General features: G+C 43.1%; 59 protein-coding genes, 2 pseudogenes and 1 riboswitch. Of the genes and pseudogenes, 16 read left to right on the top strand and 45 right to left on the bottom strand.

The genetic code is table 11. The features are described from left to right. The first annotated feature begins 30 nt into the window (after window positions 1-30). Window positions 31-2,097 (top strand): transglycosylase domain-containing protein, encoded by a 2,067-nt coding sequence (locus D0463_RS06380; protein ID WP_117306345.1) that lies wholly within the window; start codon window positions 31-33, stop codon window positions 2,095-2,097. A gap of 208 nt (window positions 2,098-2,305) precedes the next feature. Here D0463_RS06380 and D0463_RS06375 read toward each other — a convergent pair whose 3' ends face one another. Beyond that, on the bottom strand, window positions 2,306-2,815 hold the full coding sequence (locus D0463_RS06375) for a YwhD family protein (RefSeq protein WP_117306343.1): 510 nt from the start codon (window positions 2,813-2,815) through the stop codon (window positions 2,306-2,308). Window positions 2,816-2,851: 36 nt separating this feature from the next. Continuing rightward, complete coding sequence (locus D0463_RS06370; RefSeq protein ID WP_117306341.1) at window positions 2,852-3,517, bottom strand: site-2 protease family protein; 666 nt, start codon at window positions 3,515-3,517, stop codon at window positions 2,852-2,854. A gap of 139 nt (window positions 3,518-3,656) precedes the next feature. On the opposite strand from D0463_RS06370, the gene D0463_RS06365 reads away from it, so the two are divergent. Continuing rightward, on the top strand, window positions 3,657-3,842 hold the full coding sequence (locus D0463_RS06365; RefSeq protein ID WP_117306339.1) for a 2-hydroxymuconate tautomerase: 186 nt from the start codon (window positions 3,657-3,659) through the stop codon (window positions 3,840-3,842). A 178-nt stretch (window positions 3,843-4,020) separates the two neighbouring features. On the opposite strand, the gene D0463_RS06360 is transcribed toward D0463_RS06365, so the two are convergent. The 3 genes from D0463_RS06360 to D0463_RS06350 all read right to left on the bottom strand — a co-directional run bounded on the left by D0463_RS06360 (window position 4,021) and on the right by D0463_RS06350 (window position 6,440). After that, window positions 4,021-4,530, bottom strand: a complete 510-nt coding sequence (locus D0463_RS06360; protein ID WP_117306337.1) for a YwgA family protein — start codon at window positions 4,528-4,530, stop codon at window positions 4,021-4,023. Window positions 4,531-4,586: 56 nt separating this feature from the next. Beyond that, window positions 4,587-5,891, bottom strand: coding sequence for an HD domain-containing protein (locus D0463_RS06355; RefSeq protein ID WP_117306335.1), 1,305 nt, complete (start codon window positions 5,889-5,891; stop codon window positions 4,587-4,589). A 327-nt stretch (window positions 5,892-6,218) separates the two neighbouring features. After that, a complete protein-coding gene (locus D0463_RS06350) occupies window positions 6,219-6,440 on the bottom strand; it encodes a YuzB family protein (protein ID WP_117306333.1) in 222 nt (73 codons plus the stop codon). A 297-nt stretch (window positions 6,441-6,737) separates the two neighbouring features. Here D0463_RS06350 and D0463_RS06345 point away from each other — a divergent pair, with 297 nt between their 5' ends. Then, entirely contained in the window at window positions 6,738-7,487 is a 750-nt protein-coding gene (locus D0463_RS06345; RefSeq protein ID WP_117306331.1) for an RsfA family transcriptional regulator, read from the top strand. Between the two features lie 273 nt (window positions 7,488-7,760). Here the strand turns inward: D0463_RS06345 and lipL are convergent, their stop codons facing one another. Beyond that, entirely contained in the window at window positions 7,761-8,597 is an 837-nt protein-coding gene (gene lipL / locus D0463_RS06340) for an octanoyl-[GcvH]:protein N-octanoyltransferase (RefSeq protein WP_117306329.1), read from the bottom strand. A gap of 253 nt (window positions 8,598-8,850) precedes the next feature. Continuing rightward, complete coding sequence (pta, locus tag D0463_RS06335) at window positions 8,851-9,828, bottom strand: phosphate acetyltransferase (RefSeq protein WP_117306327.1); 978 nt, start codon at window positions 9,826-9,828, stop codon at window positions 8,851-8,853. A 376-nt stretch (window positions 9,829-10,204) separates the two neighbouring features. On the opposite strand from pta, the gene hemQ reads away from it, so the two are divergent. Both hemQ and gerQ read left to right on the top strand, forming a co-directional pair. Continuing rightward, a complete protein-coding gene (gene hemQ, locus D0463_RS06330) occupies window positions 10,205-10,948 on the top strand; it encodes a hydrogen peroxide-dependent heme synthase (RefSeq protein ID WP_117306325.1) in 744 nt (247 codons plus the stop codon). A gap of 143 nt (window positions 10,949-11,091) precedes the next feature. Further along, window positions 11,092-11,652, top strand: a complete 561-nt coding sequence (gene gerQ / locus D0463_RS06325) for a spore coat protein GerQ (RefSeq protein ID WP_117306323.1) — start codon at window positions 11,092-11,094, stop codon at window positions 11,650-11,652. A 72-nt stretch (window positions 11,653-11,724) separates the two neighbouring features. On the opposite strand, the gene D0463_RS06320 is transcribed toward gerQ, so the two are convergent. The 4 genes from D0463_RS06320 to D0463_RS06300 form a co-directional block, all read right to left on the bottom strand. Beyond that, the gene (locus D0463_RS06320; protein WP_117306321.1) at window positions 11,725-12,093 is read right to left on the bottom strand and encodes a DUF423 domain-containing protein; all 369 of its coding nucleotides are present in this window, start codon (window positions 12,091-12,093) and stop codon (window positions 11,725-11,727) included. Window positions 12,094-12,120: 27 nt separating this feature from the next. Continuing rightward, complete coding sequence (locus tag D0463_RS06315) at window positions 12,121-12,408, bottom strand: YwdI family protein (RefSeq protein WP_117306319.1); 288 nt, start codon at window positions 12,406-12,408, stop codon at window positions 12,121-12,123. Between the two features lie 101 nt (window positions 12,409-12,509). Continuing rightward, the gene (locus D0463_RS06310) at window positions 12,510-12,839 is read right to left on the bottom strand and encodes a hypothetical protein (protein WP_117306317.1); all 330 of its coding nucleotides are present in this window, start codon (window positions 12,837-12,839) and stop codon (window positions 12,510-12,512) included. Between the two features lie 229 nt (window positions 12,840-13,068). Continuing rightward, window positions 13,069-13,746: a uracil-DNA glycosylase gene (locus tag D0463_RS06300; protein ID WP_117306313.1), complete on the bottom strand. Its 678-nt coding sequence runs from the start codon at window positions 13,744-13,746 to the stop codon at window positions 13,069-13,071. A gap of 181 nt (window positions 13,747-13,927) precedes the next feature. Here D0463_RS06300 and D0463_RS06295 point away from each other — a divergent pair, with 181 nt between their 5' ends. Continuing rightward, window positions 13,928-15,445: a phospholipase D family protein gene (locus D0463_RS06295; protein ID WP_117306311.1), complete on the top strand. Its 1,518-nt coding sequence runs from the start codon at window positions 13,928-13,930 to the stop codon at window positions 15,443-15,445. Window positions 15,446-15,521: 76 nt separating this feature from the next. Beyond that, window positions 15,522-15,851 (top strand): YflT domain-containing protein, encoded by a 330-nt coding sequence (locus tag D0463_RS06290; RefSeq protein ID WP_117306309.1) that lies wholly within the window; start codon window positions 15,522-15,524, stop codon window positions 15,849-15,851. Between the two features lie 53 nt (window positions 15,852-15,904). Here the strand turns inward: D0463_RS06290 and D0463_RS06285 are convergent, their stop codons facing one another. The 4 genes from D0463_RS06285 to mobA form a co-directional block, all read right to left on the bottom strand. Then, on the bottom strand, window positions 15,905-16,924 hold the full coding sequence (locus D0463_RS06285) for a MoeB/ThiF family adenylyltransferase (protein ID WP_117306307.1): 1,020 nt from the start codon (window positions 16,922-16,924) through the stop codon (window positions 15,905-15,907). A gap of 20 nt (window positions 16,925-16,944) precedes the next feature. Then, window positions 16,945-17,178 (bottom strand): molybdopterin converting factor subunit 1, encoded by a 234-nt coding sequence (gene moaD / locus D0463_RS06280; RefSeq protein WP_117306305.1) that lies wholly within the window; start codon window positions 17,176-17,178, stop codon window positions 16,945-16,947. After that, complete coding sequence (locus tag D0463_RS06275) at window positions 17,171-17,635, bottom strand: molybdenum cofactor biosynthesis protein MoaE (protein WP_117306303.1); 465 nt, start codon at window positions 17,633-17,635, stop codon at window positions 17,171-17,173. Before D0463_RS06275 ends, moaD begins: the two co-directional genes overlap by 8 nt. A 158-nt stretch (window positions 17,636-17,793) precedes the next feature. After that, complete coding sequence (gene mobA, locus D0463_RS06270; protein WP_117306301.1) at window positions 17,794-18,414, bottom strand: molybdenum cofactor guanylyltransferase; 621 nt, start codon at window positions 18,412-18,414, stop codon at window positions 17,794-17,796. Window positions 18,415-18,638: 224 nt separating this feature from the next. On the opposite strand from mobA, the gene pdxK reads away from it, so the two are divergent. From pdxK to bshB2, 3 genes are all read left to right on the top strand, one after another. Next, complete coding sequence (pdxK, locus tag D0463_RS06265) at window positions 18,639-19,481, top strand: pyridoxine/pyridoxal/pyridoxamine kinase (RefSeq protein ID WP_117306299.1); 843 nt, start codon at window positions 18,639-18,641, stop codon at window positions 19,479-19,481. Between the two features lie 214 nt (window positions 19,482-19,695). Next, a complete protein-coding gene (locus D0463_RS06260; RefSeq protein ID WP_117306297.1) occupies window positions 19,696-20,043 on the top strand; it encodes a YojF family protein in 348 nt (115 codons plus the stop codon). 18 nt (window positions 20,044-20,061) lie between these two features. Then, on the top strand, window positions 20,062-20,733 hold the full coding sequence (gene bshB2, locus D0463_RS06255) for a bacillithiol biosynthesis deacetylase BshB2 (RefSeq protein WP_117306295.1): 672 nt from the start codon (window positions 20,062-20,064) through the stop codon (window positions 20,731-20,733). 240 nt (window positions 20,734-20,973) lie between these two features. Here the strand turns inward: bshB2 and D0463_RS06250 are convergent, their stop codons facing one another. From D0463_RS06250 to D0463_RS06160, 19 genes and pseudogenes are all read right to left on the bottom strand, one after another. Beyond that, window positions 20,974-22,050 (bottom strand): PQQ-dependent sugar dehydrogenase, encoded by a 1,077-nt coding sequence (locus D0463_RS06250; RefSeq protein ID WP_483295721.1) that lies wholly within the window; start codon window positions 22,048-22,050, stop codon window positions 20,974-20,976. A gap of 77 nt (window positions 22,051-22,127) precedes the next feature. Beyond that, complete coding sequence (locus D0463_RS06245; RefSeq protein ID WP_117306294.1) at window positions 22,128-22,994, bottom strand: Cof-type HAD-IIB family hydrolase; 867 nt, start codon at window positions 22,992-22,994, stop codon at window positions 22,128-22,130. 425 nt (window positions 22,995-23,419) lie between these two features. Continuing rightward, window positions 23,420-23,640: pseudogene (locus D0463_RS06240) on the bottom strand (IS5/IS1182 family transposase); the annotation flags it as partial. A gap of 117 nt (window positions 23,641-23,757) precedes the next feature. Continuing rightward, window positions 23,758-24,657 carry an aldo/keto reductase gene (locus D0463_RS06235; protein ID WP_117306292.1) on the bottom strand — a complete coding sequence of 300 codons (900 nt, stop codon included), beginning with the start codon at window positions 24,655-24,657 and terminating at the stop codon, window positions 23,758-23,760. Window positions 24,658-24,884: 227 nt separating this feature from the next. Then, a complete protein-coding gene (locus D0463_RS06230; protein ID WP_117306290.1) occupies window positions 24,885-25,988 on the bottom strand; it encodes a PRK06851 family protein in 1,104 nt (367 codons plus the stop codon). Between the two features lie 121 nt (window positions 25,989-26,109). Further along, entirely contained in the window at window positions 26,110-27,342 is a 1,233-nt protein-coding gene (locus D0463_RS06225; RefSeq protein ID WP_117306288.1) for a benzoate/H(+) symporter BenE family transporter, read from the bottom strand. A 114-nt stretch (window positions 27,343-27,456) separates the two neighbouring features. Further along, on the bottom strand, window positions 27,457-27,939 hold the full coding sequence (ybaK, locus tag D0463_RS06220; protein WP_117306286.1) for a Cys-tRNA(Pro) deacylase: 483 nt from the start codon (window positions 27,937-27,939) through the stop codon (window positions 27,457-27,459). A 42-nt stretch (window positions 27,940-27,981) separates the two neighbouring features. Continuing rightward, entirely contained in the window at window positions 27,982-28,695 is a 714-nt protein-coding gene (locus D0463_RS06215; protein ID WP_117306284.1) for an ATP-binding protein, read from the bottom strand. A gap of 12 nt (window positions 28,696-28,707) precedes the next feature. Then, on the bottom strand, window positions 28,708-29,289 hold the full coding sequence (locus tag D0463_RS06210) for a cob(I)yrinic acid a,c-diamide adenosyltransferase (protein WP_117306282.1): 582 nt from the start codon (window positions 29,287-29,289) through the stop codon (window positions 28,708-28,710). A gap of 12 nt (window positions 29,290-29,301) precedes the next feature. Continuing rightward, complete coding sequence (locus D0463_RS06205; RefSeq protein WP_117306280.1) at window positions 29,302-29,730, bottom strand: bifunctional adenosylcobinamide kinase/adenosylcobinamide-phosphate guanylyltransferase; 429 nt, start codon at window positions 29,728-29,730, stop codon at window positions 29,302-29,304. Further along, a complete protein-coding gene (locus D0463_RS06200) occupies window positions 29,652-30,299 on the bottom strand; it encodes a histidine phosphatase family protein (RefSeq protein WP_117306278.1) in 648 nt (215 codons plus the stop codon). The genes D0463_RS06205 and D0463_RS06200 overlap by 79 nt, the downstream gene beginning before the upstream one ends. Continuing rightward, complete coding sequence (cobS, locus tag D0463_RS06195; protein ID WP_117306276.1) at window positions 30,257-31,048, bottom strand: adenosylcobinamide-GDP ribazoletransferase; 792 nt, start codon at window positions 31,046-31,048, stop codon at window positions 30,257-30,259. The genes D0463_RS06200 and cobS overlap by 43 nt, the downstream gene beginning before the upstream one ends. Continuing rightward, the gene (locus D0463_RS06190) at window positions 31,045-32,559 is read right to left on the bottom strand and encodes a cobyric acid synthase (protein ID WP_117306274.1); all 1,515 of its coding nucleotides are present in this window, start codon (window positions 32,557-32,559) and stop codon (window positions 31,045-31,047) included. The genes cobS and D0463_RS06190 overlap by 4 nt, the downstream gene beginning before the upstream one ends. Beyond that, a complete protein-coding gene (locus D0463_RS06185) occupies window positions 32,556-33,140 on the bottom strand; it encodes a bifunctional adenosylcobinamide kinase/adenosylcobinamide-phosphate guanylyltransferase (RefSeq protein WP_117306272.1) in 585 nt (194 codons plus the stop codon). Before D0463_RS06185 ends, D0463_RS06190 begins: the two co-directional genes overlap by 4 nt. Further along, window positions 33,101-34,198, bottom strand: a complete 1,098-nt coding sequence (gene cobD, locus D0463_RS06180) for a threonine-phosphate decarboxylase CobD (RefSeq protein ID WP_117306270.1) — start codon at window positions 34,196-34,198, stop codon at window positions 33,101-33,103. Before cobD ends, D0463_RS06185 begins: the two co-directional genes overlap by 40 nt. After that, window positions 34,173-35,138, bottom strand: a complete 966-nt coding sequence (gene cbiB, locus D0463_RS06175; RefSeq protein WP_117306381.1) for an adenosylcobinamide-phosphate synthase CbiB — start codon at window positions 35,136-35,138, stop codon at window positions 34,173-34,175. The genes cobD and cbiB overlap by 26 nt, the downstream gene beginning before the upstream one ends. Beyond that, window positions 35,138-36,616 carry an adenosylcobinamide amidohydrolase gene (locus tag D0463_RS06170; protein ID WP_117306268.1) on the bottom strand — a complete coding sequence of 493 codons (1,479 nt, stop codon included), beginning with the start codon at window positions 36,614-36,616 and terminating at the stop codon, window positions 35,138-35,140. Before D0463_RS06170 ends, cbiB begins: the two co-directional genes overlap by 1 nt. Next, a complete protein-coding gene (locus tag D0463_RS06165; protein WP_254052730.1) occupies window positions 36,613-37,671 on the bottom strand; it encodes a FecCD family ABC transporter permease in 1,059 nt (352 codons plus the stop codon). The genes D0463_RS06170 and D0463_RS06165 overlap by 4 nt, the downstream gene beginning before the upstream one ends. Continuing rightward, complete coding sequence (locus tag D0463_RS06160) at window positions 37,634-38,599, bottom strand: ABC transporter substrate-binding protein (RefSeq protein WP_117306266.1); 966 nt, start codon at window positions 38,597-38,599, stop codon at window positions 37,634-37,636. Before D0463_RS06160 ends, D0463_RS06165 begins: the two co-directional genes overlap by 38 nt. A gap of 192 nt (window positions 38,600-38,791) precedes the next feature. Then, window positions 38,792-38,975, bottom strand: a riboswitch (cobalamin riboswitch). 315 nt (window positions 38,976-39,290) lie between these two features. Between D0463_RS06160 and D0463_RS06155 the strand changes: the two genes are divergently transcribed. Continuing rightward, window positions 39,291-41,480 (top strand): DNA topoisomerase III, encoded by a 2,190-nt coding sequence (locus D0463_RS06155; protein ID WP_117306264.1) that lies wholly within the window; start codon window positions 39,291-39,293, stop codon window positions 41,478-41,480. Window positions 41,481-41,911: 431 nt separating this feature from the next. Further along, window positions 41,912-43,465 carry an ABC-F family ATP-binding cassette domain-containing protein gene (locus D0463_RS06150; RefSeq protein WP_117306262.1) on the top strand — a complete coding sequence of 518 codons (1,554 nt, stop codon included), beginning with the start codon at window positions 41,912-41,914 and terminating at the stop codon, window positions 43,463-43,465. Window positions 43,466-43,507: 42 nt separating this feature from the next. Here D0463_RS06150 and D0463_RS19815 read toward each other — a convergent pair whose 3' ends face one another. The 8 genes from D0463_RS19815 to D0463_RS06115 form a co-directional block, all read right to left on the bottom strand. Continuing rightward, window positions 43,508-43,975, bottom strand: coding sequence for a class I SAM-dependent methyltransferase (locus D0463_RS19815; protein ID WP_254052731.1), 468 nt, complete (start codon window positions 43,973-43,975; stop codon window positions 43,508-43,510). Window positions 43,976-44,000: 25 nt separating this feature from the next. Then, complete coding sequence (locus tag D0463_RS19810; RefSeq protein ID WP_254052729.1) at window positions 44,001-44,699, bottom strand: hypothetical protein; 699 nt, start codon at window positions 44,697-44,699, stop codon at window positions 44,001-44,003. 33 nt (window positions 44,700-44,732) lie between these two features. Next, on the bottom strand, window positions 44,733-45,365 hold the full coding sequence (locus D0463_RS06140; RefSeq protein ID WP_117306260.1) for a response regulator: 633 nt from the start codon (window positions 45,363-45,365) through the stop codon (window positions 44,733-44,735). After that, window positions 45,358-46,401 carry a sensor histidine kinase gene (locus tag D0463_RS06135; protein WP_117306258.1) on the bottom strand — a complete coding sequence of 348 codons (1,044 nt, stop codon included), beginning with the start codon at window positions 46,399-46,401 and terminating at the stop codon, window positions 45,358-45,360. The genes D0463_RS06140 and D0463_RS06135 overlap by 8 nt, the downstream gene beginning before the upstream one ends. After that, a complete protein-coding gene (gene liaF, locus D0463_RS06130) occupies window positions 46,398-47,141 on the bottom strand; it encodes a cell wall-active antibiotics response protein LiaF (RefSeq protein WP_117306256.1) in 744 nt (247 codons plus the stop codon). The genes D0463_RS06135 and liaF overlap by 4 nt, the downstream gene beginning before the upstream one ends. Window positions 47,142-47,233: 92 nt before the next feature. After that, a complete protein-coding gene (locus D0463_RS06125) occupies window positions 47,234-47,881 on the bottom strand; it encodes a PspA/IM30 family protein (protein ID WP_117306254.1) in 648 nt (215 codons plus the stop codon). Between the two features lie 19 nt (window positions 47,882-47,900). Further along, the gene (locus D0463_RS06120) at window positions 47,901-48,245 is read right to left on the bottom strand and encodes a lmo0954 family membrane protein (RefSeq protein ID WP_117306252.1); all 345 of its coding nucleotides are present in this window, start codon (window positions 48,243-48,245) and stop codon (window positions 47,901-47,903) included. Between the two features lie 173 nt (window positions 48,246-48,418). After that, entirely contained in the window at window positions 48,419-49,762 is a 1,344-nt protein-coding gene (locus D0463_RS06115; protein WP_117306250.1) for a DEAD/DEAH box helicase, read from the bottom strand. A 343-nt stretch (window positions 49,763-50,105) separates the two neighbouring features. Between D0463_RS06115 and D0463_RS06110 the strand changes: the two genes are divergently transcribed. After that, a complete protein-coding gene (locus tag D0463_RS06110; protein ID WP_117306248.1) occupies window positions 50,106-51,404 on the top strand; it encodes an NCS2 family permease in 1,299 nt (432 codons plus the stop codon). Window positions 51,405-51,648: 244 nt separating this feature from the next. Here the strand turns inward: D0463_RS06110 and D0463_RS06105 are convergent, their stop codons facing one another. Both D0463_RS06105 and D0463_RS06100 read right to left on the bottom strand, forming a co-directional pair. Then, complete coding sequence (locus D0463_RS06105) at window positions 51,649-52,227, bottom strand: hypothetical protein (RefSeq protein WP_117306246.1); 579 nt, start codon at window positions 52,225-52,227, stop codon at window positions 51,649-51,651. A gap of 11 nt (window positions 52,228-52,238) precedes the next feature. Beyond that, complete coding sequence (locus D0463_RS06100; protein ID WP_117306244.1) at window positions 52,239-53,438, bottom strand: ParM/StbA family protein; 1,200 nt, start codon at window positions 53,436-53,438, stop codon at window positions 52,239-52,241. Between the two features lie 438 nt (window positions 53,439-53,876). Here D0463_RS06100 and D0463_RS06095 point away from each other — a divergent pair, with 438 nt between their 5' ends. Then, window positions 53,877-55,415: an FAD-dependent oxidoreductase gene (locus D0463_RS06095; protein WP_117306242.1), complete on the top strand. Its 1,539-nt coding sequence runs from the start codon at window positions 53,877-53,879 to the stop codon at window positions 55,413-55,415. A gap of 55 nt (window positions 55,416-55,470) precedes the next feature. Here the strand turns inward: D0463_RS06095 and D0463_RS19805 are convergent. Beyond that, window positions 55,471-55,642, bottom strand: a pseudogene (locus tag D0463_RS19805) (IS3 family transposase); the annotation flags it as partial. Window positions 55,643-55,907: 265 nt separating this feature from the next. Between D0463_RS19805 and D0463_RS06090 the strand changes: the two are divergent. After that, the gene (locus D0463_RS06090; RefSeq protein ID WP_117306240.1) at window positions 55,908-56,693 is read left to right on the top strand and encodes an SDR family oxidoreductase; all 786 of its coding nucleotides are present in this window, start codon (window positions 55,908-55,910) and stop codon (window positions 56,691-56,693) included. Between the two features lie 262 nt (window positions 56,694-56,955). Then, a complete protein-coding gene (locus D0463_RS06085) occupies window positions 56,956-57,585 on the top strand; it encodes an SIMPL domain-containing protein (protein WP_254052728.1) in 630 nt (209 codons plus the stop codon). The last annotated feature ends 86 nt before the right edge of the window (window positions 57,586-57,671 follow it).

The raw sequence follows: 57,671 nt of genomic DNA, 5'->3' as shown, positions 1-57,671 counted from the left end.
AACATTTTCTGGAGGAACGAGGTGTAAACAGTGGAATTGATTACAGGCCAACGGTTCAAGCGTAAAGCCAAATACATCCGGGCGATTATCATCTTTACAGGGATGGCCGTAATCCTTGCTTTTTTATTGCTGGCTTCACTTGTCATTTTTTCAAAAACACTAGGAGCTCCTCCCTTAACAGTTCCTCAATCCACTCTTTTTTACAGTGACGATGGCAGCTTGATAGGGGAAAGCAATAACGGGCAGAAAAGGTATTGGGTGGATTTACATGATATCTCCCCAGCCTTGGTAGATGCGACTATCGCAGTGGAAGACCGTCAATTTCACAAGCACCATGGCTTTGACCCGAAGCGGATTGCGGGTGCTGTTTTAGCGGATCTAAACGCAATGTCGAAGGTTCAGGGGGCAAGTACGATTACCCAGCAATACGCCAGGAATCTATACCTGAGCCACGATAAAACATGGAACCGTAAATTTAACGAAGCCTTCTATACAATCAGACTGGAAACCAATTATTCAAAAGAAGAGATATTGGAAGGCTATCTGAATACGATTTACTATGGTCACGGGGTGTACGGGATTCAGGCGGCAAGCCAGTACTATTTCGGGAAGAATGCCAAAAATTTAACTTTGTCCGAAGCGAGCATGCTGGCCGGAATACCAAAAGGGCCTGCCAACTACTCTCCGTTCTTATCAATGAATCAGGCGAAAAAAAGGCAAAAGGTTGTTTTGCGCGCGATGGCGAGTGGAGATATGATCCCTAAGGAAACGGTGGAGAAAGAAAGCCAGAAGCCGCTGGCGTTTAACCGGGGACATAAATCGGTTGATAGAAAGATAGCGCCCTATTTTCAGGATGCCGTTAAGCAGGCTTTAAAGACACAGCTGGATTTGGACGATCGCACCATTCAAATGGGTGGTTTGAGAGTATATACAACGCTGGATACAAAGGCGCAGGATATTGCTGAAAAGACGCTCGACCATGTCATTGGAGCGTCATCCGATATACAAGCAGCAATGGTCGCCATGAATCCGAAAACGGGAGAAGTCAAAGCGATGGTAGGCGGAAGGAAGTATGATAAGACTCCTTATAACCGTGCAATCCATGCGATCAGGCAGCCTGGTTCGACGATTAAGCCGCTGCTATACTATGCCGCCCTAGAAAAAGGGTTTACACCATCCTCAACATTGAGAAGCGAACTGACTACTTTCACATATGATGACGGCAAATCTTCCTATACGCCACATAATTTTAACCATCAGTATGCCGATTCCGAAATAACCATGGCCCAGGCCATTGCTTTATCGGATAATGTGTATGCTGTTAAAACCCATTTATTTTTGGGTGAAAAAACACTGATTGACACGGTGCGCCGATTTGGCCTAAGTACTAAAATGGCGCATGTTCCGTCGGCCGCACTTGGTACGTCAGGCGTACGGGTAATTGAGATGGTTAACGCCTACAGTATGCTTGCCAATGGCGGTAAAAAAAACAAGCCTGTTTATATTAAAAGGGTGGAAAATCATAAGGGCGAGATTATTTTCGAACAAAAAGGTAAAAAAAAGCAAGTACTTAATCCAGCGCAAGCATTTGTGATGACTGACATGCTGACAGGTATTTTTGATAAGAAACTCAACGGTTATACAAAGGTGACCGGGAGCTCCATCGCTTCTCAACTGACGAGGAAGTATGCCGGCAAATCCGGCACAACAGAAACTGACAGTTGGATGATTGGATATACGCCGCAGCTGGTTACCGGGGTATGGGCCGGATATGACCAGCCACAAAAAATCACGGCGAGCGCTGAAAAAACGTACGCTAAAAAAATCTGGGCCGGGTTTATGGAAGAAAGCTTACAAGATAAACCGAAGAAAGATTTCAAGGAGACAGACAATGTAGTTGGCGTATATATCAATCCTGCAAACGGCAAGCTCGCGACATCCCATTGTCCGGTGAAAAAACTTGCCTATTATGTGAAGGGAACAGAACCAACGGAGTTCTGTACCGAGCATCTACCAAATAATAAGCACTCTATACAGGAAACAGAGAAAAAAGAAAAAGACAAATGGTATAAACGATTGTTACGTTTTTGGAATTGATTTGATTTTTAGAAACGAAAAACCTCGAGAACGGAGCGTCTCGAGGTTTTTCATGTCCTTGTTTTACAGCGTTACACGCTGTATTTAGTTTACTTTATTTTACGAAGTATTCACAAGTGGTAAGTTTAAAATTTTGACATTTTTTCTTAAAGGTAGAAGTGCTGGTGAACTTATGAGAGACAGGTAAGTTTAGCTAATGACTGAATTCTTACAAGTCGTCTGCGTTTAACCCCTTCTTCAACTCATCTGATGAATGGTTCCACATATCAGCGTTATGATTTTTCAAAAACTCTGCCAGCACTGTCTTTGATTTATCGTCCATATGTTTGACAATAACATGACGCTTCAATGATTTATCCATACGGTTTACATGCTCAGGCAACGATTTATAGCCTCTTCTAATGGAGCGGTCCACTGTCATCTCACAGGCTGTGACCCCGGCATAAAGTGGGCCCTCTTGTGTCGTTTCAATCGTCACCCAAACAAGCCAATACGGTTTGCCATTGGGGACTTCCTCTTTAACCTTAAGGAACTTAATGCCCCGCTCCACCGTACTTCTCGCATGCAATGCCCCGATATCAACAGACGCCTCCCCCGCATCCACGTCAATAATCACTGGCGAGATGTTGTCGAGCGTCAACACACCTGCACCAAATCCGCCATGTCCCTCCGTTGGATCATTTTTAATGATATTGAAACCAAGCTTCTGCTTATCCATCATGTTGCCTCCTTTATATAGAGTGGTGCCAGGCACCTAGAATAATGTAGAAATCAAGTCATTCAGCGTGTTCGTGACTAACGGCAATACCACCTGAAAGATTGGTTGGATTGTATATTGACTCAGCGGGGTGATTACCAATATTAAAAAAATGAGTGCTCCGTATGAATCATATTGTGTCAACTTCGCCCTGATATTGTCCGGGGCCAAATCCTGTATAATACGATATCCATCCAAAGGCGGAAAAGGGAGCAAATTGAAAACAAATAAAACAATATTTAGTTGTATAAACAAATGGATAAAGGTATATACGTAGACCGGCAAATTCGTACTAAGCCCCGCGGCCGCAAGACTGTGCCAAATGATAAGACCAACCGTTGCGAGCAGTAAATTACTAAAGGGACCTGCAAAAGAAACGAGCACCCCAGCCAGCCGCGGTCGCTTAAAATTATAACGGTTTACCGGGACAGGCCGTGCCCAGCCGAACCCTGCAATCAACAAAAGCAGGGTTCCAAGCGGATCTAAATGGTTGATCGGGTTCAATGTGACCCGTCCCTGATCCTTTGCAGTATGATCGCCAAATTTATAAGCCACATATGCATGGGAAAATTCATGTAGCGTGAATGCGATCAATAACACGACTACGACAAATGGTATTTCTTCCAAAGAAAATGCTAAAAACTGATTTAAAAAATTCTCCATTTTTTTCTCCCCGATTCTTTATTACCGTAAGTATACATGAAAAGACATCATAATATAAAATGGACTGCACTTCAGGATTGCTTTTTTCCTGATCATATGGAACACTACAAAGAAAGAATATGAATGGAGGAAAGTAGCCATGCCTTACGTTACTGTGAAAATGCTTGAAGGAAGATCCGATGCACAAAAGAAAGCGCTAGTAGAGAAGGTTACCGAAGCCGTTACGGAAACGACCGGCGCATCAAAGGATAAAGTAGTCGTTTTTATTGAAGAAATGTCTAAAAACCATTACGGAGTCGCCGGAAAACGCCTGAGCGACGAGTAATCGATAAGGCCAAATCGGTTTTCGGTTTGGCTTTTATAATGACGGTTAATAATTGTTGGTTTGGATACTAAACTCCGCCGTCTGGATATTATATAGAAATTAAAAGATACCCTTCCAGAAAAATCCTCACATTTATTACAACAAAACGCTTGGACAAAGATACTCCAAGCGTTCCTCTTTAATTTACCTTAGCTTTCTCTTTTAGCTGATCAATATATGCATATGCTTGATCAATTTCTTCATGCGTGTATTTTTGTTTGCTTTTTAATGTGGCGATCTTCTCCACTACTTCGTCTCTTTCCAGCGCATCAAAATAAAGGACGGTTGAAACAAGCTCGAGGAAACGCGCATTCTGTGCATTCATATCTAGTAAGCAATCCCCAAGCGCAGGCATGTCCAATTCATGCATCGTGAGAAAGTCCATACCTGGATCGGTGATAGAATAACAGTATTGATAATACCCCGCCTTTTTTTCCCTTACTTCACTTAAATATCCCATATTGCAGAGCTCTTCGATTCGCAGCGTCAACTCTTCGGAATATGGTCCGTAAAAATGGAAAGAGAATTTTTCTTGAAAAGGGAAAGATAGCTTCTTGGCGATGAAAATGATTTTTTGAAGCTTTTTTCTCCCCGTAACTTCACCGGCTGCCGAAATGGCATTGATAATTTTTGCATGATCCTTAAACAAGCCTCGTCACTCCTCACCCAAAATGTTGCTTTTTCTCTGAAATACAGGATTAATCCTTAAAGATCCAGCAGTTCACGTATCTGGCGTTTGATTTCTCTATCCGTTGAATCATCCTTAAGGAGATCGCCGGGAAAATATAGTTTATGGTCTGTCCTTCTTTTTCCTGAAATTCCATCAACAATTTCTGATTCTACTGATAACTCACTTATCTCGCCATTATTCTTCAGCAAATGAATCGGAAGCCGTTCTTCTTCTTCTTCACCAGGACGGTAAAAGTCATACGGAAGGTCTGAGGATGAATCGACCACAAGATAATATTCCGGATCAATGCCAGCCTGTTTAAAGAGGCTCTTTAATTCCATTAGCTTATTCATCTGATCGTTCGACGGATGAAATTCGGTATATTTAAATAGTTTACGGTTCATAAAACGGTCACAGAGGTCTCTGAGAATATGATCCTTCTCTTCCTCCCATATCTGAAAATAATAGAGCATGACGGATTCGTCCATTTTCAAATAATCCGCTAAAGTAACGTCTCCCTTAAACAGCGAATAAAAATGGTGAGGCTCTTCTTGAAAGCGATATCCCGATTCGTATAAATGCTTGGCTCTATGTAAAATTTTCGTAAGAATGACTTCCGCGCTTCTGGTCACCGGATGAAAATAAACCTGCCAATACATTTGATATCGGCTCATGATGTAATCTTCCACAGCATGCATGCCGCTCTGTTTAATAACCACCTGGTCCTCCCGCGGCCTCATCACGCGCAAGATACGTTCCATATCAAAATGTCCGTAACTAACCCCCGTAAAATAAGCATCTCTCTGCAAGTAATCCATCCGGTCCGCATCAATCTGGCTGGATATCATGCTGACCACGAGTTTGCTTTCGTATGTTTTCGCGATTACTTCCGCTACCTTTTTCGGAAACGCTCCACCAACCTTAGATAGGACGCGGTTAACTTCTGTATCTCCTAAAATGATCTGCCGGGTAAAATGCTCGTGGTCCAGGTCGAAAACTTTTTCGAAGGAATGCGAGAAAGGCCCGTGCCCCAAATCATGAAGAAGGGCGGCACATAAACATAAAAGACGCTCTTCCTGTTTCCATTCAGGCCTCCCCACAAACACATCGTCGATGATTCTGCGGACAATTTCATAAACACCGAGTGAATGGTTCAGCCGACTATGTTCTGCTCCATGAAAGGTCAGATAAGTAGTTCCCAGCTGACGAATACGGCGCAGACGCTGAAATTCCTTCGTTCCTATTAAATCCCAAATCACCTGGTCCCGTACATGAATATAGCGGTGAACCGGGTCTTTAAATACTTTTTCCTCACTAAGCTTTTCCGTGGAATATCCCATTGGCTACCCCCTTTTTTCTTATCCATTTCTATTATATCTTGTCTGCAGCAAAAAACCATACTTCATCAAAATCCGACATTTATAAGAAAAGCGGAAGCACCCTGTAATTAAAGAAGAACGACTAAGACCGCCACGTCCTTATGTCTTCTTCGGCACTAGCACGTCCTGTGCGTCGAGGCTGGTGGGCGCTGTAGCCAGACATCCTTCAAAGTTAAAAAAGTTATACTTTAACTAAAAAAAATAAAATCACCGCTGCATGCTGGATGCGGGTGATCTATTAATTCGAAGTAACTATATAAGGCAGCTGCCGTTCATGAAGGATAGACATCACTTAAGCTTTTTATCAATTTTTTCTATTAACTCATCCTCTGTCAGCGTTGCAACAGGACGGTTATTAACAAATGCGAATGATTTCTTTCGGCCGGGGCCACAATAGGATTGGCAGGCTACATCAATCGCCGCGTTCGGATCAAGCTTTTGCAGACGGGGAATAAGGGTCTTGATGTTCGTTGCCTGACAATCGTCACACACCCTGAATTCATTTGACATCCCAGGGTCACCATCCTTTCTATGTAAAACAATCATAAAACAAAACACTAACAGGTATTCTACATTTTCTAAGGACTAATTTCAAGGCTGTCTGTCTTACAATGAATCTGCATAACTGCCAAAAAACTACTATCCTTTTAACTTTTTTGTATAAAATATCCCTGAATTGTCCAAGATGTAAGTAGGACCAGCAGGTTAAACCGTAACACCCCGTTGGAAGTTCGCTTAATTAAATCATGAACTTTCACATTTACTAAGCTATGAATATTGAATGTTAAAAGAAAGGGAGTAGGTAGTATGAAAGTCCGTCAAGACGCTTGGACAGAGGAAGATGATTTGCTATTAGCAGAGACTGTTCTGCGGCATGTCCGTGAAGGCAGCACCCAATTAAACGCTTTTGAAGAGGTTGGAGATAAGCTGAACCGCACTTCTGCGGCCTGTGGATTCCGCTGGAATGCAGTTGTCCGCCATAATTACGACAAGGCGCTCCAATTGGCGAAAAAGCAAAGAAAACAACGACAGCGGATCCTGGGCAAGGATCAGGGAGGCAAGAAAAAGCTGCTCTATACTCCTCCAGCTCCGACTATTGAGGATATTAGAGTGGGGTCCCATCAACACGAATCAAACGTAACGGAATTAGAACTTGAATCGGAATTAGAGGCCGAAACAATTACTTATGCCATTCCAGAGACGGTTGCCCCTGCAAATGAAGCGCGCAACGAAGGAAGTGACAGCCACACTCTCACACTCGACGTTGTTATTACGTATTTACAATCTATGAATACCATGATACTGCAGGCCGAAGTGTTAAAATCAGAGAACGAAAGATTAAAGCTCGAAATGGAAGAATTGAGAAAAAGAAACCAGCAGCTTGAGAAAAAAGCTGAGAATCTGGAACAGAATACAGGCATAATTCAGGAAGATTATGAGATGTTAATGAACATCATGAACAGAGCGAGGAAGCTCGTTCTGTTAGAGGAAGACGAGCGTCCGGCCACTAAATTCAAAATGGACCGGAATGGGAATTTAGAAAAATTGGCGGAATAAATAGAAAAGCGGAAGCGTCCTGTAAGTAAGGACCATCGACTAAAAACTGCCACGTCCTGTGCGTCGTAGCTAGACATCTTTCAAAGTTAAAAAATTCACACTGTCTTTCACTTTAAAAACCAAAATCTATATAATTCTTTAAAGGAGAAACGATTGGCGACAGCCCCATTCACATAGAACTTTTTCACATGTGAAAGAATAACAGGAATCTCTGTCCATGAAAAAAATCTGTTTAAAGGCCCATGGAGGGACTAAACAGATTTTTTTGGCTTTTCAAGCAAAAGCTTTTTCATTGCGTTCAGCCACTCTGGCCAAATACATTTCATATAATGGTAGTTCCTGCGGGGTCAGCCCGCTGGCATGTATCGTTCCGCTCCTGATTTTTAAGGCTTGTAGAAACCGGAGCATCACATCCTGAATCGTAAGCGGTGTGTTTAACAGTTCGGATAAGGAAGCCATCACTTCCGGCCGTATATCAGGATAGGAGAACTTAGTTTCAGCATGATTCTTCCCTTGCCGATAAAATTCCTTTAACAGCTCCGCCCTCTCGGATCCACTTTCGCTGACGCACAAATAAATCTGGACAGCTACCCCGCCGCGAATCCTTCTCTGTGAAATTCCGGCGAATTTTTTCCCGCCAATGCTGAGATCATAGCTTCCTGGACAATAAGAACCTGCAATTTCTTTCGCTTCAATCAACATCCCAAAATCGGCAAACATCGTTTTAATAAGCATCCACATCGCATCATAGCCGCGGTTGATGTCAATCTTTCGTTCTGTTTCCGGAAAAATCAAAGAAAGGTTTAATACTCCTTCATCCAATACAACTGCTAGACCACCGGAATTTCTCACAATCACATCGTATCCTTGTTCTGCGAGGTAGGAGATGCCCTTTTGAAGAAACGGTAGTTTACTATCCTGGATTCCGAGTACAATTGTTCGATGATGAACCCAGGCCCGGGCCACTGCCGGGGAATCACCCTTTCCTACCGAAGCGCATAGCGTATCATCCATGGCAAAAGACTGCAATGCATGAAACTGCGGTCCCAATGAAGATTGATCTATAATTCGCCACTCTGGCTGTATTAATAACGACTCTTTATCATTCATAGGTTTTTCTTCCTTTTTTTCGAAGAAAGGAAAGTTTTAGACTTTCTTTTCTGCATAAATCAGAACACTGACTAAGTGCGCCACGTCCTTATGTCTTCGTCTGTGTGACCCACTTCCTGTGGGCCTCAACTACGTCTAATCTCCGCCATATGGCTCGTCAATCGACGAGTTTTCTTTAAAAATCCTCATCTCATTATAGCATGAAATCAATAAATAAGGGGCTGCCTTGCTGGAGAGGGCAGCCTGATCATTCTTATTTATGGAGGGCCTGAGCGGCAGTAATGATCGCCAGCTTATACACATCTTCTTCGTTGCATCCCCGGGACAGATCGTTTACCGGACGGTTTAAGCCTTGAAGAATCGGCCCGACGGCTTCGAAATTCCCTAATCGCTGCGCAATTTTATAGCCGATATTACCAGCTTCCAGACTAGGAAAAATGAATATGTTCGCATCTCCCTGGAGCGGTGAGTCTGGAGCTTTTTTCTGGGCCACAGATGGAACGAAGGCCGCGTCAAATTGGAACTCCCCGTCCAATATGAGCATTGGATTCATTTTCTTTGCTTCCTGGACGGCTTCGGCGACTCTGTCCGTTTCTGGTGATTTAGCTGAACCTTTTGTCGAGAAGCTTAGCATCGCCACTCTCGGTTCAATATCAAACATTTGGGCTGTGCGGGCACTTTCAATGGCGATCTCAGCTAAATCGGTGCTGTCTGGCGCAATGTTAATCGCACAATCGGCAAAGACATATTGCTCATCCTCGCGTACCATGATGAAGACACCCGATGTTTTCTTGACGCCCTCCTTCGTTTTGATGATTTGAAGAGCCGGTCGTACAGTTTCAGCAGTAGAATGTGCCGCTCCGCTTACGAGACCGTCCGCCTTGTTTGTAAAAACGAGCATCGTACCAAAATAATTCTCGTCCAGCAGGATTTTTCGCGCCTCTTCTTCAGTTGCTTTCCCTTTGCGGCGTTCCACAAATGACGCGACCAGCTCGTCCATCATCATGTAATTATGAGGGTCATAGATTTCGGCGCCTTCAACGGAAACGCCTAAAGATTTTGCTTTCTCCTGAACTTGTTCGATATTGCCGATTAGGACCGGTGTAACAAGTTTCTCCTTTGCAAGCCTCCCAGCTGCCGTAAGGATACGCTCATCCATCCCTTCAGGAAATACAATTCTCAGATTGTTTCCTGAAATCTTTGCTTTTAATGATTCAAATAAGTCACTCATATTATCTCCTCCTCCGTTTAATTTAAATACCGGATTCTGTTAAAATGCCCTTTTCGTAATTAAGGATACCCGTTCATCATTAAGAATTCTATCATTGGGAAAGTTGTTGGCGTTTTCAATAAAAATGTTATTAAATTCGGAAAATAACAACACTTTAATAAGGTTTCTTTTAGAATGATTTCCTTTTTTTCATTTGTTAAACCCATTACTTATTATTCCATTGCACATCATCCTTATGTTTAGATTTTACCAGTTCGGAAATTTTAAAAATATGAACATTTTCCGAACAAATTGCGAATATGGACCTGAGAAATTATCTTTAATTTAAACTATGGTATAGTATTGATGTAATTAAAGAAATATAGGAGTGATCGTAATGAGTGAACCTGCACAAACACTTGATGGCTGGTATAGCCTGCACGACTTCCGTCTGATTGACTGGACTTCATGGAAAATGCTTACGAGCGACGAACGCCAGGCGGCTATTTCAGAATTCAATAGTTTATTGGAAAAATGGAATAAAACCCAAAGCAAAAAAGAAGGCAGTCATGCCCTTTATTCTATCGTTGGCCAAAAAGCCGATTTTATGCTGATGTTTGTTCGACCTACAATGGAGGAATTAAACGAAATTGAAATGGAATTCAATAAGTCCAAGCTTGCCGAGTATACCATTCCGGCCTATTCGTATGTTTCTGTTGTAGAATTGGGGAATTACCTGCCAGAGGACGAGGATCCTTACCAAAACCCTCAATTTCAGGCTCGCCTGTATCCGATTCTCCCGAAAGCAAAACATGTCTGCTTCTATCCAATGGACAAGCGCCGCCAGGGTGAAGAAAACTGGTACATGCTCCCAATGGAAGATCGCCGCACCATGATGCGTTCACACGGGATGATCGGCCGCCAATATGCAGGGAAAGTAAAGCAAATCATTACCGGCTCTGTCGGCTTTGACGACTATGAATGGGGCGTTACCTTATTCGCCGATGATGTCCTTCAATTCAAGAAACTCGTTTATGAAATGCGTTTTGACGAAGTCAGCGCCCGCTACGGCGAATTCGGTGCCTTCTACGTTGGCAATCTTCTTCCCGAAGAAAAGATTCAATCCTTCTTGCACGTATAATATCCGGAAGCTCCCTCCTTTGGGAGCTTTTTTATTTTCCAAGTCATAAAAGCAACTCCCCACCCATACATATGAAATAGTGATGATTTCTTCTATTCATTCAAGTCCTGCCTTTATTATATTAACGATATGGAGGGAAATTGATGAGTCAGCAAAACAACAGCAAGAGTCCTCAGGGAAACTTCGGGTATCCGGGAGGTGTCCCCTACTATCCCTATGCAAATGTAAATCCCGCTCAACGCGCGGAACCGCAGTACCCCCAATATCCGCCGGGAGGTTACTCACAAAATCAGATGCCTCCAGGAAGCATGGGGCCACAGGGAGGCATGGGGCCACAAGCAGGCAACGGCCCACAAGGAGGCATGCAAGCCGCGCCTGGCGGCCAACCTGCTCCGCCGGGGGCACAGGTGCCGGGCATGCTGCCTGCCGAAGCTTCATACATTGAAAATATCCTTCGCTTGAATAGAGGGAAGTTAGCAACCGTTTACGCTACGTTTGAGGGTAATAAAGAATGGAATGCCAAGGTCTTCAAAGGTATCATCGAAGCGGCCGGCCGTGATCATGTCATTCTGAGTGACCCGCAAACCGGAGCCCGTTACCTGATTCTGATGGTCGCTGTCGATTATGTTACATTTGAAGAAGAAATTGAATATGATTACCCGTACGGCGGAACCGCGAACCTTTCCGTATATCCGCCAAGGTAAGGAAAGAACATAATTAAAAGAGGATGGCTTTTAAGGAATCTTGAACATTCCCAAAAAGCCATCCTCAATTTGTCATAAGTTCTTGTATACAGCCACAATGAACAGCACCCATGCAGCCAGGAAGGAAACTCCGCCTAAAGGAGTGATCGCACCCAATATTTTAATTTGCGTAACACTCAATACAAAAAGGCTGCCTGAGAACAAAATGATGCCGATAAACATTAACCAACCTGACCAGGTCATAAGCGGCCCGCCGATTTTACCTGAGACAAGAGCGATGATCATCAATCCGGTTGCATGGAACATTTGATATGTAACCGCCGTTTTCCATGTTTCTAAGTATTTATCAGGAATTCTTCCTTCTAAACCATGAGCCCCGAATGCACCAAGAGCAACAGCAATAAAGGCATTGATTGCCCCTAAAATAATAAACAGCTTCAATATAAAAACTCCTCTCAATTTACCATGTTAAAAATCAAACAAAGAATCCCCATTTGCATCATCCATCTTTACCGGCTTTGATGACGGCATAGAAACCGATATGGGTTGTGCCTGCGGCTGGATGGGATGGCTCACAACAGGTGACTGCCGATCGGATGGATATTTTTCTATGCCCTTTCTCTCTTCAAGCAATAAATCACATAATGCTTGAATCGCAGTCGCGTATCCACCCAGTTTTTCCCGGGACGCTGTATGTTTGGCTTTCGTTACAAGCTCTTCTATTTTATCCAGCACTTTATCTGAAGAAATATCCATGTACCCCACCTCATAAAATTTTCAGTTAAACTGTTTAATAGCATATCAAAAAACTTATATATAAACAAAGAGCACACAATCCAATCCCGATTATTCAAAAGCTATTCGCTTTTTGTAAAATGTTTTTGATCATACTTCGATTTTGTTGTCGGTTTTACTGGTTTTGTTGCCGCAACCGAGACTTTCGTTGCCGGAATTCTGGTTTTGTTGCCGGCTCCTTTGTTTGTTGCCGATATTTGGATTTTGTTGCCGGTTTTACTGGTTTTGTTGCCACAAGCGAGACTTTCGTTGCCGGAATTCTGGTTTTGTTGCCAGCTCCTTTGTTTGTTGCCGATATTTCGATTTCGTACTGGTTTTACTGGTTTTGTTGCCGGCTCTTTGTTTGTTGCCGATATTTCGATTGTGTTGCCGGTTCTACTCGTGAAAGTCACTCACAATGACTAAAGCTTTTTTATAACATGTTTTTTCTCATATTTCATGCACCGCTGTCCTGAGGACCGAAGCACTTCCTGCGAAGGGATGGCGGAGGTTTTAAACTGGAAGGCCTTGCATCCTTTCGGAAAATGGGGGTCCCAGGTTACGTAATAATGCTTGCATGTCATACAGTTAATTTTTTCAACCATCGCTTTATAACCTCGCTATTGCATCAACTTTTGCTCATCACCCGGAAATCTGCCAATCGATTTCATCTTCTCCCCAAGCCCTTAAACAGTCATTCACCTGTGAAAAAGGACGGCTTCCGAAGAATCCCCTTCTTGCAGAAAGCGGACTGGGATGCACGGAAGTGATGATATGATGCTTACTCGCATCTATTAACGGAATCTTACTTTGCGCGGGCTTTCCCCAAAGGACGAAAACCATTGGTTTATCTCTATCACTTAAACTGGTGATCACTTTATTCGTAAAATTTTCCCACCCTTTTCCGCGATGTGAGTTGGCTTCACCCTCACGCACTGTCAAGACAGTGTTCAAAAGCAGTACGCCCTGCTCAGCCCATTCCACTAAATATCCGTTATTCGGAATGGTGCAGTCAAGGTCATCGTGTAGTTCTTTAAATATATTTTTTAAGGAAGGCGGCATGCGCACGCCGGGCTTTACGGAAAAACTAAGTCCATGAGCCTGGTTCGGTCCATGGTAAGGGTCCTGTCCCAAAATGACGACCTTCACTTTTTCATATGGAGTTAAATGCAGTGCGTTAAAGATGTCGCCGGCAGTCGGGTAGATTGTATGATTGCTATATTCCTGCTTCAGAAATTCCCGAAGCCGCTTATAATAATCCTTCGTAAATTCATCCGACAGTACCTTTTGCCAATCGTTATGCAAAACTTCATTTGTCATATAAAAGCACTCCCCTCTATATAATATTATACGATAACCGCAGGCTGGTATCGAATTTCGGGCATGAAAGTAGGTTCGGTTTTGAGGCCTACGGAAAATATTTGCTAGCTTGCTAGGTTTCTTGCCTCTCTCCTTTTGGATATATATAAGAGAAGACAAATTCTTATTTGGGGGAACTGGCATGAAAAAAGAGAAAAATTCATGGTATGCGAAAAAACGCATTTATATACCAGCTATCATTATCATTATCGTTACGATTGTCATTTCATATAACCAGTATAAACCGCTTCCAGAAGGTGTTTCCTATGAAGGGGAGATACACCAGGTCGATGATGTCGACTTCCTATATGATCTTTCTTATAAGGATCAAAATGGGGAAATTCAGCATGAACGAAGAATTTTCGAAGAGATCTATCATGCTATTGAAGAAGCAGAATCGTATATTGTCATCGATATGTTCCTTTTTAACGGCTATTATGATGAAAAAGTAAAGTTCCCAAATATCAGTGAAACATTGACCCGAAAAATAGTCGAACAAAGTAAAGCAAAGCCCAATCTGAGAGTAATCTTCATTACAGATGAAGTGAATACATCCTATCAATCATATAAATTAAAGGAAATTGAGACATTGAAGGAACACGGAGTCGAAGTAGTGACCACAAACCTTGATCGCCTGCGCGATTCCAATCCGCTCTATTCCGGAGTCTATCGGACCTTTTTTCAATGGTTCGGCGAAAGTGGTTATGGATGGATTCGCAATCCGATGGCAAGCAATGCCCCAAAAGTTACCTTCCGTTCTTATCTGCGCCTGTTGAATATTAAGGCAAACCATAGAAAGCTCCTGGCAACCGAGAAAACAGCGATTATCTCATCTGCCAACCCGCATGATGCAAGCGGCTTCCATTCCAACATCGCTTTTCGAATGGATGGGAATATTATCGGTGATTTTATCAAGGCTGAGGAAGCCGTCGGACGATTTTCCGAAGGCCCCGATGTATTTCCCGAATATGAAAAGGAGCCTGAACGAGAAGGACCGATAAAGGTACAATTGCTGACGGAAGGTAAGATATATCAGCATGTGCTCGCAAGCATTCGTGACACAAGGAAAGGAGACCGAATCTGGCTCGGAATGTACTATATAGCCGACCGCAAAGTTGTTGAAGAGCTAACCGATGCCGCCAAGCGCGGGGTCAAAATCAATATGGTGCTGGATCCGAACCAAAATGCCTTCGGTTCCGAGAAAATCGGACTTCCCAATCTGCCTGTCTCAGCCGAGTTTCAGGAATTAGGGGAGGACAACATTGAAATCCGCTGGTACAAGACGGACAAGGAGCAGTTCCATTCAAAGCTATTGTACATCCAAAGGCCAGAGGATCATATAATCATCGGCGGTTCAGCCAACTATACAGAACGCAACCTGGATGATTATAACCTTGAAGCCAATATTAAAATACAAGCCCCGGACTCCGAACAAATCACGAAAGACGTAGCAGCATACTTCGACCGCATCTGGTCGAACGAAGATGGCGCATATACAGCGGACTATGAGGAATATCAGGATAAGCTACCTGCCCTTAAATATGTGCTTTATCGAATACAAAATTACATTTCGGTTCACAACCTATTAAATCGCCACCGTAGAGTCATGGTTGGCAATAAATCCAAAAAAAGATGTTTTACGAAGACCATTTTAGGCTAAATATATAACATGGCTGTACAGCATCTCATTAAATAAACAGAAAAACGAATCTAGCAACCTTTAAGGAGGAATTTTCATGTATCAAGTACACGTGATAGAAAATGGAGTCCAAGCGAAGGAAAAAATCGATCATTTATTAACTTCAGGTTACTCAAAAGAAAATATTTATTTGTTTGCACATGATAAAGACCGTTCCGAACATTTGACAGAAAACACGGATACCGAAGCAATCGGCATGAAAGAACAAGGTATCCTTGATTCAGTTGGAAACATGTTCAAGTCCAGAGGCGATGAGCTCCGTACCAAAATGAGTTCGCTTGGCTTGACTAAGACGGAAGCGGAACAATATGAAAAAGATCTCGATAAAGGGAAAGTCGTTCTTGTCGCCAGCAATGATGTAAATTAATCGCTTATTCATGGAAAGAGGCGGGCCCTAAATGGAGCCTGCCTCTTTTCTCATTATCCCAAAATCCTTTGATATAACGCCTTGGCATGGGCCATATCCTTTGTACCATGAATGAGGGCCCGTCCATCATGAAAAATGACCATCCGTTCATCATCTGTCTCAATCGACAACAGGAATGGATTAGATTTCACGGTATATCCGCTTGCCAAAAGATCGCTCCCCAGCTTGTCCAGCTGCAGCTTCCGAGGATTCGGTGGCCGTACTTGAACCGTGTCCCTGCCGCAAAGAACCGTTGTCTTTGTGGCATTTTCCAGTGTCAAAAATGGATAAGTCGGAGCTTCCCCGCATGATAGGCAATCGCTTTTCTTTGCTTTCCCGACTTTCATTGTTTGGTATTGGTTTCTCCAAAGATCAAACGTTGAAAAACCCGGGCGGACGGACTCATAATCCTCGACCAGAATCTTCAAAGCTTCGGCGTTTTGATGAGCGACAACCATTTGTACTGCCGGGGAAATAATTCCGCCTGTATCGCAAGTCATCCCCTGGATTGGAATCGAACGGAGCAGACAATTCAAGCAAGGCGTCACTCCAGGAATGATTGTAAAGCTCATTCCAACACTGCCGACACACGCACCATAAATCCATGGAATTTTATGCTTTTGGGATAAATCATTGATCACCATCCTGGTCTCAAAGTTATCGGTCGCATCAATGATCAAAGACACACCTGAAAGCAGCGGCTCGAGCGTCAAAGCGGTTCCGTCGACAATCACGGCCTCAATTTCAACTTCACCGTTGATATCATGGCAATGCATCTTAGCTGCCTCTGCTTTCGGAAGCTTCTCGCGTACATCTTTTTCTGTATATAATTGCTGTCTCTGCAAGTTGCTTGCTTCAACATAATCTCGGTCAACAATCGTCAGCTTGCCGATGCCCGCCCTCGTCAAAAATTCGGCGTTCGCGGATCCTAATGCGCCCGCACCCATGAGCAGTACATGCTTGCTGCGTATTTTTGCTTGTCCTTTTTCCCCAATTGGAGAAAACAATGTTTGACGTGAATAGCGTCCATCCATGATTGATTCTCTCCCACCTGTCACCCGCCGCTGACCGGGGGAATAAAAGCAACGGTATCCCCATCTGAAAGAACCGTTTCGTCATCGGCGAATTCTTCATTAACAGCCGTCATGACTGTATTCAATTCTTCCAACCCGTAATCAGTGGCCATTTTATTCTTTAGCTCGGCAACGGTCCATCCAGTTTCTTCTACGGAAACTTTCTCATTGCCGACAGCATCCTTTAAGTGTGCAAAAAAAAGTACTTTAATCATGTAAATCCTCCTTTTCAGGCTTCCCAGACGGATAACGAACGGTTTCCAACTGATCCCCGATCCACTTTTCTCCGTCTTCCCAATGTTCTTTTTTCCAGATCGGGACAATTTCTTTGATTCTTTCTATCGCATAACGATTAGCTTCATAGGCGTCATTGCGATGCGGAGTACTAACCGCTATCACCACAGCTACATCCGTAATGTCGAGCTTGCCGACACGGTGAGTGATCGCAACATGAGCATCAGGCCAGCGTTCATTGATTTCCTTGCCGATCTGTTCCAGCTTTTTTACGGCCATTGATTCATAGGCTTCATATATGAGAAAAAGAGTCTTTTTTCCTTTTGTCAGCTCTCTGACGGTCCCAATAAATGTGGTCACCGCACCGGCTTCCCTTGCAACAACCTTATCGATTACATCCTGAACCTGGATGGGGTCTTTCGAAATTTGAAAGTTCATCGTCTCACCCTTTTTAAAGAAATTATCATGAGATCAGCGGGCTGTCGGATAATCTGCCCTTTTTTAACTGGATTAAAGCCTCACAATTCACTTCCTTGTTTATATTCATATCCTAACACAATTAAGGGGGATAATTAACATCCTATGGCTTGGAAAAACTATTTTGGGAAATAAAGGGCCATTTCATCTTCCATCCTTTTTGCGTGTTTATATTCAAGCGGCGTGTTCATGTTATAAAACAAATAAGGAAACAGCTTTTTGTCTGTCGCGTACAGCTCGAAATCTGTTTCTTTCATTATTTTCACATTCATCTTTTCTAGAAAATCCATCATCCTGAGTTTGCGTTGCTCAAGACATGAGACAAGCAGTGGAATTGAAGATTTTCGATACACGGCAAATAAAGGGTGAAACCTGCCATTGATCTCAGGGACAAGTGCCTCGTAATTTTTTAAGTTATCCAGCATTTCTCCAATGAGAGAAGCCCTTATAAATGGCATATCACAAGCGGAGAGGAATACCGTTTCCGTTTTGGCTGCTTCCAGTCCCGCATGAAGCCCCGCAAGCGGACCCAATCCTTCATATTCATCATCGAGCGTTGGAAGATCCAGAAATGTATAATCAGCCGGTGAATTGGTAACCAAATATACTTCACCGACCGCTTTTTTTAATTCGGAAGCTATCTGTTGGATACTTACTTCTTCTGATATCGGGAGCATGGCTTTATTTGTCCCCATTCTGCTTGATTTCCCGCCTGCCAGCAGCAATCCTGTTGTGTTCATTTACGAGTGGGCTCCCTTCTCTCGTTTATTTATTCATTGCGAATGAACTCCCGTCATGACTCATGAGAAATATCAGCTAAAGTGCATAGGAGAATTAGCTTTAAACCCCGTTCCCATTAGCGTTTGTAAAGTTTACATTCTAAATATAATGGTATATGCTTGACGGAGATATTTCAAAGGTTCATTAAAAATAACATAGATTATTACCGTTAGGAGGTCTCACTATGGCAATGAAAAAAGCTTTGACCCTGGCCGGCTCTGATTCAAGCGGAGGAGCAGGAATACAGGCTGATCTGAAAACCTTCCAGGAATTGGGCGTATACGGAATGTCAGCACTGACAACGATTGTAACGATGGATCCTAAAAACGGCTGGTCTCACGATGTATTTCCGCAAGTTACCGCAACAGTGGAAGCTCAATTAGAAACGATTCTTTCAGTCGGCATCGATGCGATGAAGACTGGAATGCTAGGTTCTGTAGAGATCATTGAACTGGCCGGCCGGAAAATCGATGAGCTTGGTTTGAAGAATATTGTCATTGATCCAGTCATGGTTTGCAAAGGAGAAGACGAGGTACTCCACCCGGAAACAGCCACCCGACTTCGCGACGTTCTCGTTCCTCGTGCAACAGTGGTAACGCCAAATCTTTTTGAGGCCTGGCAGCTGTCGGGAATTGGTCCGATCCGTACAGTCGACGATATGAAAGCTGCGGCTGTGAAGATTAAAGAATCAGGTGCTAAGTTTGTGCTTATCAAAGGCGGAAGCAAGCTTGAACATGAACAGGCAATTGACCTGTTATATGATGGGGAAACTTTCGAAATCTTAGAATCCGAACGGATTGAAACAGCTTATACGCACGGCGCAGGCTGCACGTATTCAGCCGCAATTACGGCTGAACTGGCTAAAGGAAGATCTGTCCGCGAAGCGGTTTATACAGCAAAAGAATTTATTACGGAAGCGATCCGCCATTCGTGGAAATTGAACGAATATGTCGGCCCTACTATGCACGGTGCTTACCGAAAATTCGGAGCAGGCAGACTGGAAGCTGCTGAGCAAATTTCAAAATAAACAGAACTGAGGCTTCATTTAAAAAGTAAAAAGTTTTCCTGTAGATTGGGCATCTTTATAACGTACAGGACTACACTTTTCTTTTTAGGAGAGCCTCTTTTTTCTTGGTATTAAATAGATGGCTGAACCTAACTTTTCGCTTTTTAGGATGCTTTTTAGTAAGATAGATATGATCTAGATTGTTCTATTGTCCGCAGTAGAGGAGGAAAAGCAAATGAAACCTATTGAACGTGCTGAAGTGCAGCATGCGATCAATTCGTTTGCAACAAGTAATGTTTATTTACATCTGGAAACGACCAATGGTGCTTACGCCACCCATAATGACGAATCATTCTTTTCGGCAGGCGCGTATATCCGTAATGCCTTTATCAAATATGAGCATGGCAAGATTGTCGGTGACGGCCCTTATCGAGTCGGCTTGAAGCTTGAAATCGGCTGGGTTTATGGAGAAGGCCTGACCCATTATGAAATAGATGACCAGGGAAGACTTTTGCTGGCAGGATTGGATTTCACAGGAAAGCTAGCCGTTGCCATGCAAATCAGCCCAAGTCCTTTTGAATAAGAAAGGAGCAGTACCGTTATGGAAAAAGAACGTCATGTATTAGTGATCTTCCCTCATCCTGATGATGAGGCTTTTGGAGTTTCTGGTACGATCGCTTTGAATATTGAAAGTGGAACGCCCGTCACCTATGTCTGTTTGACACTTGGTGAAATGGGACGTAATCTGGGTAATCCGCCTTTCGCGACAAGAGAGTCGCTTCCCAAAATTCGCAGAAAAGAGCTCGTGGATGCTGCAAATACATTGGGGATCCAAGATCTGCGGATGCTTGGTTTACGCGATAAAACGGTGGAATTTGAGGATGATGAAGAGCTGACCGAAAAAATGTCGGCCTTTATCAAGGAATTAGATCCTTCCCTTGTCATCACCTTCTATCCGGGATACAGTGTCCATCCTGACCACGAAGCTACGGCAAGGGCAGTAGTCCGCGCTGTAAAGCGAATTGAGCCGGATGCGCGCCCTAAATTGCATTGTGTTGCTTTTGCTAATAATAGCTTGGCTGAGCTGGGTGAGCCGGACATTATTAATGATGTCACAGCTGTAGAAGATAAAAAAATCGCCGCCATTAAAGCCCACCGGTCACAAACCGAATCAATGATAGCCTCCTGGGCAGAAAATACGGAAAACGTGGATCCGGCCATGCTAGAGTGGATCCGGAAGGAACGCTTTTGGACCTATAAGTTTTCAGATTGAGGATTTTCGAAAGTAAGAACGGGATGGGCCATTGCCCGTCCTTTTTTTGTAAAGAAAACTCGTCGATTGACGAGCCTTTTAAGGTGAAATTATGCAGAAAGGAAAGTTTAAACTTTCTTTTCTGCCAAAAAAATCCGCATGCATGAGCAAGCGGATAAAAAGGGGGATTACTATGGAAAATTCATCATGGTTATAGTATGACCCCCGTCCATTTTCTTTATACCTGTTTTTTAAAATTTTTTATAAAGATGAAAGCGGGAGTCTATATAGTTTATCATCCTCTTGATCCGGGTTTCCTCTTCCGTCCGTGTTGTTGCTTACAAAATATAAGTACTCTTCATCAATCAGGATATCGCGGATCCTTCCCGCACCCGTAAATACATCGCCCTCTTCTTTATTCTCAAGGTCAAAGGTTTTAACGGCCTCCCCTCTTAACGCACCTATATAAAGGCTCCCTTCATGATAAGCACTTCCTGAAGGTGCCCATGTGTCAGTCCCCACATGGAATAGCGGACTTTCCATTCCGTCTCTCTTTTCATCCCCTGTAATCAAAGGCCATCCATAGTTCTTTCCTGGCGTAATTTTATTGATTTCATCATAACCTGAGGGGCCATGCTCGCTGCTGTACAATTGATCCTTCTCATCCCAGGCAAGGCCCTGGGGATTGCGGTGCCCAATTGTATAAACAGGGGAACCCGGAAATGGATTATCCTCCGGGACACTGCCATCAAGGTTTAGGCGAAGGATTTTTCCGCCCAATGAGTTGCTGTCCTGTGCAATTTCTTCCTTGCTGGCATCCCCTGTAGTAGCGTATAGTTTCTGATCCGGTCCAAGCTTCAGCCTGCCTCCATGATGGTAATTTCCGCTTGGGATTCCATCGAGGATCACGTCCATTTCCTTCCATTGCTGGTTAGCGTATTGAAGAACTACAATTCTATTTACCGCATTTCCATTTTGCTCGTACGTATAATAGGCGAAGGCTTCATTGGACTCTTGAAAATCCGGGCTAAGCACAAAACCAAGCAGGCCTGCTTCCGGATTATCGGAAAGGGAATGATCCAATTCAACTTTCTCACGAGTCATCTTATCTTTTTCCCATTTCACAATGGCGCCGCTTCTTTCAGCCAAATAGAAGGTATCATTGATTTTTTGAATGGACCAGGGAGCTTCCAGCTTGGTCAATAAAACCTCAGCATCTCCCTGGTTAGCTGATTCTTCGGGTTGAGGCTTACTGTTGTCTGTGTTGTTTTGATGGTTTTTGGAACAGCCGCTGATTAGGATTACCATACTAAAGAGAATCATAAACTTTTTAACCACAATACTCCCTCCTTTTCAATGTTAGAAGCGGTATATGATGTCGGTCAAAGCTGTAAATCATCGGCCGCCTACGTAACCTATAGTCCTTCGTTCAAGACCTTATTTATTGCCTTAGCCACACCATTTTCATCATTGGTATCAGTGATAAAATCACATAAATTTTTAATCTCAGAAGGCGCATTTCCCATTGCAAAGGATCGGCCGACACGTTCGAGCATCGAGACGTCATTGAAATTATCACCAATCGCCATTGTGTCGCTTAATGAACCGCCTCTATCTTTTACATATCTTTCTAAAGCGATTCCTTTCTGTGCGTCTCTGTTCGTAACTTCAAGGTTTTCCCGTCCTGAAGAACTGACAGCGAGTGTTGTATTCTCCTTTAAACCACTTGCAGCATCGCCGAGTTTTTGAAAATCATTAGAGAAAATTAAAAACTTATAATATTCGAGTTCTCGAATACTAAAAAGCTTTTCGTAGTCTTCGATCGATTTAATTTGGCTGACAGTAACACGCTCCCTTGCCTGCTCGGTCACCTTGATTGGATCTAAATCAGGATTCGCCGTGAGTAAAATATCAACCAATGTAGCCATTGATTTTTCATAGTTTTTCGTATAAGTTCCATCGCTTGTATACACTTCAAAGTATATTCCGATTCCCTCTAAATATCGTATGACAGATTTAACTGTATCTGGATTCATTGGATTCGAAGCAGCGATTGCGCCATCTTTTGTATAAACCACCGCGCCATTCACACAAATGACTGGACACTCAATATTTGCCTCATCCAGAGCATAGCGCGCCTCCTGATAAGATCTTCCGGTCGCGATGATTACTTCCACCCCTTCTTTTCGGGCGCGTTCGATGGCATCCTTGTTTTCCTTGCTTACCTTTTGCTCTTTATTTAATAATGTTCCATCCATATCACTGGCAATGAATTTAACCAACCAAAACACCTCTGTTTCATTTTGCTTTTAAGCATTACAATCTCATATTTTATATCTTTAACCATGTGAATTAATATCATAATTCCTTTTTATATAAAAACACAGACCGACAGAATATTAGTTATTCAAAATTTTCTTAGTTTGTACCTGCTGAATTTGGCTGTTGATTTCCGCTACAGGCGGACGCGTTCCGCGGGCGGTCCGTGAGCCTCCTCGTCGCTTCGCTCCTGCGGGGTCTCACCTGGCCACGCTTTTCCCGCAGGACGTTGAGTGATCATCCTAGAATAGACACCGCACGAGAAAATGCGTAGCATTTTCGAGGAGTCGCCGCCTGCAGCGAAAAGCAACCGGTTTGGAAATCAAGATTGAGTACGAACACAGCCTATATTTTGTTAATTTAACTGAGCATGGATACGATCAGCGGCTCACTTTGAAGCCTTATAAACGAACGTAACAATGTCAAAATGGACCTTGGCACGTTTTCCAGTACAATAACAAACATTGTTCAGTTGGAAATATCCCTTAAATAAGCATTCACAAGCTACATAGCGGTACGGCGTTTAAATATGGACTTCCAGGCTTTAGAACCCCATGCTGGAGCTGTGTATTTTCTAAGATCCGTGGGAATCCTTACTTTATATATCTTTATTACTCAAATCACATGGTTTATTTTCCGAACCTGAGCCTTTCATTTTCCAAACATTTTAGCTTGACCAAATGCTATTAAAAACAGCCTGAATAATCCAGGCTGTCAATCGATGTCTCAATCCACATTTTTTCCTAGGGAGCTTACCCAGATTTCATACCATTGCTCGCGATTCATTTTTAGTGACAATGCATTTACGGCACTCTGGATCCGTTCGACCTTTCCCGAGCCGACGATCGGCATGATTTTTGCCGGATGATGCATGAGCCATGCGTACATCACTTCATCAATATTGGATGCCCCCAGTTCTTCCGCTATTTTTTGCAATGTGGTCCGTACCCGTGACGGCTTATCTTCCTCACTTGTAAAAATAATGCCTCGATTTAAGGGCGACCAAGCCATCGGCGGCATTTTCTTCTCGATACACTGGTCAACTACGCCATTTTCAAAATGATCACGGTACAAGACAGATAGTTCGACTTGATTGGTCACCAGCGGTACATCTAAATAAGCATTAAGCATATTCACTTGAGACGGCAGAAAGTTGGAAACACCGAAGTGCTTGACCTTACCGGCCTTTTTCAAGCTTGAGAATGCGTCAGCGACCTCTTCCGGATTGGTCAAAACATCCGGGCGATGAATGAGTAGTACGTCTATGTAATCCGTTTTAAGCATTTTTAATGAACGCTCTGCCGATTCGATAATATGCTCCTTGCTTGAATCATAATGATTTAAACGGAAGCCATTTTTATCATTCGCGAGCTTGATACCGCATTTTGTGACAATCTCCAGCCTACTCCGAAGCTCCGGCTTTAAAGAGAGGGCGTTTCCAAAAAACTCTTCACACGTATATTTTCCATATATATTGGCCGTATCGATCGTCGTGATTCCCAATTCCAGGCACTGCTCAAGCAAATGCAGCGTTTCCTGATCCGTATAATTCCAATCCGCCAATCTCCAGTGTCCATGAATAATTCGGGAAAATTGCAAATCATCTTGAAGCTGAATCCTCTCCATGTAAGCACCCTTCCTTTTCTCGTTATCAATGCGTCTTTTTTTGCAGACGGCAGTGATATATCTTCCCGCCTGCAATAGGCAAATATGAATCTCAGCCTTAAAAAGCTCGTCAGTCTTTATCTTATCATAGCCATGATGAAAGTCATAAACGATTACATCCTAGTATGGCATGATTTATCAGAAAAAAGAAAAGCCGGCAGATTTAATATCCATGCCGGCATTTACCTTTATAAGGAGGAAACACCTGCTATTTGTTCAATAGCCGCCTTTATTTCCTCTTGTATGTTTTCTATTTTCACAAAGTCCATCGCTGAAACATAGATCGCTTCCAACTCATCGTGCAAGGTTTTAGCTTGTGCGAGATACGAAATAGCTTCGTTCATTTTCGATTTATACCTCCCGGAGATTTCATTTATCTCCCGGGCATAGTTATCGTCTGTTCCCGGTGTAATCGCCGCCTTATACATATCGATGATTTCGTCGCCTTCCCGGCTTGGGAAATATTCATGAGGTGCCGTGCTGTCAAAAATGGCAAGGCCGATTTCCCTGACAATCACCATGTCCAGGCTGTTCGGGTCAAAGCCACAGTGGTAGATTTCCACATCAAAGCCCCTTTGTTCGGCAGCCGTGGCCAATTTCTTCAGCATCGTCGACTTGCCGGAGCCAGGCCTTCCTTTAATAAAATAGCGTTTAGCTAGATCCTCGGTCAGGTTCGGAATAAAATCAACGGCTCCCTTGGGAGTCGCTGCCCCGAGGAAACGGTGGCGAACATAAGCCTGCTTGTTAATGAACATTTCACCGAAAAACGTTTCTTTCAACTTTTCAGTCAACTGGTTCACTTTGTTGAAATCCATATTTTCTATATATATTTTTTCCCACTCATCGTGAACCCGAAGCGCTTCTGCAAATCTTGAATATGCTGTTTCAAAAGAATGGCTAATCTCCGCAGAAAGTCGTATAATTGCCTCTTTTTCAGCAGTTAGTTTGTCTGAATCCCACGCCTCCCCTAAATTAACATACTCTTCAATTGCTCCCGGAGCCTTCGGTTCAATTACATGGGGAGCCGTACCATCCACAATGCCCACCTTAAATTTCGGGATAATGACTCCATCAATCGATTGGTTATCAGAGGAGCAGTGCAAATATTCAATATCAAATCCTTTACCTGCCCATGCCTGGCCTACCTTTTTCATGAGGGTGGACTTCCCTGTGCCTGGCCCGCCCTTCAGGATAAATAATTTATCAAGTCCTTGAAGATTGGATTCATACAAACTGTAAAAACCGCGTGCTGTGTTTCCTCCGGCATAATAGTTTTTAATTTTTCCCGTCAAGTTACCAACACTCCTTTTTTGAAATGCTAAGGATCGCTTCAACCATTAGTATATGCATCACCCCCTTTATGGGTGAATGCCTATGTCAAATGGGAAGGGGATTGGAACAGGAAACTATATATTAAGGACTCTTTTTTTCTACCGTCCGGGCAATGACCGCTCCAATTAAAAGTGCCCATACCGGGGAACTAATATGGAGAAAGGATACGTTTGACATCGCAATGACAAACGCGGCCAGCGCGCTTAATTTATATTGACTTCCGGCAAAGCCCATTTGCAGGCTGGAGTGGAGGACGCCGATCAAAGCAAATCCTGCCAGCAGGGCAACAAAAGCCTGCGGCAAACCTTGTATGAACGGAACAATCGTCCAGGCAAAAGCTCCGAACAATAAAAGTACGACCCCGGATACAAAAGAAGCCATATACCGCTTTGATTTAGGGCCTGAATCCGGACCGGCACAAATCGCCGTCATCATTCCGGCGATATTTGCACTTTGCCCTCCGAAAAAGCCCGCAAAAATAGAAAAAACACCGCTAAGCGAAACGATTTTGCGAATAGGCGGCTCAAAATTCGAGCTTTCCAGTGCACCGATTCCAGGTGCGGCATCATTGCTCAGGATCAGCATGGCAAGAGGCAGGGCCAGTGTCAGTACCCCCATCCAAGTGAATTCCGGTGCTTGAACGGATGGCAGGTAAAAAGCGGTCTCCGCAGGCACCATGTTCAGACCCTGTGTCCATAATAAAGCAAGGAAAGCTACCACAACCGCCATCATGACAGGTGGAAAACGCCTCCTATACTTCGTGAAAATTAAAAAACTGACGAGAGCCGCTCCTCCAACCATTGGCAATTCCTTAATAGATGGAACGAGTTGAACAACATAACCCGTTACCAGTCCTGCGAGCATTGCCGAAATAATTTCCTTTGGAACCCATTTAATGATTCTTGTAAAAAGGCCGGATATACCAACGAGAAAAATCAACAGCCCTGATATAACATATCCGCCAATCAACTGTTCGTATGTGAATTGGGAAGTCATCGTTGCCAAAAAAGCGACACCGGATATGGAATGGCCTCCTGTGATCGGAATTTTGTACAACATCGACATAAGTATGCCGAAGAGTCCGCCGAAGAAATATACGGCAAACATCCAATCGACTGTCTGTTGCTCCGTAAACCGTCCTGAATCAGCTGCTTCTAAAATAATTAATGCTGGGCCAGTCATGACCAATGTACTTGAAATGAGACCGGAAGATATATTTTGGCCCGTTACATCCCGGAGCAGATGCCTTCGATCGGATTCCCCGTTTATTGTAGGATCTTTTTGTTCTCCTTCATATTTGTCTGGCAATTCCATCTGATCCACTCCTGTTTTCCCGATTTCTGAATAATATTATCTTTGGGACAAGAATGGCTTTTTGTCAAGCGGCTTCGTAGCTGCCTCGATTACAGCCCGTTTTGAAACACTGGCTTACACTTTGGACAACTCTGCGAATTTTGCCCCAATTGCCACGATTAAATCATTCGGCTTAAGCTCCACCTGGATTCCAACTTTACCGCCGCTGACAATCATTGTATCCAGCTTTGAGGCACTTTCGTCAACATATGTTGGGTAAAGCTTCTTCATCCCTACGGGTGAGCATCCTCCCCGGATATAGCCTGTCCATTTTTGCAAGTCCTTGACGGGAAGCATTTCAACCTTTTTCTCACCGGCAGCCTTCGCTGCTTTTTTCAAATCGAGCTCTGCAGCTACCGGAATGACAAACACATAGATGCTCCCAACGTTCGCTCCATGTGTTACGAGCGTTTTAAAGACAGATTTCGTTTCGATGCCAATTTTGTCTGCAACCGAAATTCCATCTATCTTTCCATCCTTCACTTCGTAGCTCAACATGCTGTAATCCATTTCTTTCGCGTCAAGAATCCTCATTGCATTCGTTTTTCCGCCTGCCATTTTCATTCTCCTTGCATAGCCAGGTTATGAGTATAATTTCGATTAAGATTTTGGGACTGTTACTGTAACCTCGTGAAACAACTGCCCGGCAATGGACCGAATGATTTTCTCCATATCCGCCGGATAGGAAATGATAAAGCAGGTGGAGGGACCTGCTGATTTATGGATATCCAAACCAGCATGAATGTTTTCAGGTTTGATTTCCGGGAATAACAGCTTTAATTCATGGGCAATCCCTTTAGAGCCTACAGGCAGGACTGTGAGGTTGCCCAGCTGACAGAACTGTTTGAAAAGCTGCAGGGGCGCCACCCACTCGGACTGTTCGATTACTTCATCCCCAACGAGAGGTTTCCCGATAACGGCTGTCTTAACTTCCTTCAGGGGAAGCCTTTCATCTGATGGGGCATTCCCGCTCATTCCAAGTACACTCATCCCCACCGCAGACTGCAACAGCTCCATATTGCTTTCTGTACTTCCGGTGACAGGAATACTCAGCTCCAATTCCTCTAATCCTTGTTTAATACCGTCGATTAAAGGGCCCCATGCTTCTTCTCCACAGAAATTTTGCATAATGACTGAAACAGGTACAGCGCTTGCTGCCATGCACTCCATGAGCGCGACCCGAAACGAATAATAACTGACGATATGGTAAGGAACTTGCACGACATCCTTTTCCTTCATACCAATCCCACCGCTGTTATCGCTGGCTATGACCAAAAATTGATTGTTAAAAGGGACGATTACTGGATCTCTCATCGGTACATCGCCTTATTCACCTTTTCTTTTTCCTTCACGAAAAACGTTGGCACTTCTGGCATATTCCACATCTTTCACACCTAACCGGAAATTAATGACTCGTGCAAGCGCGAAGAAATAATCAGACAAGCGATTTAAATACTTCAGGGCAGCAGGCGAAACGTTTTCATCCTCTTTCATAAGCGAAACGGTCAGCCGCTCTGCACGCCTCGTTACGGTTCTCGCAATATGGATGGAAGCAGCAGGCTTTGTGCCCCCTGGTAAAATAAATCGTTCAAGCTCCGGGGCTTCCTTAATGAATGTGTCTATTCTGTTTTCTAAAACTGAGACTGCTTCTTCAGTCAGTTTTAACGGCCGCTTTTCGGAAATCGAAGCAAGGTCACCGCCACAGTCGAACAGTTCATGTTGAATTCGTTCCAGGTCCACCAGAACATCTTCAAAAACAGATGGATCAAGTTCTAGAATTGCCTGACCGACAAAGCAATTTATTTCATCAATGGTTCCGTATGCTTCGACGCGAATATTGTCCTTATCAACCCTTCCCCCTATAATGCGTGTTTTTCCTTTATCCCCGGTCCGTGTGTATAATTTCATTCCGATTCCTCCTTATTTGATCTGCCTATTCAACCCGTACCAAATCACATCTACTCTATCAGCGTTTGAAGAAATATCCTGATAGACCCAGCCAGTCATATCCCGCCATTTTCGATCTGCTTGCTCCAGCGGTACAATCCCTTTTGAAATGTCCGTTCCGATAATAACGATCTTTCGCTTTCGGCCGCTCGCCTCCCAGACTTTCCATTCCTTGAGTCTTTTTCTCCAGGATTCCCTGCAGGTGTGCTCATCCAATACCTTACAGTCTTCTTTAAGGAACTGTTCGATTCCTTCTATTACGAGAATATCGCAATCAAGCACAGTTAAATCGACCGGAAGGATAGCGCCATGATAAGCATTTATCACTTTCCCTTTTCCTTGATAATATTCCCTGACCCACTTGGATTTGCCGTTATAAGCGCCTCCCGTAACAAAATGCACCGTCCATCCCTCCTCAAGTCTTCCGTATCGAAAGTCATTTCCCACCCTTTTCCATGTGGGATGCCCCATTCCCAAAATGGTTTTTCCACCGGAGCATATTTCATTAACAGATATCGGATAACTCCTCCGTGTGTCACAATTGCAGCCCGTTTAATCCCCTGTTTAGCCATTTGCTCTTTGACCGATTTCCAACTGTGTTGGATTCTCGCTGCAAACTGATCAAAGCCTTCTCCGTTTGGAGGAATTTCTGCAAAGGGGTTCTCCAGCCATTTTTTATAATCGCTGTCTTCCTTTAAATCCTCATATGTCTTTCCTTCCCATTTCCCAAAATGAAGCTCCCTGAGCTCCTTTTTTTGAATGACGGATCTCTCAGGAAACAGGATTGCTACCGTATCAGTACATCTTTTTAAATCACTGGAAAAAATCAATGGAGCATCAATCACCAATGGGAAAAGCTGTGCCTTGCCTTTCCTGCTGAGCGGCGAATCAGACCAGCCTATATAGGCTTTTCTTTCATTCGCAACCGTTAGTCCGTGACGAAATAATGTAATAACCAGATTGCCATCCACAGTATTAATTCAACTCCTTCAACAGAAGCACCATTCACATCACCTGTGATTCCGCCAAACCATTTTATAATCTTCCTTTTTAAAAAAAGCATCGAGAAAAATAACACGACTAAAAGGACGATGAATGAATAAAAGCTTGTTAAGTTAGTGGACAGTATTGCAAGCCCTGCGAAAGCCAAATATACCGGATATCCAGCTGTGCTGTTCTTTCCCGCTGCAGCCTGAAAGAAGGCTGCCAACCCAACATTTTTGGCCAATGGCATTTTCGCCAAAATGAAACCCATGGCTACCCTCCCCAGGAAGGGAACCATTATAATTAGACTATAGGACCATGGCTTGATATTTTGGATAATTTCATAGAGAAAGAGCATCCGGCTGCCCAGAAGCACAATGACCGAGATGACCCCAAAAGCACCGGTTCTAGGATCGCTCATGATTTCCAGCCGCTTTGGAATGTCCCGGTAGGAAAAATAAGCATCACTCGTATCAATCCAGCCATCAAGATGAAGGCCTCCCGTAACAAAAATCGTTAACAGCCACAGTATAAATGCGGCGGCTAGCGGTGATAAGGGTGTCCATTCCAGCAGGGCATACAAAACGGCAGCGTAAATCGCTCCCAGAAGCAGCCCAAGCAGCGGGAAGGTATGAAAAGTTTTATTTATGTACTCTTTGTCCATCGGCAGCTGTCTTTTCATCGGAAAAACTGTAAAAAATTGCAGATTGATGAGGAACCCGATCCATGTTTTCATTCTTCCTGGCCCCATTCGTTCAGAATTCCCTTCACTTTTTCCCAGTGTAAAAAGGGACGTATCTGTTCCACAGCTTCATCCAGCTTCCGATACTTCTCTTCATTGATGAGGATTGTCTCATTTAATGGCAGATTCTTTCTTTCCCGGAGACGATTCAGCCACAAGGTTCTCCACTCATCATTGTGAAACAGATGATGCATATAAGTTCCTATCAGCCTCCCGTTTTCCGTATAAAAACCTTCTGCTTCCCCTGAGTCAAGCATTAAAAACGGGGACCCTGCTTGTCCCTTTTTCCAAACGGTATGTCCTAAATGAATCTCATACCCTTCGAGCTGGGCAACTTTTTCTAGACCTGTTTTAGGATGCAGGCTTCCTTTGGAACGGATGGTCTTTTTCTCTATCGAGAAAGTAGTTTGTGCGGGTATAAGGCAAAGGCCTGCTTCTTTCGTTCGTCGCCTTCCTGTATCCGAACCTTCCTCATCTATCAATTGTTCACAGAGCATTTGATAACCGCCGCATATCCCAATGATCGAACCTCCATCCCGATAGTAATCTATCACTTTCCGGGCTAATCCCGTTGTCTTCAAATAACGCAAATCCTGAATCGTACTTTTTGTACCGGGAATGATCAAGGCATCCGGCTTTCCAAAGGCTGAAGCGTCTTCCACCCATCTGATCGATACATCCTTTTCGTATAGAAAGGGTTCAATGTCCGTATAATTTGAGATATATGGCAGCTTCAGCACAGCGAGGTCAATCGGTGCCGTTTTAGAGGCTGAAAACCGGTCAGCCAAGGAAAGGGAATCCTCTCCTTCCACTATGTGCCCGTTTATATAGGGAATAACGCCTAGCACAGGAATGCCTGTCTTCTCTTCGATCCAGGCAACCCCATCTTCAAACAAGTGGATATCCCCTCTGAATTTATTCACCACGATTCCCCGGACACGTTTTCTTTCAGAAGGTGTGAGCAGTTCAAGTGTTCCGATAATACTGGCAAATACCCCTCCTCTTTCAATATCGGCGACAAGAATCACCGGCACATCAGCCAGCTCGGCCACCTTCATATTAACTAGCTCCCTGTCTTTTAGGTTAATCTCTACAGGTGAGCCTGCCCCTTCCATAACAACCACCTCGTATTCCTCTTCGAGCTTTGAAAGGGAAAGCCGGATCGCTTCGATTCCTTGTTCATAGAAGTTCTCCCGATATGACATGCCGGATAGCGTACGGAGCGGCTTCCCAAACAGGACCACCTCTGAACTCTGATCGGATCGGGGTTTCAGCAGAATCGGATTCATCCAAATGGAGGCTTGGGTGTTTGCCGCTTCAGCCTGGATGCCCTGTGCCCTGCCGATTTCAAATCCATCCGTGGTTACATAGGAGTTATTGGACATGTTTTGCGACTTAAAGGGGGCGACCTCCCATCCTTCCTGCGCGAGAAGCCTGCAAAAAACAGTTGTAATAAAACTTTTTCCGGCATCGGAAGATGTTCCTTGAATCATGATTCCTTTCATTCTGCTTCCCCCTTCATCAGTATCGCGCAATCAGCTTCCATCAAGTAGGCTCTGTCAGACATGGCCACCATTTCCTGATGGATGCCGCCAATCATTTTCGAATATGCGTGGTTTACCCCATCGTCGGTGATCGGGGCATGAAGAAGCTCATTGCTTACGACAATCAAGGATGCCGCACGCTCCCTGATTTCTTTGATTGCGTCTAGCAGCCGCTCTTTTACGGAAGCCAAGAAGGCTGGGTCTTCCCATTCATCCATATTTGAAGCAGACGGGAACATTTCATTATTTAACAATGTTGTCAGGCAATCAAGCAGCACGATACTGTTTGAGTCTAAAAGCGGTACAGCCGCTTCTATCGCAACCGGATACTCTAGAGTGACCCAATGTCCGGCGCCGTTTTCCCTGTCGCTTTTATGCCGGGCAATCCTCTCCTGCATTTCCGGGTCGCCAGGGCGTCCGCAGGCAAGATAATACAACGTTCGATTATGATGATTTGCGAGATTGATGGCAAGCTGCTCCGCAAAACGGCTCTTGCCGCTCCTTACTCCTCCTGAGACAAAAATGAGGGATGATTTCGCCATTGTGTCAGAACCTCCATCAGTCTTTGATTATCACATTCATTTTTCACGGCAAACCTCAGCCATCTTCCTTCCAGACCAGGAAAGTTGAATGTATGCCGCGGCACGATTCCGTTTCTTAGCAAAAACTGAAATAGAGGCAGCATATTTGATGCATAGCTATCTCTTACTAAATAAAAATTAACACTGCTATCTGAAACAATGAAACCATTGTTTTCATAGAAGTGTTTCAGCTTTTTGCTTTGCAGGCTGACTAGCTGTTTCGTATTTTCAATATGATTTTCATCCATAAGACTGATTTCACCTGCCATAAGAGCCAGACTGTTCACGCTCCAATGAGGGCGGAAATTTTTGATTTCGCCGATAATGTCCGGGTTGGCAAGCAGGTATCCCAGCCTTAATCCTGGAATCGCATACATTTTTGTTAGGGAGCGAAGGATTAGCAGATTGGGATATTCAGCTATCCAGGACGCATAAGTAAAACCATCCTCCAGAAAATCATGGAACGCTTCATCGATGATTAGAAAGCAATCATGCTTTTGGCATTCTTCCAGCAGCTTAAGAACAGAATGTTGTTCAAAGGAAATTCCTGTCGGGTTATTAGGCGTGCATATAAAAACGGCGTCTGCATTCTTAATAAGCGGAAGGAGCCGCTCGAGCCGGAGCTCCCAATTCCCTTCTTCGAGAATATGATAACTCAAACGGCAGCCCGACGATTCACAGGCTTGTTCATATTCGGAAAATGCAGGCTCGATAATTAGGACGTTTTTTCCTGATAATAACCGGGCAACAAGACTGATCAGTTCCGCTCCCCCGTTTCCCATTAAGATTGTATCCTTCGGAAGTTTCTCTTTCATAGAAATACGGTTAATCAACGCACTAGCGTTGGGGTCGGGATAATCTTTCACCAATTCAAATAACTGCGGCCATTTCTTTTTTAATTCGGGAGGCGGACCGATCGGATTAATATTTGCGCTAAAGTCGACGACATGTTCAGGTTTGGTTATTTGTAGTGATTGATAAAGAAAATGGGGGTTAGATCCATGTGAGGGCAATTTCAATGCTGATACCTCCTATCCATAATAACAGTAAGAAGCCAAACGATGCCCGCCGCATAATCGTAATGGATTCCTGAATATGAATGGGCTTGAGATTAACAATGGGGGTCCCCATCCTGGCCCGGTCCGAAATACAGCCTTTATAATAATTCACACCACCAAGCTGGATTCCTAAAATGGAGGCTGTTGCGGCTTCTCCCCAGCCGCTGTTGGGACTCGGATGCTTCGGGGCATCCCGCAAGGTAATCCTCCAGCAGTCTCTAAAACCAGTAACCTTTGATTTCATGCTTACTAACATCATCAATGCGGTCAACCTGCTCGGAATCCAATTTACGAGATCATCCAGTTTGGCAGAGGCCCAGCCAAATTGTCCGTACCTTTCGTTTCGATAGCCAACCATGGAGTCGCATGTATTGATTGCTCTGTAGACAATTGCGAAAGGGGCTCCGCCAATTGCTCCCCAGAAAAGAGGCGCCGTCACTCCATCACTTGTATTTTCAGCCACTGTTTCAACCGTGCCGCGGACAACTTCACTCACGTCCAGCCTATCCGTATCGCGCCCGACTATATATGAAAGTTTTGTCCTCGCCTCAGTTAAATCACTGTTGCTTAACGGGTGATACACTTCCATAGCTGCTTCCTTTAAGCTTCTTTGAGCAATCGCGGTTGAAATCAGGATCACTTCCCAAAGCACTCCGGCAGCGGGATGCAGTGAATACATGACAAAGACTGTTACGTACGTTACAAGCAACACTGTGACAAGTACAGTACCCGTCATAAGCAGGCCCATCCATATTTTGTAGCCACCCTTATTCCATCGCTTATCCAGGAAGCCGATTAAGGCTCCCATCCATCTGACCGGATGAGGCCAATTTTTCGGGTCGCCGATCAGCAAATCCAGTAAATAAGCAAGGGTGACAGCAAGTAAATGATAGAAAACCATCATAATGAATGCCTGTTTTTATAATTTTCGAGACTAATTGTCATGCACTCGTATATTCCTTTGCTGATAAGGTTTCCAAGCGGTGTGATCGTCCCTGCATATTGGACCTCGGTACCTTGCTGGATAGAAGCAATCAAGATGCTGTCTGTTGACGTCCCTGTAGCGTATGTGCCCGTTACCGGATCCTTGATTCCAAAATCCAGCAACGCTTTCACCTTTGCTTCTGTAGCAGTGACCATACTTTGGACAAAGGCTGCTTCAGACAGGCGGCCATTTATGAATATCCATGTATTGATAGTACCCGTTGTTTGTTTATAGCTTATCCTTTTGTTGCTTGTGGCATCGACGGCATTCCCAGTGCCTGCCGTCACTACAATAAAAACCGAAATGTCCTCTTCCTGGTAAAACCGATAAACGACATCATGCAAATTGACTGCGGTCATCATTCCAACCGTCTCTTCAGGAACAAATCCGCGAGTCAGCAAATACTCTTTCATTTCTTGAATGTGGTCGCTGCAATCATAGTTTTGATCGACATGTCTGTTTATGAACGTGTGATGCCAGCTAAAGCCTGCACCCGTCACACCGGAAGACAACGTTCTAAGCGGCATTGGCGCTACTAATTGAATGATATCGTCTGATACTTTCAGATATTGCTCGTTTATCTCAATATTATTGCTTTCAACACCAGTTCCCTCTGGCAACAAAACCATTTGCGGCTTCGGAATCGCAGGATGTGCGAGTCTTTCAATACTGGTATGATAAACGGTCTCGATTCTTTCTTTCCGAAGAACTTCGATGGGCGTTCCGATTTTATTGATTCTCCCTTTTTCAAGCAACAGCAATCTATCGCAATAAAGACCTGCCAGGTTTAAATCATGAAAGATTGATACAACAGTAAGTTGTCGTTCTTTCGTCCATTGTCTTAACTGGTCGAGCAGTTCTTTTTGAAAAGATAGATCGAGATGGTTGGTCGGTTCATCAAGCAGCAATATTTCCGGTTCTTGCGCGAGAGCCTGGGCGAGGAAAACACGCTGTCTCTCTCCTCCGGATAGTTCGTCTAAATAATGGTCGCCAAAAGCCGTGATTCCTGTCTGGGCCATTGCCTTTTTCACGATCTCTTCGTCTTCAGCACTCCAGCTTTGCAGCCAGCCCCGCTGATGGGCATATCTGCCAAGAGAAACGGTTTCTTTGACCGTGTAGGAAAATGACTGGGCGGAATGTTGTGGTAGCACAGCAACAATTTTCGCAAGCTCTTTGGCGGTATAATCTTTAATTTTCTTTCTCTTTACCGTGATTTCCCCTTGCCCATACGGCAAGATACCACTCATCATCTTAAGCAGTGTCGTTTTCCCGCTCCCATTTGGACCGAGAACGCCAAACAATTCACCCTGATGGACATTAAACGATACGTCGTTTACCACAGCTTCTTCACTGTACCCGCCTGTCAGATCGCGGATGCTAAGAAGTTCCGTCATCTCCGCTCACCTCTTCTCTTCACTAGAATGACTGCGAACACCGGTGCACCGATAAGAGCCGTAATCACACCGATTGGCAGTTCAGTAGGCGAAATCACAGTCCGGGCGACAAGATCCGCAAGTATCAAAAATCCTCCGCCTATTAAAATGGAAAGGGGAAGAAGGTGTTTATGGTCTGGGCCCCATAGGAGTCTTGTCAAATGCGGGATGACTAAACCGACAAAGCCGATGGTGCCCGAAACAGCAACCGCTGCGCCTGTCAAAATCGAGCCTGCCGTCAGTAGGAGCAGCTTTCTTTTCTGTACATTAACCCCTAAGTGCTGCGCCTGCTCCTCGCCAAAGGACATCGCATTCAATTCACGGGAACTGATTATAAGCAACAAGGAACCAATGATAAAGAAAGGAAGCATAATTTGGATGTACTCCCAACCCCTCATCGAAACGCTCCCGAGAAGCCAGCCGATAATCTGCCTTAATTCGTCTCCTGTCAAGGCGATCATCAAGGAAATAAAAGCACCTAAAAACGAACTGAAAATAATCCCCGTTAAAATAATTGTCTCGATCTTCATGGACCGGTCTATCTTGCGGGCAAACAGCAACACTATAAAAATAGTTACAAATGCTGCCGTGATGCTAAAAAGAGGCAATGTATACAACCCTATGCCCGGCAATGAAATCTGGAAGAAAAGAGTGACGACTGCGCCTACCGAGGCACCTGACGAAACACCAAGAGTATATGGATCTGCAAGCGGATTCCGCAGCAAGCCTTGAAAGGCGGCTCCCGCTACCGCGAGAGACGCCCCCACCAAACCCGCTAGGATCACCCTTGGCAGACGGATATTCATGACGATGTTTGCATACATCGGATCGATTTGCCCGGCAACCGGAAGATGAAACGCTTCCTGCCCAATAATCTTTAGTATGTAAGAAATCGGAACAGAGACTGTTCCGATCGAAATGCCAATGACCATGGCACAAATAAGGAAAACTGTTGCAATTAAATAAGCAAGCCACTTATTATTTGTTAAAGATGTCAGGGTATACTGCTTTCGCAAATTCTTCTACTCCTTCGGCAAGCCTTGGTCCTGGCCTGCTCACGAGATCTTGATTCACTTCAAATATCTGCTCATTTTTGACTGCGTTCAGATCCTGCCAGCCTTCGCGTGTCTGAATTTGTTTAATAGAATCAGGTCCGTATAGTGAGATAATGGTATCCGGGTTCGCTTTAATGATCGCTTCCTGATCGATGGCAACCCATCCTTCTTGATCCCCGGCTGCATTCTTTGCATTGATCGTCTGAAGCATTTCATCCATGAACGTGTTCTTGCCTGTTGTATAAATATCAGGTACCGCCGACACCTCAATATAAGCTGTTTTTCTATCTTTCTCCGGGATCTTGGCCGCTGCGGTTTTGATTTCTTCAAACTTCGCTTTCAAATCGGAAACGATTTTTTCAGCGTTTTCCTTTTCCCCCGTCGCCGTACCAATCATTGTGATAGATTCATACGCTTGCTCAAAGGTTTGCGCGTTGTTTACGACTATAACATCAATATCGGCATCTCTTATCTGCTGAAGGCCTTCTTTTGCGCTATCTCCTGAAGAAGCATGGGCCAATACCAAATCTGGTTGTAAAGAGATAACTTTTTCAACATTGAACTCCAGGCCGCCAATTTTCTCTTTTTTAGTAGCCTCTTCTGGATAATTATCAAAATCGGAAACTCCGACGATCTCATCATCCAACCCTAAACTAAAAGCAATTTCCGTGTTGCTCGGAATCAGTGACACAATCTTTTCAGGTTTTTCATCAATCGTAACCTCTTGATCACTAGCATCCTTGATCTTTACCGGATAAGCCGCTTCTGCACCCTGTTCCGTTTTCGCTTTTTCATTTGAATTACTTTCCTTGCCCTGGTCATCGCCGCAACCAGCTAAAACCCCTATGGATAATAGAATTAAAAATAATAATGAATACAACTTTTTCATGGTACTTCCTCCAGGTTCATAATCTATTGGCTTAGTGAAGCTCGTGGTGAGTAACTATCATTTCATCGCAGAAACCAGTCTAAAACGCAAAAAAATCTCCAAATTTATATTGGAGATTTTAGTATGGCCAGTAAATTGAAGTAGAATTACACTTAAACTGCCGCCACACACCTCCCCATCCTCGTAGGTTCTACTGGTGCACGGATACAGGCAGGTCTCCTGGCTTATGGTCATCGTTTACGGCACCTTCCCATATCCTACTGGATACAGTGGTCATTTGCCGTTTAACTCCCATTCACAGTGGCGGGACCGCGTTGGTTTTTAACCAACTTCCCTTTTAAGTCTACTAATAGACACCTAGTTCCGTTTCTATGTATGAAATTTTTTCTGCTACAAATGATTATACACGAATAAAAAACGAAGTAACAACATTTTTCCACTATTTTAAAATATTAGAAAGAATGAAGCCCTTGACTTCATTCTCTCATTTACTTATCAAGCTTTAGCTTAGCAAGCGCATCTGCCAGTGCTGTATTGATGTGTTCATCTTTGTTTTGTTGTTTCATATATGAATTTACATGAATTTAGAACCTAGAATTAAATGTGGCTACTAAGTAAGCGGGTCTAAGCAATTCCACCTTTAATTTATGGTATATTAGACGGTACATAGCTAGTAAAGGGGTACGAATATATGGTAAAAAGTCTGGTAATCGCTGAAAAACCTTCAGTTGCACGTGATATTGCAAATGTATTGAAGTGTAATAAAAAAGGTAATGGATTTTTAGAGGGCGACAAGTATATTGTCACATGGGCATTAGGACATTTAGTGACACTCGCAGATCCAGAAGTTTACGATAATAAATATAAAACATGGAATTTAGAAGACCTTCCAATGTTGCCAGAGCGTATGAAATTAGTTGTGATGAAGCAAACTGGTAAGCAGTTCAATGGTGTGAAATCACAACTAACACGTAGCGATGTAAATGAAATAATTGTTGCTACCGATGCGGGAAGAGAAGGAGAATTAGTTGCACGCTGGATTATTGAAAAAGCGAACGTGAATAAACCGATTAAACGTTTATGGATTTCTTCAGTAACAGATAAAGCGATTAAAGATGGTTTTGCGAATTTGAAACCCGGTAAGAACTATGAAAATCTTTATGCTGCGGCTGTTGCCCGCTCAGAAGCTGACTGGTATATCGGTTTAAATGCAACACGTGCCCTAACAACTCGATTTAATGCACAATTAAACTGTGGGCGTGTACAGACACCTACTGTCGCCATGATTGCAGCACGAGAAGATGAAATTAAAAACTTCAAAGCGCAAACGTATTATGGCATCGAAGCTCAAACCGCCGATCATTTAAAATTGACTTGGCAAGACGCAAAAGGAAATTCACGTAGCTTCGATAAAGAAAAAATCGAAGCAACTGTTAAGAAATTAGATCATGTTAAAGCAACGGTTACAGACATCGAAAAGAAAGCTAAGAAAACATTTGCGCCTGGTCTTTATGATTTAACCGAACTACAACGTGATGCAAATAAAATTTTTGGCTATTCTGCAAAAGAAACGCTAAACATCATGCAAAAACTGTATGAGCAGCATAAAGTGTTAACGTATCCACGTACGGATTCTCGTTTCATTTCTTCAGACATTGTTAGTACGCTTCCAGAGCGATTAAAATCATGTGGAGTTGGAGAATATCGTTCTTTAACAAATAAGGTCTTAAACAAGCAAATATTGGCCTCAAAGTCTTTTGTTGATGATAGTAAAGTATCAGATCACCATGCCATTATTCCAACAGAAGGTTATGTGAACTTCTCAGCTATGACGGATAAAGAGCGTAAAATTTATGATTTAGTGGTGAAACGTTTCTTGGCGGTGCTGTTCCCCGCATTTGAATACGAACAATTGACTCTTCGTGCGAAAATTGGTGATGAAAACTTTGTTGCAAAAGGAAAAACAATTCTTTCAAGTGGTTGGAAGGAAGTATATGAAAATCGCTTTGAAGATGAAGATGCAACAGATGATGTAAAAGAACAAATATTGCCTCGTATCGAAAAAGGCGACTCATTAAATGTAAAACTAATAGCTCAAACATCTGGTCAAACAAAGCCCCCTGCACGCTTTAACGAGGCGACATTACTATCGGCAATGGAAAACCCTACGAAGTATATGGAGACTCAAAATAAGCAGCTGGCAGAAACATTAAAATCAACAGGCGGATTAGGTACGGTAGCGACACGCGCGGACATTATCGACAAGCTATTCAACTCATTCTTAATTGAAAAGCGTGGCAAGGACATTCATATTACATCTAAAGGTCGTCAGTTATTAGACCTTGTACCAAATGAGTTGAAGTCACCAACAACTACTGCTGAGTGGGAAATGAAGCTTGAGCTAATTGCGAAAGGTAAGCTTAAAAAAGAAGTATTCATCAATGAAATGAAACAGCATACAAAGGCAATTGTTGCTGAGATTAAAGCGAGCGAAAAAAAATATAAGCATGACAATATCTCAACAAAGTCTTGTCCAGATTGCGGAAAACCAATGCTTGAGGTAAACGGTAAAAAAGGCAAAATGCTTGTGTGTCAAGATCGTGAATGTGGCCATCGTAAAAACGTAGCACGTATTACAAATGCTCGCTGCCCACAATGCAAGAAGAAACTCGAACTTCGTGGCGAAGGTGACGGTCAAATCTTCACATGTAAGTGTGGCTATCGTGAGAAGCTATCTGCTTTTGAAGCAAGACGTAAAAAAGAAGGGCGTGGGAAAGCGGATAAACAGAGCGTACAGAAGTATTTAAAACAACAGAAACAAGATGAACCTGTTAACAATGCACTAGCTGAAGCCTTAAAAAACCTCAAATTAGATCAATAAAAACAAAAAATAAAACGTATAGCGATTGCCTATGCGTTTTATTTTTATTAAATTAGCATGTATAAAGTTTTATAATTCCTAAATGGAATAGAATACATTTAATTGTTTGATACTTTATTTGTAGAAAAGACTGCACATAATTTACCCTAAAAGTGAGTCATATGCAGTCTTTTATTTATGCGCATTTTATAAAAATCTGAGATAAACACTATATTTTCAACTGCTTATTCATATATCGATATCCAGACAAAACCCTCCTTATTTCTCGAGCAATTATTGCAAAATATTTCCCAAGAAATATGTCGAACTATTACGGGTTCATTTTATTTATTGACTTTGTATTCACCATGAAATGATAGCAATCTATCAAAGATTTTAGTAAGATGGGAAATAGATGTTTTTTTACAATTTAAATGGAGGTTCAAAGTAAAATGAGCTTACTTTCAATAGATAAATTAAGCCACAGTTTCGGTGACCGTACGCTTTTCAAGGATGTTTCCTTTCGCCTGATGGCAGGGGAACATGTTGGATTGGTCGGGGCGAACGGTGTCGGGAAATCAACATTAATGAGTATCATCACCGGGGAACTGATTTATGACTCAGGCCGTGTCGAATGGACACCTGGCGTAACATATGGCTACTTGGATCAGCACACTGTCCTAACCAGAGGGAAAACAATCCGCGATGTTCTTCGCGATGCCTTTCTTCCTTTATACGAACAAGAGAAAGCGCTCAATGAAGTGACGGAGAAAATGGCAACGGCAACTCCCGAGGAATTGGAAGACCTCCTTGAACAAATGGGACAAATCCAGGATAAGCTGGAAGCAGGAGGCTTTTATAGCCTGGATATTAAAGTTGAGGATGCAGCCCGCGGGCTCGGCCTTGATGCAATCGGGCTTGATCGGGACGTTTCAACCCTAAGCGGCGGCCAGCGGACTAAGGTTTTGCTTGCGAAATTGCTGCTAGAACAGCCCGAGGTGCTGTTATTGGACGAACCGACGAACTATCTCGATGTCGAGCATATTCGGTGGTTGAGCCATTATTTAAAAGAATACCCTCATGCTTTCTTTTTAATTTCACATGATACGGAATTCATGAACGGTATCGTCGATGTCATTTTCCATCTCGAGTTTTCCAAGCTGACTCGCTATACCGCGACTTATGAAAAATTCCTGGAATTAGCAGAGATTAATAAAAACCAGCATATCAATGCATATGAAAAGCAGCAGGAATTCATTAAAAAGCAGGAAGATTTTATTTCTAAAAATAAAGCACGCTACTCGACTACTGGACGGGCCAAAAGCCGTCAGAAGCAGCTGGATCGCATGGAACGGATCGACCGTCCTGAAACAGCGATGAAGCCGAGATTTGACTTTAAAGAATCACGCGGGAGCAGCCGTTATGTTTTTGAAGGTGAGGATTTGGAAATAGGCTATGATCATCCGCTTCTCCCTAAATTGACAATGACCATTGAGCGTGGCGAAAAAATTGCCATCGTTGGATACAACGGAGTCGGAAAATCGACATTGCTCAAGACGATTCTTGGTAAAATCCCGCCACTGGGCGGTACAGTTGTCTTAGGTGATTTTCTGTATCCTTCGTACTTTGAACAGGAAGTCAAAGCAGACGATATCACTCCGATTGATGATGTCTGGAATGCATTCCCTCATCTCGATCAGCCGAAGGTCCGCGGTATCCTCGCAAGTGTAGGGCTGAAAAATGAACATATCACCCGCCCGCTGAACCAGCTAAGCGGTGGGGAGCAGGCTAAAGTCCGGCTTTGTAAGTTAATGCTTAATGAAAGCAACTGGTTGTTATTCGACGAACCGACAAACCATTTGGATGTTGTCGCGAAAGAAGAGCTGAAGCGTGCGATGAAAGCATACAAAGGTACGATTGTCCTTGTGAGCCATGAGCCTGATTTCTATGAAGATTGGGTTACGAAGGTATGGGATGTCGAGGAATGGTATAATCAAATTAACTAACCTGATAAAAAAATCCATCTTCTAAAATTGAAGATGGATTTTTTATTGTCTCTTTTCTGCAAGGAGTGTATATGTTTTGGGCAATCCGATATCATGGATTTTATGATTCGGTTCTTCTTCCAACACCTTTATCACCAGGCCAGTTTGTCCCAAGGCCGTTACCAGCTCTCCGATTGTCCATTTTCTTTGGGCAACCTTGTCAAGCTGCTTTTGATCCTCATCGGGCATATGCTTGGAGAACGCAACGGTATGGGTCTCAATCGCCGGGTCAAAATAATTTCCGGTTACTTTGTGCTTCTTTCCGGCAGAGGTTATTAATTTTGTGGAAATTGGATGGAACTCATGCAAGATGAACCTTCCTCCCGGTTTTAATAACCGGTTTACGATTTCAAAAAGCGGTTCGAGATCAATTAGATAATGAAGCACACCCAGCTCCATTAAAACGATCTCAAAGTCCCCGGTAATCTGTTCTTTTGGCATGGATAATACGTCGGAAACGACATACTCAATGGAGACGTCCGCAGCAGCTGCCAGCTCAAGCGCGAAAGCAGCATTTTCTTTTGAAAAAATCGATAACCTTTACCTCTGCTCCCAATAAAGCAAGTGCGGCCGCTTTAACCCCATTCGATCCCATAAGATGAGCAACCTTTTTACCGGAAACTTCTCCAACATATTTATAAAACGGATGCAATCTCCATTTTGGGTTTTCTTTAATTTTTGCCGCAATCTCCTCAGCGGATCCATACCGGTTTATCAAGGCCTGATAGTTATTTTGGTTCCAGGCTTGTTCATTTTGGGAGGTAAACCCGTGCTGCTTCTTTGCCAGATATGTATGTATCTCATCACTGTAAGCTGCAATTTCCCTGTCATACAAGTATGAGTAGAGGGAACGGCACCAAATATCCATTCCTTCATTTTTCACGAAAATTCGATAAGGATCTGTTTTAATCGTTATATTAAATAAGCAGCTTACCGTAACATGAACACCGTCAACTTCAAATTGGAAAGCGGCCTGCTCCGAATTTCTTTCCGTTTCTGACGGTGAATAGGTAGAAAAAAGCTGATGCGCCTCATTGAATAGATCCCATTGTACGGACACAGTTATACTTGAATACTCTTTTATCTCTACACCCTGAACGATGAGTGCAGAAGCACCCGTAAATTGATAGGGGATGCTGCCCTGCTCAAGTAGGGTTCCTACGGTGAGGGTTGTATTAAGATACCTTGTTTTCATGAAAGCCTCCATGATTTTCTTACAGAATATTTTTTAATTTACAAGCGAATGCTTAAACGCATAAATAACCGCCTGGGTCCGGTCATGAACCTCAAGTTTGCTTAAAATATTGCTTACATGGACCTTTGCTGTCTTTAAGGCGATAAACAATTCATCGGCTATTTCTTGATTCGTTTTTCCTTCAGCCATTAAAAGAAGTATTTCCATTTCTCGATTCGTTAATTGCTCGTGTGGCAATTGAACGTTTCGGGAACGCATCTTCGCCATCATTTTACCGGTCACTTCCGGCTCAAGAACAGATTGACCCTGGTATGTAGAACGAACAGCATCGGCGATATCACTAGCCTTGGATGTTTTCAGCATATAGCTGGTTGCTCCTGCTTCCAGGGCAGGATACACTTTTTCATCGTCCAGAAAACTTGTTACAATGATGATTTTAGCTTCCGGCCATTTCTCGATAATGGATCGGGTGGCTTGAATGCCATCCATTACCTTCATGACCAGATCCATTAAGATAATATCTGGACGTAAGCTTAATGCAAGCTCCACTCCCTTTTCGCCATCATCAGCCTCTCCGATCACCTCGATATCCGGTTGGGAAGAGAGATATGAGGCGACACCGATCCGTACCATTTCATGATCATCAACAAACAATACCTTAATCATCGCTTCTGCCTCCTCCAAGTACCGGGACTTTTACTTCAAGCCTTGTACCTTGATTGGGAACACTAACAATCTTCATTGTCCCTCCTATTTCAACCGCTCTTTCATGCATATTTTGCAAGCCGTACGAGCCTGTTTTTGATTCATCCATATTAAAGCCGAGACCATCATCGACAATCCTGAGAATAATTAAATCATCCCGCCCTATCAACAGAACCTCCAATGTATTGGCTTTCGCATGTCGTAATGTATTGGATACAGACTCCTGGAGAATACGAAACAGGTGATCTTCTATTCCACGGTCTAACGGCATCGGCTCTATCTTCCATGAAATGTTCATCGGAACCTTCTGGGATAATTCCGCTAACAGTTCCTGAATTCCTTGCTGTAGAGACTTATCACGCAGTGGAACAGGACGAAGGTGCAGGAGTAATGCTCTCATTTCGAGCTGAGATTGATGGATCATCCCCTCAATCAGCTTCAGCTGTTTTGTTTCCGCGCTTTCCGATTCAGGCTTCGATTCCGTTATTGCTGACATAAGCATGGATGCGGCAAACAGCTGCTGGCTGACAGAATCATGCAGTTCCCGAGCGAGGCGATTGCGCTCCTGAGAAACGATTTCCTGGACGATCTTCTCTCGATCGGCCACTTTCTCACTTGCCATTTTTTGAGACATTTTGGCCTGTTCTGACACATGTTTATGAATATTTTCAATTCTCGTAGAAATCATTGTCAATTCCTGGACAGGATAAGATTCTTTCCGGGACGGGGCGTTTCCCTGTTCAAGCTGGTACAACGCATCCCCTACCCCTGTAAAGCGCCTCCTCCAAGACAAGCCCGAGCTTATTCCAAAAATAAGCCCTAAACATAAGCTTAAACCGGGCACAAAAAGAATAAAAGGGATATCCATCATTTCTTTTTTCCATAACAGGCTCCAATCCTCCAGCGGAAATACAAAAAAAACAACCCCTGACAGCAAGATGGATAAGGCAAGTGCAACAGTAATTCCGTATATAATTTGCCGGGCTATTATACTCATATCCTTTTCACCTCTATATCTCCTGTTATAACAGAGGTGATGATTTTCACTTTCTGGGCCGCATTCTGATATTCAGCCGTCTGATAGGAAAGAATCTGATTAAAAACTTTGGTTTCCTGGTGCTGAAAAATATTAGCTCTCCCGGCTACCACCGAATGATGTATGCTTAGTTCGATATCGTAAGGGATAAAAATTTGGATATTTCCGATGAAATGTCTAATGGAGATGACTGCTTCACCTTTCGGAAGAATGGTATTGCTTAAATCAACGATTGTGTCGCCGATGCCGCCCTGTATGTTTATATCGTTCCACTCATAGATGTGATCCGATGTTTTTTGGCGGCCAAACCATTTATTCTGTAATAAGTGACCCGCTTTTACCAAAGGCTCTTTTTCCAGTCCGTCCTGTAAACTTGCGGGCTCTGTCAGCACAGGCTTGATTACTTCGGGATTTTGTTTGGACTGATAAAAAACCAGTACGATATATAGTAAAATGGCCACAACGAAAAATTTAAAGATCATCATATTTAAAACGGTAATGATCGTTCCAAATAACCCAACCCAAAACATCACTTTTCCTATTTTACGGAAATATGACTTACGGCCAAGGTACATGAATCCAATCGTTAGGGCAAGGGAGAATAATAAGCCCCCGTCAAATAAAGAAATTTCAAGAAATAGCAGTATAATTCCTATTAATAATATCCAGCTAATATAATCGGTTTTCATTTGTTTAAACATAGGGTGCCTCCCTCGACTAACCGAACCTATTCTGAGAAATAGTCCAAAAAGGCGTAGAAAACTACGCCTCTTTTAAGAATACCATGACTTTATTAGGAAATAGAATGTGTTTCTTTGTTTTTCATTTCTTTTTCAAGCTGAGCGATCCTAGCATCGATTGTATTGCGGTGGTAAGCTGAGTTGACCTGGTGCTCAAGCCGGTCGAGATAAGAATCCATTTCTTCAAATCTCGCAAAAGACTTATTAGAAGATGTTGTTGATTCCAAAACCTGATTCATCCGATGATGCGCACGGGCAATGTTTTCACGTCCCATCAGTTCCATACGTTTAAGATTCATGTCTTTTAGCTTATGTTTCATTTCTTCATACTTGCGCTCCAGCTCATCCAACTGCTGCTCTGCTTTTTGCAGGGAATCCTTCAACCTCTGGCAACGTTCTTCGTATTGGGCAGCTTCCTGGGCTGCAAATCCATGTAATTCTGTTTCGCCTGCTTGTTCTGCGATCTCAGCTTGGCGTCTGCGTTTTTCTGCAAGATTTCTTGCATGGCCATATTCCCGGGTGAATTCTTCTTTTAATAAATATTGCCGTTCAACCAATTTACGTACCTTTTCCGTTTCCTGCTCCGACTGGCGAAGATATTGATTTAACAGTGCAATCGGGTTTTTTTGCTCCTTATGATCGAGCATTTCATGAAAATCCGCCGCAATTGTATCTTTGATTCTCGTAAATAAGTTACTCATTTGATTCTCTCCTTTTAGATTATCTTTTTATTTCGGCCCATTGTTTTTCGAAATTGACAAATGGATCCTGTTCTTCTTGGAAAGTGGTTTTCTTCGTTTTGTTCCAGTTTTTATAAACGAGGTATAAAACATATGCCGCTACAACGCCGATGATGGACGGAATATTAGCCACCGACGCTGTCAGTGCAACAAGGCCGATGAGCCCCCAGATGATTTTCCCTGATGTAGATTCTGATTTCATAAATTGCTTGATCACATAGTAAAGAATCACAAGGCTGATGGCTAACCCAATCATTGGGCCAACATTTGCGAGCAGAACACACCCCGCGATTATCCCTGCTATCAGTAAACCAAATTTTTTCATTTTACCGTTCCTCCTTTCATGTTTCTAGCTTATCTATTTTCTTGTTTTTCCATAATGAGCCTTAGCTATATTTTCAGATAAGACCTGAGGCTTAGATGCTATTGGAAAAGAAAAAAACCCGTAGCAACGGGTTTTCAAAATTATTAACCGAAGGACAAGTCAGACTTCATTGTCTATTTTTCTCTTCGTCTTCCTTGAGATGCTTTTTTCGGCTTCCTGTTTACTTTTGTTACATGACTGTTATCACTATCTTTGCTGTTTCTTTTTACGCTTCCTTCCGTTTTTCTCTTCGCTGTTGTTCTGCGTCCGGTCCTATCACCCGGTTCCTTCTCTTGTCTGAAGTTTTTCCCTCGTCTGTTTTGAGCTTTTTGCTCGCTGCCATTCGAGGAATTCGAATTAATCTTAACTCCCTCTACTACTTTTCGGTCTAACTTAACGTTTATCCCCTTTTCAATCGCTAACAATTGAGGGATGTCTTTTGGAGCAATAAACGTTATCGCGATACCGTCTTCACCCGCTCTTCCCGTTCTCCCAATCCGATGAATATAGCTTTCTGTATCTTCCGGCACATCATAATTAAATACATGAGTAACCCCTTCCACATCAAGCCCTCTAGCTGCTACATCAGTAGCAACCAGAAGCTGGATGGCTGCTTCTCGGAATCCTTTCATCACTCGTTCCCTTTTAGACTGTGATAGATCCCCATGAAGTTCATCCGCATTATAACCGGCAGCTCTAAGAGCGTCATTAAGCTTACTTACTCGACGTTTTGTCCTGCAAAAAATAATCGCCATAAATGGAGGTTCTTCATCAATCACTTTAAATAAAGCAGCTTGTTTTGCCCTGTCAGTCGTTTCAATGACAAGCTGTCTGATCCGTTCTATTGTAATGTTATCGCTTTTTACGGAAACTGAGACTGGCTTGACCATGAATCGCTTAGCAATGGACTGAACCTGCTGGGGTATCGTTGCTGAAAAAAGCAGAACTTGTCTGTTGCCTCGAACCATTTCAATAATTTGCTCCACTTCAGGCAAAAATCCGATATGCAGCATCTGATCCGCTTCATCCAATACCAATATTGAAACGTTGCTAAGATCGATTGTCCCCCGTCTGACATGATCAAGCAGCCGTCCAGGAGTAGCTACCACTATAGATGGGCGATGCTTTAATTGTTTCATTTGCCGCTCCACGTCCTGCCCCCCATATATAGCCGCCGCGCTTATCCCTGTAAAAGCTTTTGTAAGCTTGTTTAATTCAGCGGTTATTTGAAGTGCAAGTTCTCTAGTAGGCGACACAATAAGAGCTTGCACATAATCGCTTTCTAATTTTATTCCTTGAAGGATCGGAAGCAGAAAGGCTAATGTTTTGCCTGTTCCTGTCTGGGCTTTTGCAATGACATCCCTTCCAGCGATTATTTCAGGAATTGATTTCTCCTGGATAGGTGTTGGCGAGGTTATTCCATAATCCTTAAGTACTTTTTTCAGGTTGTCTATTATTCCGAGCTGGGAAAAATCCATTGATTCGGCCTACCTTCTCTCGTATCAGTTTTATTCTGTAGTAAAGGGCTATTGTCTTTTCCGTATTGATGGAAGTCTGCTTTTTTCCGTTTAGTATATCATTCATCGGGCTATTTAACCTTAGAGAAACCATTACAGATAGCGGTTCCAATTATTTTATTATTTTTACTCTTTTTGATTTTATTGTAGTCACCGGTCATTTCCAATATAATTTATAACATTATTCACTTAAGAATATACTAAAGCTGTGTACATAGTAGCTTTGCCTCCTTGCAAGTGTTGCAAGGGGGTTTCTATATAAACGAGGAGGCTACCTTCATCCACCTCAGAAGGGAATGAAAGAATGTTTAAACTCAAACAAAGAAACACTACCGTTAAAACAGAGATCCTTGCCGGTCTTACAACTTTTTTAACGCTGGCGTATATCATCGTCGTTAACCCAATGATTTTATCCGATGCAGGAGTACCCTTCGATCAGGGTTTCACCGCTACAATCATTGCTACCGTGGTCGGAACGCTTTGCATGGCTTTTTTCGCTAACTACCCAATCATTATTGCTCCTGCCATGGGTTTAAACGCGTATTTCGCTTATTCAGTGCTTGGTAATAATGATATCCCTTATACCATTGCTTTTTCCGCTGTTTTCATTACCGGAATTCTATTTTTACTTCTTTCTCTTACCTCTTTCCGAAGCAAGCTTATTGATGCCATTCCTCATAATCTTAAGCATGCAATCAGTGCTGGTATCGGTCTGTTTATTACTTTCATCGGCTTGCGTCTCTCCGGTATTGTCGCCGATCACCCTTCCAACTTGGTCACTCTTGGGGACTTCAAAGACCCGAAAGTAGCACTGAGTTTAATCGGAATTGTCATTACGGTCACTTTAATGACGTTGAATATTCAAGGTGCGCTTTTTATAGGGATGATTATTACCGGGGCAATAGCGTATTTCACCGGGCGGCTCCATTTTACAAATGGTTTTGTGGCTGCCCCTCGCCTTCCTGAAGGACTTCTTGTCTTTAATCCAATCACATCCATTAACGATGTCATTCAATATGGTTTATATGGTGTCGTATTTTCTTTTCTACTTGTTATGTTATTCGATACAACCGGAGCATTGCTCGGTATTGTCAGACAAGCCGGCTTATTAAGAAAAGGCAAACTTGACCGGGCTGGCAGCGCCTTTTTTGCCGACTCGATCGGGACTACGATTGGAGCAATGTTTGGGACAAGTCCAACAGCTGCTTCCGTTGAATCATCAGCGGGTGTTGGGGCAGGCGGAAAAACCGGTTTGACCGGACTTACTGTTGCTGTCTTATTTATCATTACAGCTTTTTTCAGTCCGCTGGTTGGAGCGGTTTCGGATGTTACAGCCATTACCGCACCAAGTTTGATTATTGTCGGTAGCTTCATGATTAAAAATATTTCAGAAATTAATTGGCACGATTTTGATGAAGCGTTCCCTGCATTTTTAGTCATTGTCAGTATGCCGCTCACTTCGAGTATCGCAAACGGAATCGCCCTTGGCTTCATTTCCTATCCAATCATGAAAATCGCCAAAAGAAAATTCCGCGACGTACACCCCCTTGTCTATATCTTTGCGATTCTTTTCTTATATCAGCTTATCTTCCTGGCTAGTTAGTTAGAAAAGCGCAAGCGCCCTGTAAAAGGAACATCGACTAAGACCTGCCACATCGTTATGTCTTACGTCGATGCCAGCCCATCCTGGGCAAGTCCGACAAGCATAAGTCACCCCTGGTAGGAGGGGTGACTTATGACCTCGAGGGGCTGGGCGCTGGAGCTAGACACTAGTTCATATAAAAAAAGTTATATTATTTTAGATGCAAAGGAGGATGCCTGCAGCAAACAGACATCCTCCTCTTTTCTTATTTATTCATTTGAGCCAAAAAGTCTCCCAGTAAGTCATCTAGGCTTTCTTCCTTTTCTGCTTTCTTGGTCTCACTGGAATTCCTTATCTCCGCCTGGTTCCAATCAAAATCTTCTAAATCATTTTCTTGTGAGGTAGATTCTTCATGTCCAGTCGCTTCTTTTTCCAAATCCATTGTGTCTGGTAAATCTGGTACATCTTCCTGTAAATATAGCGCCTCATCAATTTCCATTGCATTGCTATTCATTGAAGCAAGCAATGCCGTTGCCCGCATAGGGTCGGTCAGTAACTGATGAAGAATACTGCCGAGAAGCGCCTCCGAATGAGCATGCTTTAACCAGTCCCGCTGTGATTTGGTTAATTTTTGCGGCAAGGGAATCTTAATCATTTCCCTTTCATGTATAGAACTGTTCCCTGCACCTTCTAGCACAAACTCAGCAATTTTGCTTGAAAAGTTTCTTTTCTCTGTTTCTTTTATCTTTTGAAGCTGCCTTATGATGTGGTCGGGAGTATCAGAAGGAAGGCGGAAGGTGATCGCCTGACCTCTTTGGATGCCCGAGGGAATTGTTTTTTTCATATAACCACCGCCTATTTAGCTGTGCCGGCTTTTTGGTCTTCCACTTTGTTTTCTGATTTAGCTGGTTTTTCTGTTTCTTTCCTTCTGGCGAAGTCTGCAATAAGTTTATAATAGGCATTGGCCATCATCCAGATGCTTTCCTTCTCATCTTCAAAGAAGTCAATATTATAGCCGTCTAAATTGTTATTGAGTGTCTTTAAATAATCCTTCAAAACAATTGCCCCACCGCCGACAAAATAACAGATTTCTGTCTGGGAATTCTTTTGCCACACATTGCGAAGATGACGGTATTGTTTTTTGGCAAGTTCCCCTAAAATGCGATCTGTGATATCGTGCACGCTTACTCGGCTTCCGCGTACCATAAGATGGTTTCTATCATTTTTCTTCGTGATGATTTCAACGACATCCCGTCTGCTGTCGAGTTCAACACCATGCTTCTTTCTAATCTCTTCTCTGATCGCTTCAAGTGCTTCCGCAACGCCGAGGTTAAAGCCTTGTGCTTTATCGTCGTCAACTTTACGGTTTTTAATAACGGCAATATCCGTTGACAGTCCGCCAATATCCTGAATAAGGATACGTTTATCAATTAAATCTCTGTTAATGACATTCAAATCGTTGTCCATCACTAAATTGATATATGCTGCGAAGCCTTCAGGATATACTTTTACATCATCAAATTTAATATTGACCTTTATGCCCTGGTATTTTGGTGTGATCAAAAACTCTACCTGATGAACAGATCCAAGAAGTTTGGAACGATAGCCGACATCTTTTCCTTCTTTCACTTCACGAAGAGGAAGGCCTGTCCCTAAAGTATAGGTGGCATCCACCACATTATTGGTTTTTTTGAAAATATGGGCATTTTCTTCCTTCACTGCATCCAATGCCAATGCTGCAAAAAGCATAACCAACGTCTGGTCTTCTTCGGATTTACTGCTCCCGAGATCCAACTCCGATGGATTATCACTTTTCGTGGCTAGATTTCCAACCCGGTATATAACATTATTGTCTTGAAGGGCAGGGGAGTGAACCCTGATATGGATTCCATCGATCGGGTCTTGCTCATTTAGCTCCTCTATTCCGATTACGGGACGGTCCTCCGTATCTCTTGCGACTACATTAGGTATGTAAAGCTCCGAGTCTAACTTTCCAAACAAAGCTTTGATGGCGTCATTTCCAACATCTACTGCTGCTATTCTAGAATTACTCACAAAACCATTCCCTTCTCTTTTATATGCCAGTCTTAAAATGTAATGGCACATTTATTTAAGAATAGAAAAGTTTCATAGTTTGGTCAATACTCCTTTCGGTGGATACTCGACTAGTCAAATTGTAATCATATTTGTAAACATGTAACGAGAAGTTGTATACATCCTTTCACAACAACGTGTATACGCATTTGTATACTTGTATACACATTTCGTACACGTTGTATACTTTTTTGTAAACAAGTATACAAATTTCGTAAACATTGAATCAAGCCTATCATTTTCTAAAAATAAATAACTCTAAACTATTTCTGAATGCCACCTCGGGTCTTGGAAGTTAGACTAAAAAAACGTGTATAACAGAAAAAAATGGGTATGGTAATAAATGGACTAATTCATCAGGAATAACAAAAGAGAAAAGGTATACTGGAGGAATGTATAATGAATGAAGAAAAGGACAAAAACCATCTCCCGCAATATCCCGAACCATATTGGAGGGATCTAGTCGCCTTCCCGACCTTTGAAAAGCTTGATCATGATATTGAAACAGACGTAGCGATTGTAGGCGCTGGAATCACAGGAATCACAGCTGCCTTTCTGCTCGCGAAGGAAGGCCTTAATATTGTCCTGATTGATTCAGGGGAAATTTTAAATGGTACAACAGCACATACGACAGCAAAAGTAACCGCACAGCATGGCCTGATATATGATCAGCTTATTAAAGACATAGGTGAAGAACAGGCAAAGTTATATTATGAAGCGAACAAAGAAGCAATGGAATTTGTCATAAAAACTGTCAAAGATTTAAAAATTGATTGCGATTTAACATATGAGGATGCTTATGTATACGCTGCAACAGATGAATATGTAAGCAAAATTCAGGATGAAATCAAAGCTTATCAAAAGCTAGGCATACCCGGAGAGTATACGGAAACAATCCCCTTCTCCATACCCTGTAAAGCAGCGGTAGTAATGAAAGAGCAGGTGCAGTTCCATCCGTTAAAATATTTAACTGCCCTTATTCCGCAGATTACCGAAGCAGGCGGCAAAATATTTGAACATACAACAGCAATGAAAGTAGAAGATGGAGATACACCTAAAATACTAACCAGGGATGGACAAACTATCAGCTGCAAATATGTTATTTCAGCTTCCCACTTCCCTTTTAACGATGAAATGGGACTTTATTTTGCAAGAATGCACGCAGAGCGCTCCTATGTACTCGGAATAAAAACGGAACAAGAATATCCAGGTGGTATGTATATTAGTGCCGACAGTCCAACCCGCTCGTTGCGTTATACGCAAATCAATGGAGAAAAACTTATTCTGGTCGGAGGTGAGAGCCACAAAACCGGACAGGGAATTTCAACGTTTGAACATTACGAAGCCCTGAAAGCCTTCAGTGAAGAAGTATTCAGTATTAAAGAGATTCCATACCGTTGGTCGGCACAGGATATCATAACGATGGATAAAGTGCCTTATGTTGGTCCAGCTACGGAAAACCATCCGAATGTTTTCATTGCTACCGGCTACGCTAAATGGGGCATGACAAACAGCACGGCAGCAGCTAATTTGCTGAAAGATCTTATTATCCAAAAGAAAAATCGCTATGAAGAGCTCTATTCTCCATCCAGATTCCATCCAAAACCGGGCGTTAAGAATCTAATTAAAGATAATGCCGATGTCGCAAAGCATTTGATTCAAGGTAAGTTCGCCATGGTTCACCAAGGACCAGAGGATTTAGGAAAAGATGAAGCAGCGATTGTAAAAATTAACGGCGGCAAAGCAGGCTGCTATCGCGATAAGGACGGGCTGCTCCATGCTGTTGATTCCACCTGTACCCATATGGGCTGCGAAGTAGAATGGAACAGCGGTGAAAGGACATGGGATTGCCCATGTCACGCCTCCCGATTCTCTATTAACGGAGAAGTCTTGGAGGGTCCGGCCGTCGAACCCTTGAAGAAGGTTGATTTAAAATAGGAAAAGCTCAAACCCCTTCTAAATGGTACCGTTGTAAAGGACAGTTTTAAAAAAACTAGGCAGTTTTAAGGAGATGATCTCTGTATTGAACAGGGGTCATCTTATTTACATTCCACTGATATCTGTAGTTAGTGTAGTACGCCAATATAACTCTTAATTTCAAGTTTTAATTCATCCAAAGTAGAACACGGCTTACGGCATGCTTCATCTTTAAAATGGCAAAAAAATAGCGTTTTGCCCGGCGGTGAAAACTTTCAATATTACAGGATTATGGGTTTACCATGTTCTGTTCGGTCGGGCCACAAGCCTATATTGCAACTGGCAGCCGATATGCTCTTATCGACTGGATGCATATGGTATAGCACTACAGCAGCAACAGCGACGACGTCATTGAGCCTGCAAGAAATCGGTAAAGTTTCCCCTATTCCGTTTGCCCTTACTGCTATAGGGAACAATAAATTGGCATGCTCTAATCGAATGGAGGAATTTAACATGGGCAAAACAATTTTCATTACTGGTGCAGGCACCGGGCTTGGCAGAGGTGCAGCAATTGGTCTTGCCAAAAAAGGCCATCGTGTGATTGCGACTACAGAGCTGACTTCTCAAAAAACAGACCTTCTACGGGAAGCAAATGACCTGGAACTGGATATAGAGGTGATTAAAGTCGATATTACGAACCCTTTGGATCTGAAACAGATTGAGAAGTATGATTTTGACGTATTTGTTGCAAATGCTGCCATTAATGAACGAGGCCCGCTTGGGGAAGTGCCGATGGACCGGTTTCGGGCACTTTTTGAGGTGAATGTTTTCGCAACCTTGGAAACAGCACAGATAGCTGCACGGAAGATGGTTGAAAAGGGAAGCGGAAAAATCGTCTTTATGAGCTCAATTTCTGGAATTTTGGCATCTCCATATGGCGGTCCATATGCCGCTACAAAGCACGCGATTGAAGCAATTGCCCATACGCTGCAGTTGGAACTTCAAGGATTTGGAGTAAACGTTGCCACCATTAACCCTGGTGACTTTAAGACAGGCTTTAATGATCGCGCGGCAGAAGAGCTATGGAAATGGTACGATGAAGAGAAAAACTACACGAGGAAAGAGGATATAAAAAAGGCGGAAGAGGCGTTAAAGAACCAGTTTGACCCGGAAGATATGATTGCAAAAATGGTAGAAATGATCCCAGCTGACCATCATAAATTCCGAACCGCCTATCCTCAGCAAACGGAGAAACAGATGAAGCAAGAAGAACAAAAGTGGTGGGAGATGGACATATAGTAGAGATACCATCAGACTACTATTTGGGAGCGGCTCCACTTATTGTCTTTTACGCACGGTATATTTCTTCATTATACAAAAAGTACCCTATAGGTAGACTTTTTTAAGTGTCTACACTATAGGGTACTTTTTATTCTGAAGGTTTTTTTTATTAAGCTCGTCTTCCCCTCTCTCAAATGATTCTGTGAAATAAAAGTCATTTTACCACCCGATTTCCCGTACATTGTCTAAAAGCACATTGTGCGGAAAGCAGGTGAAAAAATTGAGCAATCATCATAAATCGAATACCTTGATCGTTTCAGGAGAGGAAACCATTCTGGCTGCTCCCGATCAGGCAATGATTAAATTAGGTGTTATTACAGAAAACAAAGACCCCGCAGTCGCCCAACAGGAAAATGCAAATGCCATATCCAAAGTAATAAATTCAATAACCGGTTTAGGTATCCCGGAGAACCAAATAAGAACGGTTGAGTATCGGATTGAACCTCAATACGATTACCAGGATGCAACGCAAATTTTTAGAGGTTATAAAGTGACGCATCTTATTCAAATAACTATAAGCAAAATAAAACAAGTGGGAGAGATTCTGGATACGGCTGTTAATAATGGTGCCAATACGGTTTCGAGCTTACAGTTTACCCTTTCAAATCAAGAGGTTTATTATAATCAAGCCCTTTCCCTTGCAGTCGAAAATGCTCGCGAAAAAGCCGTCTCCCTTGCAAAGATACTCGGTGTTACCCTCAACAAAATACCGGATCTCGTCCAAGAAATCAGCGTTAACCAGCCTATCCTATTCGAGTCCACTGCTCTAGTAAAAAGTGTCGCCACTCCCATTCAGCCGGGTGAATTAGATATTCCCGCTGTGGTCAGAGTTGAATATTCCTATTTTTAATTAAATGTTTATCATATTATACATTTGGGTTCTTCACCAAAAGAAGTGGTTTAAGCTTTTGATTATCCGTTGATTTCCGCTCCAGG

The organism is Bacillus sp. V59.32b (assembly GCF_003429085.1).
Lineage (GTDB): Bacteria > Bacillota > Bacilli > Bacillales > DSM-1321 > Peribacillus.
Note: the sequence above shows the minus strand (reverse complement) of the source record. Positions and strands in the feature narration are given on the sequence as shown.

Bases quoted from the DNA above. Each gene is read 5' to 3' on its own strand.
- D0463_RS06375 (WP_117306343.1), bottom strand. From the start codon at position 2,815: ATGGATAAGCAGAAGCTTGGTTTCAATATCATTAAAAATGATCCAACG.
- D0463_RS06370 (WP_117306341.1), bottom strand. From the start codon at position 3,517: ATGGAGAATTTTTTAAATCAGTTTTTAGCATTTTCTTTGGAAGAAATA.
- D0463_RS06365 (WP_117306339.1), top strand. From the start codon at position 3,657: ATGCCTTACGTTACTGTGAAAATGCTTGAAGGAAGATCCGATGCACAA.
- D0463_RS06355 (WP_117306335.1), bottom strand. From the start codon at position 5,891: ATGGGATATTCCACGGAAAAGCTTAGTGAGGAAAAAGTATTTAAAGAC.
- D0463_RS06350 (WP_117306333.1), bottom strand. From the start codon at position 6,440: ATGTCAAATGAATTCAGGGTGTGTGACGATTGTCAGGCAACGAACATC.
- D0463_RS06345 (WP_117306331.1), top strand. From the start codon at position 6,738: ATGAAAGTCCGTCAAGACGCTTGGACAGAGGAAGATGATTTGCTATTA.
- lipL (WP_117306329.1), bottom strand. From the start codon at position 8,597: ATGAATGATAAAGAGTCGTTATTAATACAGCCAGAGTGGCGAATTATA.
- pta (WP_117306327.1), bottom strand. From the start codon at position 9,828: ATGAGTGACTTATTTGAATCATTAAAAGCAAAGATTTCAGGAAACAAT.
- hemQ (WP_117306325.1), top strand. From the start codon at position 10,205: ATGAGTGAACCTGCACAAACACTTGATGGCTGGTATAGCCTGCACGAC.
- gerQ (WP_117306323.1), top strand. From the start codon at position 11,092: ATGAGTCAGCAAAACAACAGCAAGAGTCCTCAGGGAAACTTCGGGTAT.
- D0463_RS06315 (WP_117306319.1), bottom strand. From the start codon at position 12,408: ATGGATATTTCTTCAGATAAAGTGCTGGATAAAATAGAAGAGCTTGTA.
- D0463_RS06300 (WP_117306313.1), bottom strand. From the start codon at position 13,746: ATGACAAATGAAGTTTTGCATAACGATTGGCAAAAGGTACTGTCGGAT.
- D0463_RS06295 (WP_117306311.1), top strand. From the start codon at position 13,928: ATGAAAAAAGAGAAAAATTCATGGTATGCGAAAAAACGCATTTATATA.
- D0463_RS06290 (WP_117306309.1), top strand. From the start codon at position 15,522: ATGTATCAAGTACACGTGATAGAAAATGGAGTCCAAGCGAAGGAAAAA.
- D0463_RS06285 (WP_117306307.1), bottom strand. From the start codon at position 16,924: ATGGATGGACGCTATTCACGTCAAACATTGTTTTCTCCAATTGGGGAA.
- moaD (WP_117306305.1), bottom strand. From the start codon at position 17,178: ATGATTAAAGTACTTTTTTTTGCACACTTAAAGGATGCTGTCGGCAAT.
- D0463_RS06275 (WP_117306303.1), bottom strand. From the start codon at position 17,635: ATGAACTTTCAAATTTCGAAAGACCCCATCCAGGTTCAGGATGTAATC.
- mobA (WP_117306301.1), bottom strand. From the start codon at position 18,414: ATGAACACAACAGGATTGCTGCTGGCAGGCGGGAAATCAAGCAGAATG.
- pdxK (WP_117306299.1), top strand. From the start codon at position 18,639: ATGGCAATGAAAAAAGCTTTGACCCTGGCCGGCTCTGATTCAAGCGGA.
- D0463_RS06260 (WP_117306297.1), top strand. From the start codon at position 19,696: ATGAAACCTATTGAACGTGCTGAAGTGCAGCATGCGATCAATTCGTTT.
- bshB2 (WP_117306295.1), top strand. From the start codon at position 20,062: ATGGAAAAAGAACGTCATGTATTAGTGATCTTCCCTCATCCTGATGAT.
- D0463_RS06235 (WP_117306292.1), bottom strand. From the start codon at position 24,657: ATGGAGAGGATTCAGCTTCAAGATGATTTGCAATTTTCCCGAATTATT.
- D0463_RS06225 (WP_117306288.1), bottom strand. From the start codon at position 27,342: ATGGAATTGCCAGACAAATATGAAGGAGAACAAAAAGATCCTACAATA.
- ybaK (WP_117306286.1), bottom strand. From the start codon at position 27,939: ATGGCAGGCGGAAAAACGAATGCAATGAGGATTCTTGACGCGAAAGAA.
- D0463_RS06215 (WP_117306284.1), bottom strand. From the start codon at position 28,695: ATGAGAGATCCAGTAATCGTCCCTTTTAACAATCAATTTTTGGTCATA.
- D0463_RS06210 (WP_117306282.1), bottom strand. From the start codon at position 29,289: ATGAAATTATACACACGGACCGGGGATAAAGGAAAAACACGCATTATA.
- cobS (WP_117306276.1), bottom strand. From the start codon at position 31,048: ATGAAAACATGGATCGGGTTCCTCATCAATCTGCAATTTTTTACAGTT.
- D0463_RS06190 (WP_117306274.1), bottom strand. From the start codon at position 32,559: ATGAAAGGAATCATGATTCAAGGAACATCTTCCGATGCCGGAAAAAGT.
- D0463_RS06185 (WP_117306272.1), bottom strand. From the start codon at position 33,140: ATGGCGAAATCATCCCTCATTTTTGTCTCAGGAGGAGTAAGGAGCGGC.
- cbiB (WP_117306381.1), bottom strand. From the start codon at position 35,138: ATGGTTTTCTATCATTTACTTGCTGTCACCCTTGCTTATTTACTGGAT.
- D0463_RS06170 (WP_117306268.1), bottom strand. From the start codon at position 36,616: ATGACGGAACTTCTTAGCATCCGCGATCTGACAGGCGGGTACAGTGAA.
- D0463_RS06160 (WP_117306266.1), bottom strand. From the start codon at position 38,599: ATGAAAAAGTTGTATTCATTATTATTTTTAATTCTATTATCCATAGGG.
- D0463_RS06155 (WP_117306264.1), top strand. From the start codon at position 39,291: ATGGTAAAAAGTCTGGTAATCGCTGAAAAACCTTCAGTTGCACGTGAT.
- D0463_RS06150 (WP_117306262.1), top strand. From the start codon at position 41,912: ATGAGCTTACTTTCAATAGATAAATTAAGCCACAGTTTCGGTGACCGT.
- D0463_RS19810 (WP_254052729.1), bottom strand. From the start codon at position 44,699: ATGAAAACAAGGTATCTTAATACAACCCTCACCGTAGGAACCCTACTT.
- D0463_RS06140 (WP_117306260.1), bottom strand. From the start codon at position 45,365: ATGATTAAGGTATTGTTTGTTGATGATCATGAAATGGTACGGATCGGT.
- D0463_RS06135 (WP_117306258.1), bottom strand. From the start codon at position 46,401: ATGAGTATAATAGCCCGGCAAATTATATACGGAATTACTGTTGCACTT.
- liaF (WP_117306256.1), bottom strand. From the start codon at position 47,141: ATGTTTAAACAAATGAAAACCGATTATATTAGCTGGATATTATTAATA.
- D0463_RS06125 (WP_117306254.1), bottom strand. From the start codon at position 47,881: ATGAGTAACTTATTTACGAGAATCAAAGATACAATTGCGGCGGATTTT.
- D0463_RS06120 (WP_117306252.1), bottom strand. From the start codon at position 48,245: ATGAAAAAATTTGGTTTACTGATAGCAGGGATAATCGCGGGGTGTGTT.
- D0463_RS06115 (WP_117306250.1), bottom strand. From the start codon at position 49,762: ATGGATTTTTCCCAGCTCGGAATAATAGACAACCTGAAAAAAGTACTT.
- D0463_RS06110 (WP_117306248.1), top strand. From the start codon at position 50,106: ATGTTTAAACTCAAACAAAGAAACACTACCGTTAAAACAGAGATCCTT.
- D0463_RS06105 (WP_117306246.1), bottom strand. From the start codon at position 52,227: ATGAAAAAAACAATTCCCTCGGGCATCCAAAGAGGTCAGGCGATCACC.
- D0463_RS06095 (WP_117306242.1), top strand. From the start codon at position 53,877: ATGAATGAAGAAAAGGACAAAAACCATCTCCCGCAATATCCCGAACCA.
- D0463_RS06090 (WP_117306240.1), top strand. From the start codon at position 55,908: ATGGGCAAAACAATTTTCATTACTGGTGCAGGCACCGGGCTTGGCAGA.